The organism is Paenibacillus sp. Negev47, assembly GCF_058313655.1.
Window position 1 is genome coordinate 3,920,440 of record NZ_CM177754.1, and the last position, 57,671, is coordinate 3,978,110.

The following is a 57,671-nucleotide window of genomic DNA, read 5'->3' on the forward strand; positions in this document are numbered from 1 at the left end:
CGGGGTAACGGTGATAGAAGTCAATCGCTTCATGTGAAGGATAGAACTCGGTAGCGAGCGGCGTAAAAGCCGGAACATTACCTTTCATAATACTTCTGCGGTTCTCTCCTGTCGGAAGCAAGTCAACGATACTCAGCCCTTTGCCATCTTCCAGATACGCGCCCTCCGCCTGATTGGCAGCAATCGCTCCACCCCACAGAAAATCATTAGGAAATTTAAAATTCGTCATCATCATTCTCCTTCCAATATATGTAATTCAACTATCCGCTCAAATCCTAAGAAATATTAAAAAGACAAAATATTTAAGTTGAACTACAGACAATTACACATAAACGGAGAGGACAGAAAAAATCTGGAGAAGCGGAGCTACAAGCTTTCAATGGAAAGCTACTTCGTAAGCATAAACTCGCATTTATCACCGGATTCCCCCTTTTAGAAAGGGATTCTAAAATCTGGGGATAACAGCGATTGGAAGATTGTTCTGGCCGCGCAGTCGTCCCGTGTAAAATCGTTTGTTCAGCTTAAATACAAAAAACCCGAACCAGCCTGGATACACGAAATTGTGTAAACAAGCCAGCTCAGGTTATGCCCATATCGGTAACATTCCCAGATCATGATTATGCGGATTGGATAAAACTTTAGCAAGAATCAGAACAGTTGTCAACTTCTTGAAACCGGTTTAGCTATGGATTGCCCACTACGATATTTGTTAGAACGCAGCGCATGCCGCCAAGAATCATCTGTTGATCCGGACCCGAACATTAACCGTTCCGCATTAATAAAGGCTCTATGGCGATATTCAGATAGGGTGTGAAATCCTTTGAAGTCCAATTTGCCCAGTCTGCTTCCGTCACTATCCCTGAAAGTTTACAGTACGCATTCGGTTCTGCGGCTAAGCAAGGAAATCCCCCGCTGAAAGTCTTCTCTTAATACATATTGAAGATCAGGTTCATCCTGTATGACATGTTAAAAAGCAACCATATAATTTTCATTTCCAATGAAATAAACGCTCACTACAAAATCTATTAATATGACGAAATCACTGATTTTCACATGACTTCTATTCCAATTATGCAGGTATTGTCCAATATTAAATCATGATATAGTAAATTACGAAAACGCTTTCAGTACATAAATCGGTGGTGATTCCAGTACTAAACAAGTAAATTTCGGTTTGCGTTGAGCTCTATTTTCACCCTGCTTAACCGCTATTCAAGTTCAACCATTTTATATTTGAAGGAGACTATATTGATGAAAAAAAACCGTAAATCAGTCCTTTCTCTTACGCTTGTGACTGCCATGATTCTATCTCTGTTCTCCTCAGCTATGGCTTCCGCTGCAACTGACAACAGCGAACAGGCCGATGCACCAGCTGCTCCAAGCAAAATGCAAGCCTACGTGAACGCCATGGAGCCAGGCTGGAATCTGGGTAACTCTCTGGACGCCGTTGGTGAAGATGAGACTGCTTGGGGCAACCCGCGCATTACGAAGGAACTGATTCAATCGATCGCAGATGAGGGCTACAACAGTATTCGTATCCCTGTGACCTGGGAAGCCCACATCGGTGACGCACCCGACTACACAATTGATTCCGCTTACATGAACCGGGTTCAGGAAGTTGTGGACTGGGCACTCGATGCGGATCTCTATGTCATGATCAATCTTCACCATGATTCCTGGCGCTGGATCAGTTACATGGAGAAAGACCATGACAACGTGCTTGCTCGTTATAACTCTGCTTGGACTCAGATCGCGGACAAGTTCAAGGATGCATCCGATAAGCTCATGTTCGAAAGTGTTAACGAACCCCGCTTCTCCGAAGGCGGCACAACGGATGCGGCTATTGGGTACCGTATGCTGGACGAGTTGAATACTTCTTTTCACAAGATCGTAAGAACTTCGGGTGGAAACAACGAGACACGTCCACTTGTGCTTCCGACGATGCATACCTCTTCCGCTCAACCTGATTTGGATGAACTGAATAAGACCATTCAAAAATTGAATGACACCAATATTATTGCAACCGTTCACTACTACGGGTTCTGGCCATTCAGTGTGAACATTGCAGGTTACACCAAGTATAACGATGAAGTACAGAAGGACGTTACCGATACATTCGATCGGGTATACAATGCCTTCACAGCCAAGGGCATTCCGGTTATCGTCGGTGAGTATGGCTTACTTGGTTTTGACCAGCACACAGGTGTCATTGAACAAGGGGAAAAACTGAAATTCTTCGAATTTGTTGGACAATATCTGCGTCAAAAACAGATGACAACGATGTTATGGGACAACGGACAGCACTTCGGTCGCACAAGCTTTACTTGGTCTGATCAGGAACTATTTGATACCATGAAAGCCAGCTGGACAGGTCGCTCATCCACAGCCGAAACGGACCTCGTATATCTTAAACAAAATGAAGCCATTCAAGATAAGAAGGTAAAGCTCAATCTGAATGGAAACAAATTCAAATCTTTGAAAAATGGCACTACCCCTCTTGTAAGAGGTAAAGACTATACGATCAAAAAAGATGTACTTACGTTAAAATCCAATCTGTTAAACAAATTGACAGCCTCTGGTGATTTGGGCGTAAATGCTACACTCACAGCTGGATTCAACGAAGGTGCTGACTGGAACTTCAATATCATTAAATATGACACGCCTAAGTTGAACGATGCAACGGGTACAACCAGTGCATTTGCCATTCCGACTACGTTTAACGGTAACCAGCTGGCCACGATGGAAGCAACATATGCAAACGGAGAGAACGCCGGTCCACAGAATTGGACTTCGTTCAAAGAGTTCTCCTACACATTCAGCCCAGATTACGATCGTAATGTGATTGAGCTGAAACCTAACTTCTTCAATGAAACCAATGATGGCGAAGTCACGCTTAAGTTCCATTTCTGGAACGGTGATGTGATTACGTACAAAATCACGAAAAATGGAACCAGCGTTGTTGGTGTAGCTTCCAATTAAGAACTCATCTAACGTTCTGCTCAGAGCTTAAAGCTCTGGCAGAACGTTTTTGTTTCATACATTATCGAAGAATAACGTACAAGTGGCCCTTCATACCTTTACACTAACGAGGACTGAGGGGGAAATATCATGTTTAAACGTGTAGACCGTCTTGCCATCGAACTACCCATATCGAATAATCCGGATCCTAATGGAGCTAGTGCAGTTCAGGAGTTGCTCGGTGGAAAGTTCGGGGAAATGTCAACATTGAACAACTATATGTTTCAATCATTCAATTTCAGAGGCAGATCCAAGCTGCGTCCTTTTTATGACATTGTTGCAAGTATTACCGCTGAAGAATTCGGCCATGTTGAACTTGTCGCCAATACGATTAATCTCATGCTTGAAGGTACTACATCGCCAGGTGCTCCAGACTCCACGCCACTGCGTGTTGGTAAGGATGCACGGATGACTTCACATTTTATTGAATCTGCTCAGACAGCACTCCCTTATGACTCCATGGGAAGACCCTGGAATGGTTCATATGTCGTGAGCAGTGGCAATCTGATCTTCGATCTGCTACATAATTTCTTTCTTGAATGCGGCGCAAGGACCCACAAAATGAGAGTCTACGAAATGACGGACAACAAAACAGCTCGAGAAATGACAGGTTATCTGCTTGTACGTGGCGGTGTGCACGTTCTTGCGTATGCCAAGGCACTGGAAATTGCAACGGGTGTTGATGTAACAAAAATGTTTCCTATTCCGCGACTGGATAACAAAGCTTTTGAAACGACACGTAAGTGGGAAGCGATGGGAGAACATCGCAGACTGTACACATTTAGTGACAAAGATTATCAGGGCATTGCCCAGATCTGGAAAGGAGTACACCCAACCGATGGCGGTAAACTGGAGGCTTTTGCCGGCTTGCCGGGTTATGGAGGGCCAGTACCTGAGCTGCCTGATCTGCCGGAAGAATTTGCGCCAGGGATATCCGCGGAAGATCTAATGCAGATTGCAGAGCGACTGAAACGGCACGCTGGTCTGTAGGATCACGATTGACGTTTGTTTTTTCATAGGGCGTCGATTGGATAACCGTTTCTTTGATTTCTTATGGCGTACACAAAAAAAGGGAAACGGGAGAGATACATCTCTACCGTTTCCCGCTTTACATGCCACTATTGTGGCTCAGTAAATTTCACTACCAGTACCGCTTCCCCATTGGCTTGAACACGACCTGTTGACGTTGCTGTAACAGTCGCAATTGCTTCATTTCCACTTGGGATCAACACGGGTGTAATCAAAGGCAGACCAGCTGCCTGAATAACATCCATGTCAAATTCAATCAACAATTGTCCTGCAGTTACACGATCTCCGCTATTCACATGCGCGGTAAAGCCGTTACCTTTCAGTCCAACCGTATTAATTCCAATATGAACCAGCATCTGTACACCTGTTTCATGCTCCAGAATCACCGCATGTTTACTCTTATTCATCACATGCGCAATGACACCATCAAACGGTGCATACACCTTGCCTTCTGATGGCTCAATGGCGATCCCCTCACCCATGTGTTTTTCCGAGAACGCCGGATCAGGAACCTGCTCCAGAGCAACAATAGTTCCGTTCATCGGCGAGGCTATTTCGAGCAGCTCTACCTTAGGACGATTGCTTGTAATGACGTTACTCGTTGAATCGACTTGTGAATTAGTATTCAGAGTGTCAACTTCATTTGAAGACATTCCACTATTGGCGTGGCTCACCGATTCCTCTGCAACTGGTTGATCTTTGTACCCGAAGAACCAGGTAAGTGCAAATGCAATCGCCATGGCAACCACGTTGGATAAAATGTACAACGGCAGTTGACTGTTCAGATAGAGCAATGTTCCCGGAATAACCGTTACAGCCATGCCTGTACCTTGCAGATGGAACAAGGAAGCGATAAAACCACCTACTCCACCACCAACCAGTCCCATAATAAATGGTTTCATATAGCGCAAGTTAACACCAAAGATAGCTGGCTCGGTAATTCCCAGAAATGCGGATAAGGACGAAGGCAATGCCAGTGCTTTGAGTTTGGTATTTTTGGTCTTCAGACCGACTGCAAGACAAGCCGCTCCTTGTGCTGCCATGGCACAGGTAATGATAGCGTTGAACGGATTGAATCCCGTCTTTTCCAGTAGTTGAATCTCCAGGAAATTGAAGATATGATGCACACCGGTAACCACAATAATCTGATGGAAGAAACCAATGATGATACCTGCGATTCCGAAGGGAAGATCCAATACGGCAGTTGTTCCATGCAGAACCCACTCTTCAAGAGAATGGAACACTGGGCCAATCGCGAAGAGTCCGAGCGTAATCATGACTGTTAACGTAATAAAAGGCGTCAGAATTAAATCCAGTGCCTCAGGCACTCGTCTTCTCAGAACCTTCTCGAACTTGGCTCCAATCAAACCAACGAAGAATGCAGGCAGAACAGATCCCTGATAACCCACGACAGGTATAAAGCCGAACATATGCAGCGGCTCTGCTGATCCATCTGCCACCGCATAAGCATTGGGTAGTGCCGGATTGACCAGCATTAACCCTAATACGATACCCAAAACCGGACTTCCGCCGAATACGCGGAATGCCGACCACGCTACAAGTGCAGGCAGGAATGCAAATGCCGTATCCGTCAGGATCTGAGTGAATAACAGGAAGTTGGCCGAGATATCATCAGGTGTTGCACCGAACAACGCCAGAATTTCATTCTGGGTAAGTAATCCGCGCAATCCCATGAACAGGCCTGTAGCTACCAGTACGGGAATAATGGGTACGAATACATCACCAAACGTGCGGATAGCCCGTTGAAAAGCGTTGCCTTCTTTTTTCCCTTGACTCTTCACATCTTCCTTGGATGATCCTTCGATTCCCAGCTTCTCGACCTCTTCAAAGATTCGATTCACCGTTCCCGTACCGAAGATAATCTGATATTGACCTGAGTTGAAAAAGGCGCCTTTAACCTTCTCGATATTCTCGACTGTTTTCTGATCAATCTTCTCTTTATCTTTCACCATAATGCGAAGACGAGTTGCACAATGTGCAAAAGATGCGATATTCTCTTTGCCCCCGATGGCATGAATGACTTCTTGGGCAATGCGTTGATTCTCCGACACGTTATCTCATTCCTCTCACGTAATACTTAATAATCCCATTGGGTTGCTTCAAAATCAGCCTTGCCTCCGAGTGCAAAGAAACGAATGCTTATACTCTCCCGGCTTGGGAAAATCCGGCTGGTAAAGACCTCTTCCCCATCGTTCACAAAAATCTCAACCGAAGATGAATCCACGAACAGATGGAACTTAATCTTGTCTGTAGTAAGCGTGCATCGACGGATCATACCATTTTGTTCTGCCAGTTTGGCACCTGCCATGGTCCGATCCAAGACAACTTTTTGCTGAATTCGATCATACACAAGAACCGTTTTCTCAACTCCATTTGCCCGGAATTCGATGCCGACAGTCTCTGCCTCTACATGGCTTATCTCGCATATCAGCTCATAGGCAACCCCCTCGAAACCAGCGAAGAATCGACTCTCATTATCAATCGTTGCGCGAATATGAGTTCCTTCCTCTTGCTGACGCAATTGCACCATCTCTGCAACGGGTTGTTGGATTAACTTGCCGTCTATCAGTGACAATTGCCGAGGAATGGTCAGGCAATGAGCCCAACCGCTATCATCGGTCGGATACGCCAGATCGGGAAGTCCCATCCAACCAACCAGAATACGTCTTCCGTCCGGAGCCTGCATCGTCTGCGGAGCGTAGAAGTCGAATCCACGATCCAGCTCCTGAAATTCACCATGATTGAACTCTCTCGTCTGTAGATTCAGAGGTTCACCGATCAGATAACCGGACTGAAAAATATTCTGGTAATGATCTCCCGCAGCATCCAGACCTTGTGGGGAAAAGACAAGCACACCTTTCCCGTCCAGCTCCATATAATCCGGGCACTCCCACATATAGCCGAAGTTGGTTAACCCGGTGTGGATCTCACCAAGAAACTCCCAGTTCTTCAGATCTGTTGAACGATATAACACCGTACATCCCGTCTCGTCTGTTCGCTGGGCACCGATTACGCAATAATACATCTCCCCCTGCTGCCACACTTTCGGATCTCTGAAATGTTCCGTGTATCCCAGTGGCACCGAAGAGATAACGGGGTGATTCAATTTGCTTACTGAACCGCTTTCATCCAGTACTGCCAAGCATTGATATGGATGTCGGACCCAGTCCTCATCTCTTGTATTGCCTGTATACAGTAAATGTAGCTTGCCGTCTTTTTCAATCGCACTACCGGAATACGCTCCGTGCGAGTCATATCTGTCACCCGGTTCGATTCCAATTCCGACATATTCCCAGTTCACCAGATTCTTCGAGCGGGTATGGTACCAGTATTTCATGCCATGTTCTGTTCCAAGCGGGAACCACTGATAGAACAGATGATAATAGCCTTGATAATATGCAAAGCCGTTAGGATCATTAAGCAGACCCGTTATGGGCTGAATGTGGTAACTCTGTCTCCATGGACACTCGGATATCCGTGCTTCAAGCTTCGCAATCTCTCCAGGCTCAGCTTGTTCAATTCGTCTGTAGCGCTGCTCTCTAGTCATTTTCATAGCTGTTCTCCATTCAAAATGTAGGAACCGGTTCCATTAGACGCAAAAAAATAATTCCATATGGCATAAATGCCTGACCAATTTCGCATATCCGAATTGGACATTCGCATTGGAACCGGTTCGATGGAATTATCATAAAGGATGCTTTTATATTTTGTCAACGCTTTCTCTAGGAATAAGTTCTACATCAAGTACTGTCCGTTCCTCCACCGACTCGCCTTTGACCAGACGAATAATGTGATTTGCCGCTACTTGACCTGCCTGCAAATAATGATATTTCACAGTCGTCAGCGTGGGATGAATCATCTCCGTAATATCATATCCGCCAAATCCGGTAATGGATAAGTCTTGCGGTATTCGGATTTTATTGGAGAATGCAATCTTCATTACACCCAATGCGATATTGTCCGTAGCCCCCACGATGATCGTTGGTGTGATCTCTTTCAGTATGGCTTCAGCGGTAACGATGGCTTCCGACATCTTGAAGCTTGTCTCATAATACTTCACTTCACATTCTCCACATTCGGCAATTGCACGCTGGAACCCTTGTTTTCGATGAATGCCCACCGCCTGATCCCTCTCGCTTACTCCCATGTATACCATCTTGCGATGGCCCTGTTCCACGACATATCTGCCCATCTCATAACCCGCCTGATCATCATTGTGAACCAAACTGTGTAATTGCTCATGTTGTTGCCCCACCAACAACACAGGGATACGTATGTCCTCCACTGCTTTCAGATGTGCTTCAGTCACTTCAGCAGCCAAGAGAATAATCCCCGACACCTTTTGTCTTGCAAAATCATATATGGCATCAATCTCACGTTGCATGTCCTGGCTCGTATTCGCAATCAGCATCTGATATTGATTACTTCTCAGTTCTTCATCAATTCCGATCAGCGTCTGAGATGTTGCAAAAGAATCCAGTCGCGGAACTACCGTACCGATAATACTGGTCTTCTTCGCCTTGAGACTCTGTGCAAATGTGTTGGGAACATAATTGTATTGTTTGATAATGCGCTCAATCTTCTGGCGTGTATCTTCACTAACCGATCCGCCATTCAGGAAGCGAGAAACCGTGCTCTTCGCGACACCTGCCATCTGAGCGATATCAGAAATCGTTTTATTCATAAAGACTCCTCTTAATTTCATTACTGGTTTACCTCTTATTATACTTCGAATCGCACGAACAGCAAAAGCCCGATGCTAATGTAGTAATCATACAGGTGTATGATCCCACATTCATCAGGCTGTTAAGTTCCAAAACATATTTGTTCAGGCGATCAGGGCAAGGATAATCCTTATACCTGCTGACTTACACTTCGATAATAATCGGCAAGATCATGGGTCTTCGCTTCGTTTGCGCGTAAATGTAGTGACCAATCTCGTCTTTCAGCTTTTTCTTGATCACATTCCACTGATTCACTCCAGCCCCGATTAACTCATCCATTCGGCTAAGAACTAACTCATGGATCTCATGCATGAATTCTTCCGAATCCTTCACGAACACGAACCCTCTGGAGATGATTTCGGGTGAGGCAACCATTTGTTTCTCCGTTTTGCTCAATGTGGTTACGATCACCAGCATACCATCGGATGACAGTTGCCTGCGATCACGAAGTACAATATTGCCTACATCACCCATGATCAGACCGTCCACGAGACTGTTTCCTGAAGCAATTTTGGGACCAAGAGAGGCCACGCCATCTTTGTACTGAACCATATCTCCGTTATTCACAATAAAGACATGATCACGCTCTATACCTACGGACTCGGCAAGCAGTCTGTGCTGATACAACATACGGAACTCACCGTGAATCGGAATCAGATAATCCGGCTTCATGAGGGTCAACATCAATTTGAGCTCTTCCTGACTGCCGTGTCCAGAGACATGCATTCCTGCGGCACCACTAGAACCATATATCACGCGCGCTCCGAGAACATACAGGTTATCAATCACATGAGCCAAATTGCGCTCATTGCCCGGAATAGCACCAGCTGCAAGGATAACTGTATCTCCGGCCTCTACCCTTACATGGGGATGTTTCCCTGTTGCCAAGCGGGACAAGGCAGCCATAGCTTCACCTTGGCTACCTGTACATAATACAACGACCTGCTCTGGTGGAAACTGATTGGAATCCATTGCATCAATTAATAATCCATCAGGAACTTGCAAATAGCCCAGGTCACTCGCAACAGACACCACATTCACCATACTTCTGCCCAGTAAGGCCAGTTTACGCCCTGTTTCGAATGTTGCATTAACAATCTGTTGAACTCTGCTGACATTCGATGCAAAGGTGGAGATAAACACTTTTTGTTTTGCACGGATAAAGGCATCCAGAATGTGGTCCCCTACGATACGCTCGGAAGGTGTAAATCCAGGCCTTTCCGCATTGGTACTTTCGGAGAGCAGTATATGGACACCTTGCTTGCCAATCTCGGCCATGCGGTGCAGATCAGGGAAAGGTCCATTAACGGGAGACATGTCAAATTTGAAATCCCCGGTATGTACGACATTGCCTGCGGGGGTCTGGAAGAAAACACCAAGACAATCTGGAATACTATGACTGGTCGCGAAAAAGGAAACATCGATCTCACCCAGCGTAATGCTGGACTTGGCATCAATTGTGTGCAGATCAGCCTTGCGTAGCAGCCGATGCTCTTTCAGTTTAAGTTCAATCAATCCGCGTGTAAGTCTGGAAGCATATACAGGAATATTCATTTGCTTTAGCAAATAGGGAATGCCACCAATATGATCTTCGTGTCCGTGGGTAACCACAAGAGCCCTTACTTTATCCAGGTTCTCCAGCAGATAGGTTACATCCGGGATAATCAGATCAATCCCCGGCAAGGTCTCATCCGGAAACTTCGAACCACAGTCAATGACGATGATATCCTGGTTGTATTGGATGAAATACATGTTCTTCCCTATTTCATTCACACCGCCAAGTGCAGCGATATATAGTTTGTTGTGGGCTAGATTCAATTCTATTAGTCCTCCTCTGCGTAGCATACTTGTGCAATACGGATCCATATTCCTAGTATGGAAACAATCGCCTCACTTATGCATTTCAAAGTGATTATGTCAAAAAAACCACCACGGAATATTCATCCGTAGTGGTTTAGAAAGTGTAACGTTACACCAATGATTTATCACGTTGCAGCAATACCTCTTGTTCATAGGTTTTGATATCCGTGATCCATTGTTCCCGAACAGGAACACCTTGCTGGGCACAATAATAGTCCCAGATTGCGCCAAACGGATAGGATTTGAACTCTTCCGTCAAGGCAAGGCGCAGCGTGTAATCCCCTTCCAGTTCGGCTTGTTTCAAGGCATCCACCGGTTCCAGCATTGCACGCAGAAGAGCTTTGATCGTATTACGTGTCCCTACAACCCATGCAGCAACACGATTGATGCTTGCATCAAAGAAATCCAGTCCAATATGTGTTGTCGTCAGCAGATCATGTCGAACCAGTTCACGGGCAATTTCGAGCAACTCATCATCCATAATGACAACGTGATCACTGTCCCAACGCATCGGGCGGCTTACGTGAAGCAGGATACCGCTGGTAAACAAAGCAAGGGATGACAGTTTGTTGGAAATGACCTCTGTTGGATGGAAATGGCCCGCATCAAGACAGATTAACGTATCGTTTTGCAAACCATACCCCATATAAAATTCATGTGAACCCACCACATAAGCTTCCGAACCGAGACCAAACAGCTTGCTCTCTACCGCATCCAAATTGTGCTCTGGATTAAGCGGTTCGCCGAATACTTCATCCAGTGATTCCTTGAGACGTTTGCGTGGAGTCATGCGATCAACCGGATTATCTTTGAATCCGTCCGGTACCCATACGTTGGTTACACAAGTCTGACCGAGCTGTTCGCCGAAGTAAGCACCAATCCGACGGGACGCCTTGCAGTGATTAATCCAGAACTTGCGAATCTCAGGGTCTGGATGACTGAGCGTGAAGCCATCACTTGATTTTTCATGGGAAAAGCATGTTGGGTTAAAGTCCAGACCGAGTCCTTGTTCTTTGGCCCACTTCACCCAGTTCTCATAATGCTTCGGTTCAATCTGATCCAGTTCAACCTGCTCATCTGTATCTGTGTAGATTGCGTGCAGATTGACCTTATGTTTGCCAGGAATCAGAGCAAAAGCTTGCTCCAGATCGTTACGAAGCTCCGAAGGTGTTGTCGCAGCTCCCGGATACTGACCAGTAACGGAAATCCCGCCTGTTAGCTCCCCATCCTTATTCAGAAATCCTTTGACATCATCGCCTTGCCAGCAATGTACGGATACTTTGATCTCCTCGAGTTTGTTCAGTACTTGGTCCGTATCGATTCCGTGCTTTGCATACAATGACTTAGCTGCTTCATAAGCTTGCTTGACTTGGTTATCCATCCGCAAGAATCCTCCTTTTAACGTGTAAATGCTGCTGGTACACCGCCATCAATGGTCATCATGCAACCGGTTGTTTTTTCGGATTTCGAAGAAGCAAAGAATGCGATTCCTTCCGCAATATCTCTTGGATAGATATTCACGAGCAATGTCGTCCGTTTGCGGTAATACTCTTCCAATTGATCGGGCTCGATCCCGTAAGCCGCTGCTCGTTCATTTCTCCAGGAACCGTTCCAGATCGCTGAACCCTGTAGAATGGCATCTGGAAGAATCGTGTTGACACGAATGCCATACTCTCCACCTTCTGCTGCAATACAACGTGCCAGATGTGCTTCCAGCGCTTTCGCTGAGCTGTAAGCCGAGGCACTTTTACCTGCATACACCGAGTTCTTGGACCCGATAAATACCATGCTTCCACCAATACCCTGCTGTTTCATCAGCTTGAATGCTTCGCGAGCAACAAGGAAATATCCCGTACCCAGTACATTCATGTTCAGGTTCCATTCTTTCAGGGACGTCTCGTCAAATGGGCTGGATGTGGCTAATCCAGCATTATTTACGATGATATCCACTCCGCCATATTGCACTGAAACATCAGCATACGCAGATTGAACGGCTTCCTCATCGGTCACGTCCATTTTCAGCGCATAAGCACGATTCGCACCGTACTGATCATTGATTTCCTGTGCTACCTTCTGTGCGCCCTCCAGGTTGAGATCAGCGAGCACCACATGTGCGCCTTCAGACACCAGTCTACGTGCTGTTTCACTTCCGATCCCGCCTGCTCCACCTGTGATAAACGCCACTTTGCGCGAGAATTCCGTTTCGGCCGGAGCCAGAGACAATTTGTAGAGTTCCAGCGGCCAGTACTCCACATTGTAAGATTCGTTTGCACTGAGCGATACGAATTGGCCCAAGCTTGTAGCCCCACGCATGACGGCGATCGCTCTGTGATACAACGCACCGCTTACTTGAGAGAGCGCCCAGCTCTTGCCTGTGTTGATCATGCCCACACCTGGAATGAGGATCACTCGTGGTGCCGCTTCGAACATGACATCACCTTCGTTTTTGTTGCTCTCAAAATACTGCTGATATTGCTCTTTGTAGGCGGCAACGCCTTCCACCAGCTTGGCTTGCAAGCCTTCAATATCATCCGCATCCGGCGTCCAGTCAATGAACAGAGGTACGACTTTGGTATGTACCAGATGATCCGGGCAAGCCGCACCTACCTGAGACAATTGCGGAGAATCCGCTCCGCCCACAAAAGTAAGTACATCCTCCTGATCATCAAAGGACAATATCATTTTTTTGCTATCCGATACCGCTCCACGAATCGTTGGCATTACACGTGATACGATCTGACGACGAACCTCTGGGGCAAGTGCCGGGTGTTTCACACCACCGAACAAGCTGCCTTCGTTCACCCGAGCTTCGATGAATGCTTCCGCTTCATTGATGATCTTGATTGTCTGAGCGTAACATTCCTCGGATGTTTCTCCCCAAGTCACAAGTCCGTGTTTTTCCATCAATACGAGTTCGGCATTTGGATTCGAGAATACGCTTTCAGCAATCATTTTGGATAACGTGAATCCTGGACGTACATAAGGTACCCATACAAAACGATCACCGTAGATCTCTCTCGCCAATTCCTTGCCGTTATGTGCACAGCACAAACTGATAATGGCATCCGGGTGAGTATGATCCACATGCTTATATGGAAGGAACGCATGCAGCAGAGTCTCGATGGAGGCACGCGGGTGCTTGGCATCAATCATGCAATGACCCAAATATTCAACCATCTCTTCATCCGACATGGATTCACGTTCAATTAACGGCCTTATATCTTCAAGTCCAAGTCCCGTAAAATGCTTCGCTTCCATGGAACCGAGGTCAGACCCGCTTCCCTTCACATACATTACTTCTACATCACGACCCCGAAAATCCTTTACTGTCGTTTTGGTAGACGTATTACCACCGTAGATGTTACATACACTGCGATCGGATCCAATCAGATTGGATCGGTAGACCAATTGCTCCAGTCCTGTTGTTTTCTCAGATGCCTGCGATGCATTCCATAAACTCTGTACCATTCGTTTCCCTCCGATAATGTTTGTTTTATTCCTAATCCGAGTTTATCATCTTTGTTTTGTTTTGAAAACAAAAGATTTTATATATAAACGGAAAAATTCAAAAGTTTTCATGGATTAAGCACTTTTATTAAAAAACACCCTGACGTAACCGTCAGAGTGTTCCTGTTTCATAGGCGGATTAGAAAATCCCCGCTTTTTGGGAAGTGTTTTTGATACCATAGGTGTCATTAACGACGGTGTTGCCAAAGCTGGTCAAGCTTCCGTTCGGACCTGTAGCCATGTCCAGATAGTTCAGATTGGAACTGTTTCCGTACCACGACCAGGCAAGCCAGCCTACCCCTTTTTCCTGACCATATCTCATGATGGCATATTCGTCCACGTCACCATTGGTATGGTATCCCCCGAATTCACCAATGATCAGAGCCAAACCTTTGTTCAGCACATTCTCCATGTTGGCTTTGACCGTTGCTGCATCTTTACCTGCATACTCATACATGTGAATGGAGAAGACCGTATTTTTCTGCGAATCGGCTGCAAATACACTTTGTCCATAATCCACGATGGATTGTGGGAACTGTCCCCATCCTGCTGCATCCACAATCAGCGTATTTTTAATTCCCGCATTTCTAAGTTTCGGAATGGCCTTCTTATATCCATCAGCCCAGGCACTTCCGTTCCACGTTCCATACCATTCATTGGCAATGTTGACGATAACTCGATCTTCTTTGCCAATCAAGGCTTCCTTAATACTAATCCAGTAGTTCACTGCCGCGTCCAATGAATTATAGTCATCTTTCCCTGTGGCATCATGTACTTCAAGTACAGCTATCATTTTATTTTGGTTAACCACGTTAATAATGTTTTTAACAGAGTTCAGATCATCTTTGGTGTACTGGGTACCATTCGAAAGAACAATACGTACCGTGTTGGCACCTGTTTTGGCGATTGCAGGAATAGCGGTATTCAAATCATTTTTGAACCAGGAATGTCCGTGATTAACTCCTCTCATGACAAAAGGCTTACCTGTGGAATCGTATAATTTGTTACCGCTTACATAAAAACCTGTAGCCGCAGACGCTTTGGGGGCTGCACTCCCTAATACCATGAACATGAGAGCAGCAATAACCGTGAAGATTGTACACTTTTTCAGATTGACCATTCGTTTGGAACCTCCTGTATTTTTTTATTATTTCAATTAACCCTGCTCCAGGCAATAAGTTAACTAAAATCGTTGGTTATCGAAGTAAACGAACCCTAATTAGACCTAAACTAAAAACCTTAATTAGTTCACTTGTTTCGGATTAATAAACCTTATCGATAAGGTTATGAATTATAATAGAATGAAAACGCTTACTAGTCAAGCTGTTTTTACCATGATTAGGAAGTGTTTTTTCCTCACAAAAAAGAAGGCTCTCTCCCCTCATTGCAGTTCGGAGAAAGAACCTTCTGTATAATAAAAAAACTAGTTAACTCTTCATGCTAATCTTTGTCTTCTTGTTCACGCCAACACCAACCTGACCCGGTAATGTGGTACTACCCGAATCTCGCTAAACGTTCCGATCTCCACACCATTAAATCGTTCAACATAAGCCTGATTCACATAGCTCTCTGTCGTTCCTCTCCGGATTGGTGTAATGGACAGACGCAGAGCGTGAACGGCCAGCAAGTGGCGGGATTGTTTCAGACCAATCTCCCAACTATGACCATACTGGATATGATCCGTTAACAGCTGATGATGGATGTGGGCTGCAGCAACATCTCCATTGTAATCAATCTCAATCCATACATCGTCTACCTGTTCCGGCCATTCTGTGTCCAATCTCAGTGTTGCTGCATACTCTTTCGGATAATCAACCTCCACAGGAGGCTTGTAGGGCGTAACTTGGAATGTGTACGTATCGAATACTCCTTGCTTAGATTGAGATGAGACGGCATATTCAGAAGCGGTAATCTGTTCTGGTGCCGGATAGAAGGATACCTCCATCTCCGGTTGCTCCACCGATGTGCATATGAGCATCTCATTCTGTAGATACAGATGACTGTTGCTGATTATAAGTCTCTCTTGTCCACCCACACGGAAACGGTAGGCATGCAAGGCCTCTTCACGAGTCAACGTAATGATTCGTATTCCCACACCATCCGATGTTGTGATTCGCAGATGATGGTCTTTGCCGGCAATCGGGTGTACCACAACTTCATTTCCCTGCTCCGATACTGTTCCTTCGTGCATATCAACATTCGTAACAGTTGATGTATCAATAACATACTCAGGCGTCATGCCTTCGTGGGCATAAAAGACAGCCGTAAGTTCATTGTCCACCATAAATCGGGTCAGTGGTTGAACGGTAGCACTGATGATATTTAGGCCATCCAGATTCATATGGAAAGGTAGAATGGCCGCCGAGCCGGATTTCAGCTGCATCGTCCCTTCTCTTGGATAAGAAGCAACCCCTTTGCTTGTATGCAGTTCCAATTGAATACCACGATCAGGCAGCGTTACATGATCCTGATAATTATTCATAAACAGAAATCCTGAGCCTGATTGTTGCCGAACAGACCAGCGCAGATCCAACGTGTTCTCCGGAGTTATCGATTGCTGACCTTCCGGTACAACACACCCCATTGGCGCAAGCAACTCACCGTATGCTTCCAGGAACATGGACAAGGTCCGAATACGGTCATACGATTCACCAATACGTCCAAATTCTCCGAGTGGGGCTTGGTAATCATACGTCATTTTCGGCAATGCCTGCTCATTCATATATGAATTTTTGCCTATTGGATTGGTCCCCCCGTGATACATATAATAGCCAACCAGATTGCTGCCGTTCGCCAGCTTCACAATGGTCATCGCCTCGACACTGTCCGCATCGACAACCGGACGAGCGTGATAACTGACCTGCATGCCGCCAGCAAGCTCACAATACGCAGCAGGGTACTCCAGACTGTCATAATCCACTTCTTCCACAGGATTCATATGCAGATCCCGGAACAGATACTCCCGGCTTGGAGGCTGATTGGGGATCCATGGTGTGTAAGCATACCCCGCTAGCATGGGTAACGTTCCTTCTTCAGGCACCGCAGCATTGCCCCAGGCCGTGGCAGTATAGAACATCGGCTTCATACCGACTTCTTCGGCAATATGGCGAAGCACCTTCAGATGTTCTCGTCCATCCCGGCCGGAGGAAATGTATTTTTCGCGTGTATAACCCCAGGCATCCATGGGTGCGCCAGCGTGCATGTACTCATTTTCTAACTGTACCCCAATAACAGGTCCACCCTCCTGGTGGAAACTGCCGTTGAGCTGACGGGCAATCTCCCGATATAATCGCTTGGCGTAATACAGATACCCTTCATCGTTCGACCTGACTTCGAATGGATAGCTGAATAGCCAATCCGGCATCCCGCCATTACGCACTTCCCCATGACAGAATGGACCAATTCGTACGATCAGCGGCAGTTCATGTTTACCACACAGATCCACAAAGTGCCGCAAATTCAGGTTTCCTGACCAATTAAATTCCCCTTCTTGTTCCTCGTGAAAATTCCAGAAGACATAAGAAGCGACGATATTCACCCCGCCTGCCTTCATCTTCAGCAATTCTTCCTCCCACTGCAAGTAAGCGAATCTGGAGAAATGAAATTCACCAACCACAGGAATATAAGGTTTAGCATTACGGGTCATATAATAGTTAGTAAAGTCATAAGACTCCCCTCGCGGACTTTTGCCGCCACTGCCAGTCATGCGGCCCGCACGAATCTCTTTATCTTCCGCATCCAGTATGAAACGAATCTGGCTTCCTGCTATACTATTATTCATGGAATATAACTCCTTCGTTATATGAGGATATGGGTGGGTCGATTACCGATGGAGGATTGCCCCTTGATGATTCGGGTTCTTCTCCAGTACCCGCTCCAACTCAAGTTTGGCTTCACTCGTCCGACCCAGTCCCAGAAGACCCAATGCCCGCATATATCGGCAATGTTCTTCATTTCGCTGATCTAGATCGTCATCGAATACTAGAAAATCGGGCAGAGATACCGCAAAGTAATCCATTCGGATGTGATCTTGCATATGTCTTTCGGCATAATCAATCAGTTTGTTAAACCGTCGGTTTGCTTCCTTCGTATTGCCAAGCTTCTGCCAAGCCAGACCCTGATAATAGATCCATTCCGGCGGCTGATCATTATAGAACATCGCGCTTGCAGGTTCGTTCAGGCCGATCAATGCTCTCTGGAAACTTTCCTCGGCGTCCTGTATATTGTTCATCTGCTGATACGCACAGCCAAGGTAATAGTACAATGGATTGTCACCGGCTCTCTCCAGCTTGCCCTCACCCAGATTCTCCGGATACTCCAGAGCTTTCTGCAACAGTTCCAACGCTTGTTCAGGTTGTTGTTTCTCCAGGTTCTGCTTCGCCAGCTCCGTCAACGCCGTAACGTATTGTCCTGTGACCTTACCTTCTCCACCTTCCCAAGGATGAAACATCCTTGTCTGAAGGGCATTCCATGCTTCCCGATGACTACCCTGCATATTCAATAAAGTTACCCACTCAATATACAGATCGTCACGGTGATGAACCAGCTCCATGTGATCTTCCAGCTGTTTGATTCGATGCTCGCAGGAATACCCTATCTTCTTGCGCAGTTGATCCAACTCGTAGAAGATCCGTGCATCCTGCGAATCCAACCGGAAAGCTTCCTCCAATGATGCGAGTGCTAGGTCGGGCCGATTCAGCTTGTTATAATAAGCCAGCCCCAGATTCCGATGTACCGTTGAAAATGTAGCATCTGCCTCACGCGAAGTTTCCCAATGGGAGATTGCTTCTTCGTAACGTTTATGATCATATAACCAATTGCCCAGGTAATAATGAGCACGCGCATCGTTCTGATCAGCCGCCAATACATCCTGAAGCACCAATAACTCAAAAAGAGTATTAGGAAAACAATAATCGGTTGGAGCAGCCTCCCCCTGCTTCTGACATTCCCCGGCCTGCTCCGCATCACCCAACTGACGATACAAGTAGGCTTGAGCATAATCAATCATCGGGTACAGTTGTGAGACTTCGGATTCAACATAGGAGAGAACCAATAGTGCTTCTTCCCACAATCCGCTCTCGGCATAATCCGCGGCTAGATTCAGATAATTATGAACGTCTCCTCGCATGAGACGATGGAAATGATCGCGAGCTTGATCGGCTTGTTCTTTATCTAACGGTGAAGTAGCTCTGTTATAGATCAGAACTAATTCATGTGCGGCTCCAAATTCAACCGGGTCCAATTCCAGTGTCTCACGTGCATATTGGATGGCAGGTAAGTCCTGGCCCATTCGGCGTAGCAGAGCCACTTTCAGATGACGAGCCTTATAATTCCTGGCGTTACGGATCAGCGAACGTTCAATGTGATCCAGCGCTCCCTTGTCCCTATGTAGTGCTGTATCTATCTGAGCAAGTATATAATAGCCAGTATCCTGATACTGGGCAGACCATACGGCTTTATAGAGAGCTGCATAGGATTCTTCCTGTTTCCCCTGTAGTTTCAGACATAGACCGAGCTGATAATAAGCTTCACTATCATATGGATTCGTATTTTTCCACGTAAGTGACTCTACGGCCTGTGTGAAATGTCTCTCTGCATCTTGAAACAGCCCTCTTCGCAGCAGCAATGTGCCATACGCAATGTTCAGACGAATATCCGTTGCATCACGCTTCAACCCTTCCAGATAATAAGATTCCGGTTCATACGTGGCATGCCGATATTGCTCCAGATGCAGACCCGCCAGATATAATTGTTCATTGGTCTGAATCTCGGACGGGAGGGGGAGTGGTATGGCCGGATCCGGTACTTCCTGAATCTCAGACCGTTCAGGCTGATAGGCCACAAGCAGTCTTCCTTCCGCAGTTCGAACAGTTAATTTCACCTGATGCCACTCATCGTGCCCACTCCACAAGAATGAAGTTTGATATACTTGCGTAGGTGAGACGTTACATCTGTCCTGGAGATATACTGCGGTCGGTCCTTTTACTTCAACAATCACTTGATCATAAACCGATGTAGCGTACACCATCACGGTTACTGTTCCTGTCGTTTCGTCCATTTCCAGGTTAACCGCTGCATCGATCGTTGCATTTTTGACCATGCCAATTCCTTTGTACGGCATAAAATATTGCGAAAATGATTTGGCTTCATAGGGCTGTAACCATGTAAAATCAGGCTGATTATCGGTATAGATACCTGTCATTAATTCAATATAAGGACCATCCTCGTCCGTCAACTGGCGATCCCAGGCTTGCCCGAATGCCCCATTCCCCCAGGTCCATTGTTTCTTGCCGGGTGAGATATGGTGATTAGCTACATGCAACAAACCAGCCTGAACTCCATGGTCATAGCCGCCTACGAAATTATAATTCGACTTATACGCCATGTAGGATGTTGGAACCGGTATATTTTTGTAACGTGAAATGTCCACACCTTCGGAATAATCCATCTTATAGTACGTGCCTGTTGCGATGGGAAACCGGGATACATCCCGTTTGCCATGATCCAGCACAGCCGTTACATCTGGTGGAAACACGGATTGCGTATGATCGTTGGCAGCCACAGCCGGATTGGCCCACCAGAGAAAAGTTTGAGGTGCGGTGGTTCGATTATATACCTCGGCATGGATTTCAAGATAGGCTTTGCCCGGATGCAATGTAAAGCCCGCAGTCATTTTGGTACCGTACATACGATCAATCTCACCTACCCATACGGTAGCGCTTCCATCTTCATTACTGGCAAATGTATAGTCCACCGGACCAAACGTATTCGGCCGATGATGCTGTGGCCAGTTGAATTCAATTCCCCCTGAGATCCATGGCCCTGCTAGACCCACAAGCGCAGGTTTAATCACCCGGTTATAATATACAAAATCGTAATCGTTAGTCCGGTCCAGCGCACGGTAGATCCGACCACCCAGTTCTGGCATCATCTCAATACGTATATATTCATTTTCCAGAATAACTAATCGATAAGATTGCATTTTTGCTTCATCTTCAATGCTGTCGATCACGGGATGCGGATACACCTTACCCGAACTCCCCTGATAGATTCGCTTTTCAAGAAACATCGGATTTTTGTCCGGTTTACCTGTACCATAGGTTGGAATATCTCTGGTTTCTTCCCATATGCGAACGTTCGATTTCGCTGTCACGTGATTCAATTCCCTCACTCCTTGGCCTCGTGTATATTATGATCATACGCTCGAGTATGGAGGAAGAACATTGACATTAAGCGGTTCTTGATGGACGATCTTCGGATTCCCCTACAACCAAAGAGAGTACCTATCCACCCAATAAAGCAGTGAAAGGTACTCTCTGATCGATTCTGTTTAACTCATCTGCGGCGTGCAAAATCCACAAATCTGAACTTATCCGGTCGATGCCTCGACTCCGTATACTGAAATTGACTGGCATCCTCCAGGTATACCTGGCTCCTCACCACAACTACATTGTGGAACCCTTCGAGATCAAGTAATTCCCTGTCCTCCGCAGTGGGTTCTTCCACCAAAATTTCCTTCTTGGCAAATGAAATGGATAGACCCAACTCCTGTTCAATGTACTCATAGATGGAATCATTACAGATTTCTTTGCTGAGACCCGGAACAAGTCGCTGGCTGATGTAATCTTTGTCCAGAATGACGTGTTCTCCATCCACTTTGCGCACACGTCTGATCTCCCAGACCTGTTCATTCAGACCAAAGTTGATTTTTTTGTGCAGCGCCTGATCCACTTGTTGCTCCTCGAAAACCTTCACATACGTTTGAGCCCGATGCCCCATTTTTTTGGCTAATTCCTTGAAGCTAACCAGACCTGAGATGGGAAAATCGATCTTCCGAATATCGAGTACAATCGAGCCCTTGCCTTGAATCTTCTGAATATAACCTTCTTCGTACAACATTTTCAGCGCTTTGCGAATGGTCTCTCGGGATGTTTGATAACTTTCCGATAGATCCAGTTCCGATTGAAGGAGCGTACCTGCCTCAATCTCTCCAGTCCGAATACGATCTGCAATGTCTTCATATATCCGGATAAATTTATTATTCATTATTCATCACCATTGTTCATTACCCTTTTTTATCATATTGGCAACCTATTATAGCATTAAAAGCCAATCAAGCGGTAATGACTTGCATCAGCTTATTCAAACGGAAGATTAGCGCTGCGGCTTCGGATCTGCTTAAGTGCTCCATAGGGCGGAAGCTAGATCAGGAAGGTTTCACTTCTCATCCCTTATCTTCAATAACGCCTCGTCCAATGCGCCAACGACCTTGTCACACCATACATCAAATTCAGGATCTTCGGTCTGTAATTCAGGATGCTCCAGAATATGCTCAATCGTACGTCGAATGCCCTGATCGGCTCTTGTCGTTGCTACAAATTCCGGAACAAGCCGTTTCAGTTTACTGTTATCGAACACAACGGTATTGGCTTTGTCCCCTAGCAAACCGCCGCGCAGATCCTGGTCACTGCATGCTGCCAAGAACTCAGAGGGTACATGTACCGCATGAAGCTTAACACCCAACACGCTGGCAATAATCTCATGAATCTGATTCCACGTGACGGATTCATCTGAGGTGATATGTACCGATTCACCAATCGCATGGATATTTCCCATAAGCCCGATAAACCCTTTGGCAAAATCAGTATTGTGCGTAATGGTCCACAGTGATGTGCCATCTCCATGAATGATAACGGGTTTTCCTTCACGTATGCGCTTGAGAACCTGCCAGCTGCCTTGAGCACCATGAACACCGAGAGGTACTGATTGGTCCCCATACGTATGGCTCGGACGCACAATAGTCACGGGGAATCCATGCTCACGATATTGTTTCATCAGATAGTCTTCACACGCAATCTTGTTGCGAGAATACTCCCAGTATGGATTCGATAATGGCGTCCCTTCCGTGATCCGATAATCTGCCAAAGGTGTCTGATACGCTGATGCTGAACTGATAAAAATAAACTGCTTTGTTTTATCTTTGAACAAAAGGTAATCTCGCTCCAATTGAGACGGCACAAAGGCGATAAAGTCTGCCACAACATCGAATTCCAGATCAGCAATCAGTTCCGCTACGCGGGCCTCGTCATTAATATCGGCTTGAAGTACCTTGACTTCGGCCGGTAACTCATCATTACGATTACCCCGATTAATCAAATAGAGTTCACAGCCTTGCTGTGCAAGCATCTCCGTAATGGCCGTACTGATGGTGCCTGTCCCTCCAATAAATAGCGCTTTCATTTCGCCACCTCCTGATCGATTTTACCCACTTTCCCATGATATCACGCACCAAAAAAAGGAGCAAAGCTCGGTAACCCGAAACCATGCTCCTTCTGCTTATACGACCTTAATCGTTGCGTATATCATATACATGCCACAGTGAATTTCGTATTCTCCCTTGGGCAGGTCTTTGTCGACAGTATAATAATTGGCTCCCTTTTGCATGTATAGATCCATGCCAAGCTTTTGTGATCCCACCGATTTGACATGTGTCACCGACCGGGTCAGAATAAAGTTGATTTTAGTCGGCACGCCAGCTTTCACCTCAATAACGTCGGGTCCAAAACCATCGTTGCTTACGTCCACATCAATGACTTCATATCCTTTCAGATCCTCCGCTGTCTCCGCTTGTGCAGTTACCGCACTTCCCGATCCCGGGGACAGGTCTTTACCCATAAAATAAAACAAAAAAGATCCAAGCAATACGACAACCGTCAGGCCCAGTGTTAACCAAGGCCATGTTTTTCCAAACCAGCTTTTCATCTAAACACTCCTCATTCGATGTCTCATCAATATTCAATCAACAGACGGATGTATTCTTTAAGCATACCTGATTCGCATGACAATGAAAATGACCCCTCTGGGCTATTGCGGTTGAGCCAAATTACTTCAATAAAAAAAGCCTGATTTCTCAGGCTTATCTACGGGTATTCCCGCTCATTCTCCGTAATATCCCTTTTGGTAAGAATCAGGAATAGATCGGTTTACTTCGACTTCGTCTCATTCGTAATTTATACAACTCTGGCAGGGCTACACCAATGAGCACAATGATAACCCCGAACCATTGCAATCCGCTGACATGCTCATGGAGCACGATAGAGGATAATAATACTGCAATTGGAAGCTCCACTGCACCCAGAATTCCGGCCATGTCGCCACCAATATGCGGAACGCCAATGGCGAACAGTACTGGTGGAATGAAAGCCCCGAAGAATCCGAGCAGTAGTCCGAACACCAATAACTGACTCCAGATCAATCCGTTAAAGAGGAAAGTCGGCGGGAACAAAATGCACAGCAGGATCAATCCGCCTGTAACCATCCACGCACTGCGGAAGGCCGGGTGTGCAGAAGGAACTGCTTTGCCGCTGAACAATACGAACAGGGAATAACTTACGGCTGCCATTAGTCCAAGAGCAATACCCAGACCGTTAAACTCACCCAGTCCCTGTTCCAGGAAACCGGCTGCCAGCAAGGTTCCGCCGAATAGAATGATCAACGTCAGGAACGTCACTTTATCCGGACGTTGACGTTTGCTTATCGCTTGAATCAATACGCTAATCCATGTGAACTGGAACAACAGGATAATGGCAAGTGATGCCGGGATATAACGTAAAGACTGATAATAGACGAGACCTGTAATTACCGTTGGTGTTCCGGCTGCCATCAATAGCAGACGTTGTTTCCACGTCAACCGTTTGAATACCTGTGCCACGGCTCCTGATGCTTTTACAGCTGTTTGGGACTTGCGTTTTGTTCTAAATCGTGTGTATAGCGCCAGCATCCAGGATAGGAGAAAACCCGTAATCAGTTGTGCTCCCACAACCTCTCCAAGTTTATATCCTTCACCGTAAGCCAGAACCACAATCGTGGATAATATGCCATAGCTCATCGCTCCCGCGAGAACGGACAGATAATATTTCATTTGTGAATAAACCTCCTGATGATTGAAAAATACGTCCGCATGTTTGGCTCATGCCAAGGTCACAGACACCATCGAAAATGCAAAAAATCCTAACAACGAGCAAGGAATACATCGATTCCTTGGCATCGTAGTTAGGAAGTATAGGCTTCCCGTAGAGACCCTCGCCCTGTGTACACTTTCGGCCTGCGAGGTTATACGAAATGATATATGCAATTTGATGTAATTCGTGTGTGACGACTTTTCATATATTACATGGGAGGTGAGGTGGTGTCAACCCTATTCGATGTAAAAGTTAAAATACCTGATTGGAGTTCGAGGAATCCCACTCCAATGTTTGCTGTAGACCTGCCTTCAATCCATCCAAATCCAGCCCATCCACGGCAAAAGCCTCACGGATCAGAGGCGGCGCGACGAATTCATCATACTTGCCTAAATAAGGTGCTTCATCTTCAGCCAGTAACGCAGAGGCGTCCTGAGCTGACCGACACTCACTCATGATTTCGGCTAACAAAGTTCGTTCATCGACCTTCCCGGACACTACAAAATAATAGGGTTCCATGGGTACGACAGAACGCAAAGCAAGCTTCCCGGACAGATTATGCTTCATCAAGCGCTCCAATGTACGGAAAGATTTACTTCCCACCCAGGGAAGAACATACATGGAATCTCCCCCTGCGGGAATAACGACTTGCTTCAGCAGACCACTTTCTCGAGCGAGGCGGCGTGCTCGTTCCAGTCGATTGACGGCTTGCGGTGACAGGTACGGATAGATGGTCGATTCGGACAAGACTTCACGCATTTTCTGTACTACCGTCGTATGAATATCTCCTCCCGCCCCAAGCCATAACGTATCCACTTTTCCTTTGGCAGACTTCACATACACAGCCTTGTGCTTGTGGTCCACCTCTTCGACTTTCCACAGTTTGCCTGCGAGCGAGAAGCAATACCCCGGTGGGGGTACGGTTGTAATGGAACCAATCTCTTCGGAGCCGTTCAGCACTTTATGTTCCTCATCGTCCTTGAACACTGCGTAGAAGCGATAATTATTCACAATTTTCTCACCGGTAAGTCCAATAATTAAAGTTCGCTCTTCTGTCCATTGCAGGTGATCTGTATCGATGAGGTAATTCAGGAATACCTGATATTGATCGGGGCTCATCAACGAGAACGGTGCGAGCGAGAGGATTGCTTCCGCAAGGTCTCTCGGCTCCGCCTCCCCCATACTTTTCAGCATGCTCATCGTCTGATGGTAGAGTACACCTATGGGCATTTTGCGGGCTTCAAGCGGCTCGACCCATTTCGTTTTTACATATAGTTCAATAACAGAAATCGCACGCATCAACGTCCATGGCATCCGTGCTGGTAATTGCGCTTCTTCATCTTCTTCCTCCGGACATACAAAGAGCATTTCCGAAGCCATGTCTTCCCGTCTTCCCGAACGGCCCAGCCGTTGCACAAAACTAGACGCACTATAAGGTGCACCAAGCTGAACCACACGTTCCAGCTCGCCCAGATCGATGCCCAGTTCGAGCGTGACTGTTGCTGCAGCAACAGCAGGCCCTGATCCGGTGCGAAGGGCAGCTTCCGTCTCCTCCCTCAACATAGCCGAGATACTTCCATGATGCACATGGAACACATCACGTTCCTCTCTGCGAGCCGCAACGCGTCTCATCTCAAGAATGGTGACTTCGGCATCCGTGCGACTGTTGGTGAAGATCAGCGCTTTTTTGCGATGTGTGCTCTCATAGATGAAGTCATAGTAGGCTTTGCGGGCGTTATGAAGCTGTTCCGCCTGTTCTTCATCCTGTGCATCAGGGAAAGAGAAATGTTCCACTCGCAGTCGCAGCTTGCGCCCCCCCGGGGAAGAGACCACATCTACCCCCTGCTGCGTTCCGGCAGCAAGCCAGGCTGTAGCCGCATTATAGTCACTAAGTGTAGCGGACAAGCCAACTCTTCGCGGTGCACAGCCAGCCATTCGCTCTATTCTGGCAAGCTCGCTGAGTACCTGAATGCCCCGATCCGCTCCCATGAAGGCATGTACCTCATCGATGATGACATACCGCAGATCATGAAACAGTGCCGGAATCGCATTCGGGCGATTCATAAGCAGACCTTCCAGCGATTCTGGGGTAATCTGAAGCACACCGGACGGGTTCTTCATCAGTTTTGTTTTCTCCGCCTGAGGCACATCTCCATGCCAATGCCATACCGGAATATTTCCCTCGGATAACAAATCTTTGAGACGTTCGAATTGGTCATTTATCAGCGCCTTCAGCGGTCCAATGTACAGGATGCCAACCGATTTGGAAGGCCGTTCATGCAGCTCGGTCAATGCAGGAAAAAAAGCAGCCTCTGTCTTACCGGAGGCTGTGCCTGCCGCAATCAACATATGGTGCGGGGTATGAAAGCAGATATTGCAGGCTTCAATCTGTGCAGGCCGAAGCGAATCCCATCTTTTTTTATAAATAAACTCCTGAACAAACGGCGCCAGCCGATAGAATGGATTATCACTCATAATTCAAACTCCGCCAGAAAATCGTCCAGATCATCCGGATTCGCGGATGCATCCCCTTTTCCCGTTTCCTGAGGTTTGGCAGCCCGGTCACCAAGTAATTGAGTATAAGTCACTTCGGGATTCTGGTGGAGCGTATGCAGTACATCCATAAAGTCCCTTACCACTTCACGCGTCGTCAGCAATTCATCCGCACCCAGTCGATTCACTGCCGTTTGCATAAAATCAACCAATTGTTCATCTGTCAGACTTGCGCTGTATCCAAAATGCAAGGCATGAATCTGCCGCAGCTTCTGGAGCAGAATCAGAATCTCTTCATGCGATAACATCGCCAGTTTCAGGATCGGGCCTGTATAATTCGCATACGCTTTGGCTGCATAGCGACCATCAATAAGCCTGGAGCGAAGCGCTTCATAGCTGTATAGTCCGCGCCGTTCATCCTCTACAAATTGTGGTGTACCGCCAACAAATATGCCCAAGTGCTCCGCCTTGCCCTGCATCGTATCATTAAACATGGTCAGCAATTTCTCATAGTTGCTTTGTCTGGAGACGCTGTTTGTAATTTTGTACAGATTCACCGCTTCATCAATGAATAATAGCAATCCCTTGTAACCAATTCGCGCTGTAAATTCAGACCATAATTTAAAGTAGTCATACCAGTTGTCATCGTCAATGATGACCCCGACAGAGAGTTCTTTTTTCGCTTCTGTTTTGGTTGCAAATTCTCCTCGAAGCCAGCGAAGCGCCGCCTGTTTGCGATCATCATCAGCCAACTTGTACCCGTTCCAGTAAGACGCCAGTACTTTGGCAAAATCAAAGCCGTGAACCAGATTCTGCATCTCACCCGTCACCGCATAGATCTGCTTCTCTACTTCCAGCGGCAGAGCGGGGTCATCCGGGCGCAGGTTCTGACTCTGCATCGTGGATTGTTGCAGCCCTGCGATCCATTTTTGCAAAATCGGCTCCAAGGCTCCTCCATCAGGTCGCGTGCGTGTAGACAGACGAGTCATCAGCTCACGATATGTAGCAAGTCCCTGACCTTTGGTGCCCACCAATCGTCGCTCCGGTGACAGATCCGCATCCGCCACAACGAAATCGCGATCCATCGCATAGTTACGAATCATTTGCAAAAGAAAGCTTTTACCACTGCCGTAACGACCGGTGATGAGCTTGAACGCTGCGCCGCCCTCGGCGATATTGTCCATATCTCGCAAGATCGCGTCCACTTCAGCCTTACGACCAACAGCAATCTGCTCCAGTCCAATGCGCGGGACAACACCCGCTGTCAATGAATTTACAAGTGCGGTGGTCAGCCGCTTCGGTATTTTAAGTTCTGTCACTGCGTATCACCTCTTCACATGTTCGAAAACATCTATATAGTCAGGAACAATCCGGCCCCCATCAATCAGAAGATCACCGATCGTGTCCATAGCCACATCATTAATTTCATCCAGCAGAAGCGTAGGCATCGTCCCATATTGCTCAGCTAAACGCATCAGATCCGTATCCGGGTTTGCGCCAAGAAGGGCATGGATCGCTTGCACCTGCTGAGCAGACAGCTCTTTGGCAAAATGCAGCCACTCTTCATCCAGATCAGCCTCAACAGACTCGTCCCACTGCAACCTAATGGATTCTGCTGACGCTCCTGCTGCAATCTCTTCTGCAGATGGGTCCGGCTCCAATGAACCTTCAGTTGGAGTTATCTCGTCCGATGCTCCCAGTGCATCTAATCGATTACTCCCAACATTTGCATCGTTAACCTCTTCATCCTTCACTTCAGAAGAGTGATCATCCTCAATCGTAAGTGCCATTCGCACGTACTCACTTTCCTGCTGTAACGACGCCAGTTTCTCTGTATCAATACGGATCACCGGTTGTTCCACAGACTCCGCCTGCTCGGTCGCATATGCTTTGTCCAGGTAACGCTCAATCAGATTCGCAAGTTCAGGCTCTAGGGTCTGTCCACGCAATCGGCCTCTGAATCCGAGCAGTTCACGAAGTTTATTTTCAGTACATCGATAGATCCGGGTCACCATCTGCACAAATTCAGCCTGTTCACCTATGGGCATATATCTGTACGATACCGATCTTCCATAGATCGAATCATCATAGACTGCTTTGCGAAACAGGATGCGCTCCACCTTACGTTCATCTTTGGGTTCAAACTCAGGCAACAGTCCAACTTGTCGCGTACGTTCCAGGTACGAATGAACCAATGCCATGACTCTTGGAATGTACTGCTCCATCACTTCTTTGCCGCCATCTCTATAGAACTTACTAAGTGTAATATCGTAATCATAGTATCTTAGCAGCATATTCAGCGAAATATCCGATAACTTTCCTTGTAAAATACGCTGTAGCTCCATATCCAGCATCTCCGCTGGCAGATATCCGCCCGAAAGGTCCATGACTTCGGATAATGACGTCTCCATCTGATGGATCAGTACATAATCAACCATCCATTCTTGCATATATATATTTAGTTGAGGAAGTCGTTCACGGTAGTTCACCCATAACTGTTTTAATTGATCATACCCATCCAGAGGATTCTGCCAGCCAATGCCGTTAATTAGCTCGTAGATATGAATGAATAGATAGGACAGATCGGTATCCGGGTATCTCCCCTCGCGTACTTCCTTCCTCCAATACATATACCACTTACGCTGGGCTTCATTCATCACGCCATACGTTGGCCAGTAACTCATGAAGGGTACCCACGGGGATATATCTCCCTCCATCTCTGCCCATTGCCTTGCTTCCTCTACAAAACGTTTCTCTGAGGACAATATGCCTCCACGATGCTGCATCCCATCATATGCACTCTGCACAATGGTTGAACGATCAGGAATCGAAACAGCTGCTGTCTCCGGTTCTTCACTCAGATCTATCTCCATAAATTCCAATTGTCTTGAATCGTCTTTCATAGAACGTTATCTCACCCTCCTCCAAGACGGAATACGAACAAGTGTATCCATAGGGATCATTATATCACTTGTCCTGTGTCTGCGGTGACGAAATTAAGACATTCTTGGACACAAAAAAAGAAGGCATTTCTGCCCTCTTTTCTTCATGGTCAAAATGAACGTTGTATAGGCAAAAATCACACAACGATTGCCCGATTCTTCCCTTCACTTTTCGCTTTGCGCCAGCGTGATTAGTTCAACTTATATAGATTCTTTCTAAAATATGAAAAAAAGTCCGCCCTACGTATTAATCCACTGATCAAGCAGTCGGAAAGTCTCTGATGCACTGTGCACCATGTTATCATGATCTTCCGGAGTTGTGATGGACTGCTGCAGCAAACCCATGAATTCGCTCCATTTTGTTCTTGTCTCAGTACCATAGGCGTTGAAATATTCCAATCCACGATCAGCTTCAATCGGCAGGAACTGCGACAATCGTTTGGTCATGATCTGTCCACCGTTCGTAGATCCTTCAATCACATACAGATATCCAAACAAACGGGCAGGTGTTGAAATATCCGGCAATTCTTCACAGAGCGGAAGTTGGCGGATCTCCTCTTCACTCGCACCAAGATTGTGCAGATCTTTCTCCAGTAATCCAGCCTTGCCTCTAATCTCAATATCCAGTCCCGTACTTCCCCAGAAAGGCTGCTGTACAGCCTGATCCTCCAGCGGTTTCAGAAATCCATAGAATTTCTCTAAATATGTTCTATATTCTTCTATCGTCACCGTTTGATTCATAATGGCTTTCGCATAAGGGTTCTGTTCGACTTGTCTGTGATAATGAGCGGTCTCGCTCTTCAGACGTTCCATAATATTCGTTGCTGTCATCGTAGTTATCCCCTTTCACAATCTGTTCTGATATTGCAAATTCATGCTTATCCTCAATTCAATCTCGTTGTATCTCTAAAACAGAAACTACTTGCGCTCCAATCAGATCCACTTAACGCAGACAAAGACTCTATGTAAGTATACTTATTCTGGTTAGAGAACACTATATGAATCCAACATCAGTACGTACTCCATACTTTCCTTCGTTGTTATCTTAACTGACCTGAGGTTTCTATGCCACAACAACGTACTCCCCAACATGGTACACTAGCTTTATATCCTGTCATTGGAGGAATACGCCATATGGACTTTACTGTTCAAGACATTGTACTTCATCTTACAGATAACATTGAACTGCCGGAAAACACGGTGGATCAGCTCATTACAGGCTCCCTTGCTCAAAGGGTCACAGGTATTATCATTGCTTTTATGCCGACGCAACATGTCATTGAACAAGCCATTAAGCATGGTGCCAACCTGATCATTGCGCACGAGTCTCCCTTTTATAACCATCATAGTCATACGGATTGGCTCGCAAGCGATCCTGTTTATGTACACAAAAGGAAAATGATCGACGAAGCGAGTATTTCCATCTATCGATGTCATGATATCATCCATCGATTTCAACCCGATGGCATTACGGAAGGATTGATTAAGGCATTGCGATGGTCCCCTTATGTAGAGCAACGACTACCGAAAGCAGACATCCTTTCTTTGCCGGAAGGCCAAACTGTCCAGGCTGTTGCACAACATGTAAAAAGCTCCCTGGGGATCGATTATGTACGTGTTGCTGGCAATACCGAAACGATCTGTCAACGCGTAGCGGTACTGGTTGGGTTTCGCGGCAATGGAAATGTGACAATTCCCCTAATTCAGCACAACCAATTGGATCTCATCATCGCTGGAGAAGGATTCGAATGGGAGACACCGGAGTATATTCGTGATGCTGTGCAACAAGGACAGTCCAAAGCACTGATCATGATGGGGCATGCCGAAAGCGAGGCTTCAGGGATGAAGCTTTTGTCAGACAGGTTGGCAGCACACTTTCCCGAATTGACTGTTCGCTTTGCTGGTGATAAACCTGTTTACACTGTGATCTAATGTTTTTTTGTACGGAAGGACTTAGCTGACTGGTTCTAATCTCATTGCCAACCGTCCCCCCGGGCTTTACATTCTTTCAACGCCCGGGATCGAGTCGGCAGATTCTCGTTTCGTTTCTTGGATAGCTAACGAACCGGGTACACTCTATCTAACAAATATGTGCTCGGTATCAAATCTAACGAGTTATAGTCACCCTATTCCTCAATTCCCCCTGTTTTACCGCCCCTTTTCTTCATGCCCCATCTGGATTTTCAGGGTTCTTTATTGTACTCTAAATGCTGTGACTTCAGAGCTCAGGACATTTGTCCTTGGCGTTCGGGGTGAATTTATCATTAAATAGAAGTCGAAGTGATTTGATAAGGAGAGTACATATGAGAGGAATTATTTTTGCATTACTGGGCGGTGCGTGTATCACGTTGCAAGGGGTTGCCAATACTCGGATTAGCACCGACATGGGTACATGGCAGGCTGCTACGATTACACAACTGACGGGATTCATACTAGCGGCGCTAATCCTGATGTTCGTTCGTGATACCAATCTTCAAGGACTCAAACAAGTAAAACCCATGTACATGGCTGGAGGCGCTTTTGGGGCTGTCATTATTTTCAGCGAAGTAACGGCCATTCAGCAAATCGGGGTTACATTCACGATCTCTGCTCTGTTGATCGCTCAGCTGTTCCTGACCTTCCTGGTTGATAGTAACGGATGGTTTGGCGTTGTGAAACAGAAGATGAAACTGCCACAATTTCTGGGCATTGCCTTAATGGTGACTGGCGTCATTATTATGAAACTATAGTTTATGAGAATAATTGGAACATATCGTCGGGGGTGAACAACAGCGTGCAAGAGATTCATGATGAGCAGCAATTAACTCAATACCTGAAGCAATATCAACTCGAAACGGTATTTCACGAGCCCTTGCGTCGCCATATGACGATATGCCACTTCGAGAAGTGTGAACTGATCTGCCGTGAAGGTGAAGCTTCCGAATACCTATACGTCCTTGTGGAAGGTAAAATCAAGATTTTCACAACCTCCGCACAGGACAAAACGCTGGTACTTTGTTTCAAAACACCGCTTGAAGTCGTTGGCGACGTGGAGTACGTCCGAGAGAGCAACATTGTCAATACGGTTCAGGTCGTATCGCCTGTTGTGATGCTTCGCATTCATTATCAATGGCTCGCTGAGCTCGCCAGCGATTACGCACCTTTACTGAAATTTTTGCTCAAGATCATCTCACATAAGTTCTATATCGACTCGAACTTTTCCAATTTCAACCTGATGTATCCCGTTGAGGTTCGTCTAGCCAGCTACCTGCTCTCCATCTCGAGAGAAGAAGCTGGCAACGTGGTTCATGAAGAGCTGGACGCGTTCAATCTGACCGACATCGCGAATCTGATCGGCACCAGCTATCGACATCTCAATCGGGTAATTCAGAAGCTCTGTGCAGACGAATTGATTGAACGACATCAGGGATTGATTATGATTAAGGACCGTGCAGGTCTACGTGAAATAGCAGGTCACAACATTTATGAATAAGGAGTTCGACAACCATGTTAATCACAGGTATTTCGCTTGCACTGCTGGCAGGTGCACTTGTCAGTCTGCAGACGATTTTTAATAGCAAAGTCAATGAACGCACCGGTTCATGGTCCACCACAACAATGGTGCTTTTCACCGGATTCATTGCTTCATTCCTCATCTCTCTGCTAGTGGAGGGTAAAAATACATTCAGCTTCCAGCATATGCAGCCCTGGTACTGGCTCAGTGGAGCTATTGGTGTTGGTGTAGTCTTCTGTCTCGTGCAAGGGATGAAGCTGCTCGGCCCCACTTATGCGATCTCCATTGTGCTCACTTCTCAGCTGAGCTTCGCCCTGCTCTTTGATTCCATGGGCTGGCTCGGTCTGGAGCAAATTCCGTTTTCGTGGAATCAACTGCTCGGTGTACTTGTCATTGTGGGCGGAATTGTATTATTCAAGTTCGGTGGGCGTAAATCGGAAAAATCAGATCAGTCCCCTGGAACGTTGCAGTCCGACTCGTAAACGAACAAAAAAGGTGTCCATCCAATCAGCGGGATTGGATGGACACTCTTTTTAATCATTATAATGCGGTAAGAGTCATTCTCTTATACGAACTCTACGTTATGGTACACCTGCTGAACATCTTCCAAGTCCTCAAGCGCATCGATCAGTTTCTCGAACTGAGCTTGTGCATCCTCTGGAAGTTCAATATGGTTTTGCGCAAGCATCGTCAGCTCGGCTACTGTGAACTCAGTAACCCCCGCAGCTTTGAATGCTTCCTGTACGGCGTGGAATTGATCCGGATCTGCGTATACAATTACAGCTTCGTCTTCGTCCACGATATCACGCACATCAACGTCTGCTTCAAGCAGAAGTTCGAGCACTTCCTCGGAATTCTTGCCTTCCACCCCGATAACTGCTGTTGGATCAAACATGTAAGCAACAGAACCACTGACACCCATGTTACCCGCATTTTTGTTAAACGCAGAGCGCACTTCCGGCGCCGTACGATTCACGTTGTTGGTGAGTGCATCAACGATGACCATCGCACCATTCGGTCCGAAGCCTTCATAACGCAACTCTTCATAGTTCTCATCCCCGCTGCCTTTTGCTTTTTCCATCGCACGGTCAATAATGGCTTTGGGTACATTATACGTTTTGGCACGTTCCAGCACGACTTTCAGTGCACGGTTCGCTTCCGGGTCCGGTTCGCCCTTCTTGGCAGCTACATAGATCTCAACACCGAATTTGGCGTAGACCCGGCTCGTGTTTGCATCTTTTGAAGCTTTCTTTTCCTTAATATTATTCCACTTACGACCCATATCGTTTCCGCTCACTTTCAACATGTAATCTGCTTTCTACTATGTCATTATATCTTGTTGAACGTACTTCAACAAGTTAATACACACGAAAAAATGGGAATACCTGCGGCGATTATCCATCTCCGTATGAAGTGTAGTCACCGTTTATCCTCTGATTTATCTCTCTGCAGCAACTATGGGTACCTCTATTCCAGCCTGTATAGAACACAAGAAGCACCCCATAAGGAATGCTTCTGTCCTAAAATAAGTCTTAACATTAATTCTTAACACCCGATCATTCAGGCATGAAATTGACGACCATCCAGCACTTCAGGAACATAACCCGCACGAATGACAAAGTCTCCGAAATGCTCTCCTTCAATGCGCTCTTTGGCATATTGATTAACCATTGGTGTCAACGTCTCCAGAATTTCGGTTTCGCCGATGTTTTCTTTGTACAGCTTATTCAAGCGATGTCCGGTGAAGCTGCCACCGAGATACAGATTGTATTTCCCCGGCGCTTTACCGATAAACGAAATCTCCGCCAGCATCGGTCTTGCGCATCCGTTCGGGCAGCCGGTCATACGAATGACAATCTCCTCGTCTCTCAGCCCAGCTTCGTCCAGTACAGGCTCCAGTTTATCGATCAGGGACGGCAAGTAACGTTCGGACTCAGCCATCGCGAGACCGCATGTCGGAAGCGCAACACAAGCCATCGAACTTCTGCGCAGCGCAGAGTAATGCGCACCATCGGTCAGATTGTATTGTTGAATCAGCGCTTCGATCTTTTTCTTCTTCTGGCTGCTGATATTACCGATGATCAGATTCTGGTTCGCCGTCAGACGGAAATCACCCGTGTGCACTTTGGCAATTTCACGCAGACCCGTCATGAGCGGATAGCCATCTACATCTTTTACCCGGCCATTCTGAATGAACAGCGTGTAGTGCCATCTGCCATTATTACCTTTTACCCAACCATATCGATCTCCGTTCGTCTCAAAATGATAAGGACGTGCTGCATCCAGTTTCCAACCCAAACGGGTAGTCAACTCTTCAATGAACCACTCCACACCACGGTCATCCAGCGTATATTTGAAACGAGCATGTTTACGAACGGCACGATCTCCATGATCGCGCTGAATCATGACTGTTTTCTCCGCAACATCAATCATTTGCTCCGGCGTACAGAACCCAATGACCTTGGACACCTGAGGATAGGTCTTTGAGTCACCATGAGACATGCCCATGCCACCGCCAACCGAAACGTTGAAGCCTTGCAGCTTACCGTTCTCCACAATAGCAATAAAGCCGAGATCCTGTGAAAAGACGTCCACATCATTGGATGGTGGTACAGCAATGCCGATTTTGAACTTACGTGGCAAATATACTTTGCCATAGATCGGTTCAACCTCTTCATCAGAATCCTGGGAATCAATCACTTTCTCTCCGTCCAGCCACAGCTCATGATAAGCCCGCGTGCGAGGATCCAGATGATTACTCACCTGACAAGCCCACTCATACACTTCGGCATGCACATCGGATTGATTCGGATTCGGGTTACACATCACGTTACGGTTCACATCACCGCATGCAGCGAGAGTGCTTAGCAACGAATCGTTCACTTCACGGATCGTGTTCTTAAGATCCCACTTGAGTACGCCATGCAACTGGAAAGACTGACGTGTGGTCAGACGAATCGTCTCATTCGCATATTTATGTGCCACACGGTCCATCATCAACCATTGCTCTGGAGTCACAATACCACCTGAAGCACGTACACGTAGCATGAATTGATATGCAGGCTCCAGCTTGGATTTGTGACGCTCATTACGCAGATCACGATCGTCCTGCATGTAACTGCCGTGATGCTTCATCAGTCGGTTATCGTCCTCTGGAATCGCACCCGTGATGCGATCAGCCAACGTTTCGGTCAGACTTCCGCGCAAGTAATCACTCTTGATCTTTATATCTTCCACATCACTATTCGTGCGCTGCGGGTTAAGTAAGTTATTATAAGCCATACTGCTTTCTCCTCTCGTCTCTGCGGGATGATGCAATCCGGCTGGGCCGGTAATTAATAGACGTCCCGCTGATAACGTTTATCCTGTTGCAACCGTGTCAGATATTCCGATGCCTGTTCAGGCGATAAGCCGCCTTCTTGTTCAAGAATCGTGGTAAGCGCAGCATGCACATCATGTGCCATTTTTTTCTCGTCACCACAGATATATACGCTTGCCCCTTCCTGGAGCCATTGGTACAACTCTTTGCTGTGCTCCAGCATGCGATGTTGTACATATACTTTCTGTTCCGTATCACGGGAGAAGGCTACATCCATCTTCGTGAGTACACCATCTTTGAGCCAACGCTGCCATTCGGTCTGGTACAGGAAGTCGGTGGAGAAATGCTGATCCCCGTAGAACAGCCATGTCTTGCCTTCTGCTCCTGTTTCTTCACGCTCACCAAGGAAAGATCTGAATGGCGCAACGCCTGTACCTGGGCCAACCATGATGATCGGCGTGTCCGGGTTCTCAGGCAGTTTGAAATTCGGGTTATGCTGTATATATACAGGCAAGGTGTCGCCAGCTTCGATTCGTTCAGCCAGATGTACCGAGCATACACCGTAACGCTCTCTGCCGCGCGCTTCATAACGTACCGTACGAACGGTCAGATGAACTTCATCCGGGAAAGACTTCGAACTACTCGCTATGGAGTACAGGCGTGCCGGAATTTTGCGAAGAGCAGCTACGAATTCTCCGGCAGGAATGCCTTTCAGATTATAATCCTGAACCAGATCCAGCAGATCACAGCTATTCATGACCTTGCGGAATTCGGAATCATCTGCGAGTAACGCTGTCAGGCCACTCCCAGGGTTCAGTTTCGCCAGTTGTTCCACAACCGGTTTCGTTACGGCTGTAATCTCAAAATAACGCAGCAATGCTTCGTGCACAGAAGCCTGATCCCCGTTTTTATTCACGGTAACACGCTCGTCGGCATTCCATCCCATGGCTGCAATGACTTCATCCACGAGGCGTGGGTGATTCTCAGGGAATACACCAAGGCTGTCACCTGGCTCATAATCCAGGTTGGAGCCTTCCAAAGACAACTCAATGTGGCGTGTTTCACGGTCTGATCCTCTGCCATTCAGATTGAGATTTTCCAGTACCTCTGCCTTGAATGGATTCGTGCGATCATATTCGGAGTCCCCGCCGCTCACCACAGCGGTAACAGCTTCAGTGGTTACTGTACCTGCAGCAGCCGATGTGCTGCTTAATGAGGCCAGTACTTCATTCATCCATTCCGCCGCTGCTTCATCAAAGTCAACATCACAGTCCACGCGTGGTACAAGGGCTGTACCACCCAGCTCCTGCAAACGCTTGTCGAAGTCTTTACCCGTCTGACAAAAGAATTCATAAGAAGTGTCCCCTAGAGCCAAAACTGAGTAACGAAGTCCTTCAAGCTTCGGAGCCCGTTTGCTGTTCAGGAATTCATGCAGCGGAATCGCATTATCGGGTGGTTCACCCTCGCCGTGGGTACTGACGATGATGAGGAGATTTTCAATTTTCTTAAGTCCGTTCGGTTTGAAATCTCCCATCGATGATAACGTGACCTGAAGGCCTTGCTCTTCAAGCTTCTTGGCCAGCTTCTTCGATAGGCCACTCGAATTGCCGGTTTGTGAACCAAAGAGTACCGTGACTTCCCGGGAAACTGGAGGAGCACTTACAGACGCAATACCTGTAGTTGGTGCAGCCTGTACCAGGTTTGCCGGAGCCGCCATTGTAGCGCTTGCCTGGATTGCTGCAATATATCCACTCAACCAAGTCCGTTGTCCATCGGTCAATGTAGGAATAAGACGATTAAGCAGTTCAACTTGTTCTTGATTAAAAGGGCTGTTTGTCACTTGAAGTTCCACTATTTGCCACCTCGCGCATTGCTTCGATTTTAATTCCGACTAAAATGATCACATTAATTTAATTTCTTCTCTCTAAAACCTAACACACCGGGTGTTTAGGGTCAATTTCAATGATTTTATGACATTTATCAGTTTCGCTGATAAAGGAACAATATGTGCGAATCCATCTCTGTTAAGGTAACGCAAGAAGGCTTACTCCGACCTGCGTTTCAGGTCAAAGTAAGCCTTCTTTTTCACACTCCACAATTCTTGTATATCGTCAGTTATTCCATACCAGTTTGCTCATCATCGCATATAGCAACGTAGCCGATTCCGCTCGGGTCGCTTCAGCTAGAGGCTTCACCTTACCGTTGTACCCGTGGGCAATGCCCAGATCCACAAGCAATGCCACACTATCACGAGCATAGGAACGAACCTCGGAAGCATCACGGAAACGAGTGAGACTATCTGTTGCAGCCGATTCGGAGTCAACCAGTCCAGCCGCTGCAAGAGCTCTCACGGTTAACGTCATCATTTCCTGACGCGTGATCGTGGACTCTGGCAAGAAGCGCCCTTCACCGGTACCGCTGGTGATGCCTAGTGAACGAGCAACTGTAACCGCTTCGTAGTATGAAGACGTCTCGCTCACATCAGAGAACGCATTACCTGATGCAGCATTCAAGCCCAGCGCAGTCATCAGCCACTGCACGTATTGGCCGCGGGTCATCTCTTCTTTTGGATGCAACTGGTTGAAATCACCGCTTGCCTTGGCATCAATCACACCTCGGACAGCCAGCGCCTCCATCGCTTTTTTGGCCCACTGCACTTCTGCAAGATCTGCGAATGTCTGCTCCACAGACACAACAGCATAATTTCCTGTAAGTGACGTTACGGAAAATACAATCTCCCCGCTATTTGAATCGTAGTGACTTTGCGGCAATGGAGTTGCCTCACCGTTCGCGCCAATGACTAACGCTACAATTCGATCCGGTTGCGTATCTTCTGATGATTGGTAAGGCAGACGCAGCATCAACTCGCTTCCCGATGGCCATGGATGACCATCCAGTTGGAGTTCCAGCTGAACCCCATGCTGCGTGCGAAGCTGATCCGCGACTGTTTTCGGCAGCTCCGTTCTAACCAATCGCACTGATGCGATCTCGTCACCCACCATATCCTTCGGTATCAGCTGTGCAGGAAGCTTCAACGTCCCCAGTTCCGTAACGATGTTAAGCACGTGTGATTCGTCTTGATCCAACAACGCAGAGACAGGCAGGGACAGTTCATATGCGGTTGCTCCTGAGACCGGCTTCAGCCGAAGTTCGACCAAGCGCTGACCCGCATCCGTTGCAGGGGCAACTTTAAAAGCCTCTTTAATCGTTGAAACATCCACTTTGGACTGCACTACACCCTTCTGGTCAGTCTGCCCCTGCAGCTCCAGAACGGAGCGGTCTTTCTGCGGTTCTGGTTGTGGCACAGGATTTTCTATACTTACACTGCCACTTCCTGATTGTCCGCCATTGTTGGCAGAACCAGAACCATCTCCTTGATTACCACCGGAATTGCCGCCTGGACTACCGCCCGAACCAGGGTCCGTGCCTCCAGGGGAAGGAACAGATGCGAGCACCTTCACCGTCAACGGGACAGTCAGGGCTTTACTGTCATCAGAAGTTCGAGTAATTTCCAACTCCAGTGTTACTGTTGTTTCCTTAGATGGCGGGACAATCGTTTCATCGGTTTGAATGACGGACGGTACCGAACTGGAAGCGATCTTCACCGTGAACCCTTGCGGCACTCCTGGTAACTTCAGTTTCTTCGCACCTGCGGAAGGCTGTTCCAGTGCAGTAATGCCTGTAGCTATATCGGCAGCGGTCTGCTGGACCGTGTGCACCTGATAAGCGGAAGATAAACCGCTCACGGATTGCCCAGACGCATCAAAAGCTTCCACTTTATAATAGTAATCCGTGCCAGGATTCAGTTCACTGTCTGTGTACTCCCGTCCATTGCCGCTATAGACCACCTTATACTCACCTTGCTCGTGATCTGAGCGGTAGAGCCTGTAGCTTGCTGCACCAAGACGAGCATCCCAGTGAAGCGTCACACTCGTTGAATCCACCGCATCAGCATTGAGACCAGCACTCTCATTGACAGGTGGTGCGGAATCTGGCTTAACGATCATAATCCAACTAATCATCGGGTCCTGCGATGCCGTGTTGCGTACGGTCAGCTCCAGCTTATTGTCCGACACGCTAATGCCTTTGTGCGTTCTCACACTGGCCGGTGTAAAAGTGACTGCACCCGTATTGGTGCCATTGATAAGGAAATTCGCTCTGCGCGATGCATTTGTCCACGGATCGTTGAATCCGGCGTACACATCGTATGTCCCGTTCGGCACATCAAATGTATAGGTTAAGTCCGTGCCTTTAGGAGAATTGCTGACATTGCCACCGTTCAGATAACGTACGGTCGAGAATATATCCCCGCCATTCGAACCGGATGCCAGTGCATCTGCGCTGACATAACCCCAATTGCGTCCCTCGGCCGGAGCGTACATCTGATCCGCCGTTCCGGGGTTGGCAAGCGTTCCTTTCATATAGGCACCCATGAGACTGTAATCAGCCGTTTCGTAACCTCCGCTGTTCACGAAATAAAGTGTATTCTCCGGAATAACGTTTACACGAACCGCCTGCTTTTTGTTGTTATATTCCGGTGTAGTGACCTGTAACGTGAGCGGTCCTGGCTTAGCAAAATCTTCTGCCGTCATGGCCCGATTATCAATTGTCCATAATGCTGGCGTTGACACCAGTTCACCACCGTCGCGCACATTCAATGTCGTTGGCAGGGATGGTACTTTGCCTAGCGCCACGGCTTCTGGCAACGGATCAGCGATATCCACCTTACCCATCGAATTCAGCAGATCAGGTGTCCAACTGTTATACCACTTGATGGCAATGTCGGAGCCTATCCCAAACTCAATTGGCAAGAATACGTATTTTGCAGCGTCATTTGAGAAATTGCCACCGTTCCACGTATCGCCCACGTAAATGAACTTGCCTTTTTCCGGATCGACCGGAATGACGGATGTGGTTTGCGTGCCAAATGCTTTGCCTGGATCGGGATCGCTCGGTAACGTACGCACAAACGGATTGGTCTGCGTTGACCACGGGCCAAAAATGTTATCAGCCACCGTCACTTTGTTTTCGTTAGGGGCCCAGCCGGAAGCTCCAGAGGTCAAAATATAATATTTCCCCTGATACTTGAACATCGCCGGCGCTTCGCGCTGTCCTCCCGGGAACACCCGCACGTAATCGACGCCGTGTTGTGCCTGATAGGTGGAATCCCGTACCGGATTTCCTTTGTCATCCGTTCGTCCTTCCTTATGCCACCCTGTTACGTCACTGTAGTCTTCTGTCAGTTTGGAGATATACAGCGTCAGGTTTTCCTCACTGGAGTAGATCAGATATCCGGTACCATCGTCGTCCTTGAATAACGTCATATCCCGCGCCATCCCTCGGTCGCTTGGGAAGAAATCTTTCTCCCCTTCGGGCGCTCTGTCCATCCGGTAACTCTTCTGATACACGAAAGGCCCTGTCGGAGAGTCACTGATCGCGTAACCGGCCCGCGCTTTACCGTAGTTCGCATTATCGTTATAGGGGTCCTTGTCGCCGTCCATGTGGGCCCACATCACGTATTTTTTCGTTTTGTCGTTGTAGATGACCTTCGGCCGTTCAATGATCCGCCCTCTGCGGATATCTGCCCAGATATCCACGCGATCCTCACGCCCCGCATACAATTCGGAGATCAACGGATCATTATCAAAATCATCCATCGATTGAAGCGTCGTTAAAGCCATGCCTCCGTCCGTCCAGTTCAACAGATCCTTGGATGAGTACACACGCACACCAACAGCTGGCCATCCGCCCTTATGATACTCGCCATACCAGTAATAAGTCTCTGTCTGTTCATCATAGAAAAAGCCTGCCCCATGCGCATCAATCGGCTTGCCCTCCAGATCCGGCCACAATTGTCCCGGTGTAATGCTTGTGCGGATTGTGGCAACACCCAACGGCGCAGATGCTGGGGAATCAACTCCATCCACCATAGCTTGGATCATGTAGAAATATCCCGTGCCCATTGTCAGACTACTATCGGTAAACGTGCTTTCATTGCCACTGTACACCTGCTGATACGTACCCGTTGCACTGGTTGCACGGGAAACGGTATACGTTACATCAGATCCAGGCAGGACATTCCACCCCAGAGAGATTGAAGTATCCGTCACAGCTGTGGCAGTAAACGCTGCAGGAGAGTCAATGGCGTACGTCGTGACTTCTACAACAGTGACTGCTGATTCTCCAGCTGCATTCAAGGCCGTTACGTGATAGCTATAGCTGTTGCCCGGCTCAAGTGCCTGATCCGTGAATGTGAGCCCTTTACCTTCGTAAACCTGCTCGTATTGGTCGCTGCCAACCTCGGCACGAACCACGCGATAACCAGTCGCCTTATCCACAGCGGGCCAAGACAGCTGAACGCTGGTCGCGTTAAGTGCTATAGCCTTCAATTCAGCCGGAGCCTGCGGTGCAGCTGCTGTCGTTCGGACTTCAATCGGCGCAGACCACAAGGACTCAGTTAGACCCCCGTATTCATAGGCAAGCTTGTAATAATATAACGTATCCGCGCTTAATCCTTCATCTGTGTAAGTCAGAGATCCGGTGTTGTTAACCAGAGCATAACCGCCCTCAGGAGTAGTGGAACGATAGAGGCGATAGCTTGATGCACCTGAGATTTCAGACCATTGCAGGGAAACCGAAGATCCCGTCTGCTCTGCAATGGTTAGCCCAATATCGTTCTCTGGAGGCTGCTCGGCGATGGTCACGTCATCTACATGTACCGATTGCCATTTATTTCGAATGCCAACGCTACCTGACCCGTATGTAGTATCGACCAGATCGAATACCAACCGATCGGAGCCGTTTTCGGCGATATACCCGCGAATCGTTGTACCCGATAGCACTATTTTGAGTGTGTACCACGAATCTTTGGCAAACGCATAGTCCACCGTTTTCAAAGGTGTATCTGTCCCGTTAACCCGTTTGGAGAATACGAGTTTATTGTTAGGAACTTGCATCTGAAAATAGTAAAAGTTGCTCTTATCCTGAAACCGCGGCAATATTCCCGGATACCCCTGACCTTCTCCCGTGTAAAAGCGCATGGACACGGTCATATCCGTCATGGGGTCTTCAGTGGAGATGATGCCTTCGTTGGTATCGCTCTGGAAAAGCGTGGAGTTGGACGCATCTGTCGGGTCCGCGATCACTTCCCAATTGCCTAAGCTTACGTTCCACATAGGGGATGATGTGTAATCGCCATCTGAAAAATCGTCCTGCAGCAACGTGGCCGGGATTCTGTTCAGATCGGCATATGCCTTACTCGGCAGCATCAATGGTCCGTAGGATAGCGCAAGTGTCGCAGATAACATGAAAATCATGGGTTTCCTGAGTTTATCCAATGTTCATTCTCTCCTTTGGCTTGGAAGATGAAAGCATCGTTCTTGAAGGCGCGGTGTTGTTGTCCGGCCTGTCCTCAGCAGCCAGCGGTCAGTAACGAGCTTTTGTCCACCTCCTCATTTCAATGAAACCGGTTTCATTGAAGGGCAAAAAAAGACCCGTCTTCCCTTCTAAGTGCAATGATACCCATGCGGAATACCGTGTCTTCCTTGCCCCTATACAGTAAAACAGGTTTCTACTATGCAAATGTAATCGTTTTCCTGAATTATATTATTGGCTTATTAACGCTGTCAACCACGAATTCAACTTGGACATTTTTCGTTAGAACCATACAAAAAAGGCGCGAGTTCTGCCTGTTTTGCAAGCAAAATTCGCGCCTTTTCTCACCGTTCGAGCTTGTTCGCAAGCTCCCTCGAATTACCTTAAAATACTTTCGTTGTCCACGACTCACAGTTCCAAGTCTCCGTAACCACATCACGGTAGAATTCGGGTTCGTGGGAAATCAGAAGAATACTGCCTTTGTAAGCCTTGAGCGCACGTTTCAACTCTTCCTTGGCATCTACGTCCAGATGGTTCGTCGGCTCATCGAGCACAAGCAGGTTGGTTTCATTATTGATCAGCTTACAGAGACGAACTTTGGCTTTCTCGCCACCACTTAGTACAGCTACCTTGCTCTCAATGTGTTTTGTAGTCAAACCACATTTTGCAAGTGCAGCACGCACCTCGAATTGGGTATACGAAGGGAACTCCTGCCAGATCTCCTCGATACAGGTATTGTAGTTCGCTTCCTTCATCTCCTGTTGGAAGTAACCGATCTCCAGATGTTCGCCGCGTTGAACGGTTCCTTCCAGAGCCTGAATTTCACCCAAAATACTGCGCATCAGAGTTGTTTTACCGATTCCGTTCGCACCAACGAGGGCAATCTTCTGTCCACGCTCCATACGCAGATCCAGTGGTCTGGACAACGGTTCGTTGTATCCAATCACAAGACCTTTGGTTTCGAAAATGAGCTTGCCGGATGTTCTTGCATCACGGAAGTTGAACTGCGGTTTCGGTTTCTCCTTGGCGATCTCGATGACATCCATCTTGTCGAGTTTCTTCTGTCTGGACATCGCCATATTGCGTGTAGCAACACTTGCTTTGTTACGCGCTACAAAATCCTTGAGGTCAGCAATCTCTTGTTGTTGGCGCTTGTACGCCGACTCCAGCTGCTGTTTTCTCATCTCATGCACTTCCTGGAAATGATCATAATCGCCCACATAGCGGGTTAGATTCTGGTTCTCCATGTGATAGATCAAGTTGATTACACTGTTCAGGAACGGAATATCGTGAGAAATGAGGATAAATGCATTCTCATATTCCTGCAAATAGCGTTTCAGCCATTCGATATGCAATTCATCCAGATAGTTCGTAGGCTCATCGAGCAGCAAAATATCGGGTTTTTCCAGCAGCAGCTTGGCAAGTAGTACTTTGGTACGCTGTCCACCACTCAGGTCATTGACGTCTTTATCCAGACCGATATCTGTCAGACCCAGACCACGTGCGGTTTCATCCACTTTGGCATCGATCATGTAGAAATCCTGGTTCGTCAGCGTGTCCTGAATCGTACCCACGTCTTCAAGCAGTTGTTCAAGTTCCTCCGGCGTTACATCGCCCATTTTGCCATACATATCATTCATTTCCTGTTCCATGTCGAACAAATACTGGAACGCGCCGCGAAGTACATCACGAATGGATTGTCCTTTGTTCAATACAGCATGCTGGTCCAGATAACCAACACGCATCCGTTTGGACCACTCTACCTTGCCTTCATCCGGTTGAAGCTTGCCTGTAATAATGTTCATGAAGGTAGATTTACCTTCACCATTGGCCCCGATCAGACCAATATGTTCGCCCTTCAACAGGCGGAATGAAACGTCGTTAAAGATAGCACGGTCACCAAAACCGTGACTTAATTTTTCTACATTTAATATGCTCATTCATGACACCTTTTCTATATAGACTTAATTCTTTGTATATTATAAGCGTTATATCCTGCACAACTCAACGCCATATTAAAAATTATTCCACCTTTTTGGCTGAAATTTGCCTTATATGAAAGTATGGGGTAAAATCTTGCCTTAACGAATGACTACTATATAGAACGGAGCTCTTAGAAGAGCATCAGGTGAAAATTATGATCGAAGTAAAACAATCCAAGTTGGGTGATGGTGGAGAATTTAATCGCGGGGTATTTGCGACCGTTGATATTGCCAAAGGAACGCTGATCCATCAGGCACCCGTTGTTCCTTACCCGAATGAAGACCATGAGCATGTCGAGAAAACGATTCTGGAAGATTATGTGTTTGAATATGGCGCCAATCATACCGCGATTCTGCTCGGCTACGGCAGTCTGATCAACCATTCCTATGAACCTAACGCAACGTATGATATCAACTTTGAAAACCATACTTTTGACTTCTATGCGTATACAGACATCAAGGCTGGCGATGAAATTGTGATTAATTACAACGGTGAAGAAGACAACATGGACCCGTTATGGTTCCTTGATGATTACGAGGAGCGTATGCGTGAGTTGAATGAGTCGACGGATGATGAGAGTGAGAAAGAGAATGAACCCCAGTCTCTGGATACGGACTCAAGCAAGTAAACCTTAATCTCAATAATAGCAATACTCATCATAGTCCGATGTTTAAACACGAAAATAAGCAAGTCCTCCGCTGATGGAAGACTTGCTTATTTGTATTGTTTTACTTTCCAAGGTAGATACACTTGTTAGGGTTTCATTGTTTATCGTGTTGATGTGTTCGTCTTTGCTGACTTTAATCTAGTAGTCTAGTTTGAAGTTATCCGGCTTTTGCGCCTGTGTATCTTAACTTGTCTTAATCAGTAATAGGTGGATCTGTATGCAAGTCTTCATCAGGTGCCGTGGAACTCCACTTGGTAAAGGCTACCTCGAAACCTGCCCGCATAGGTGAACACAGAAACGGACCTGCGTGCTTGTTGTTTGGATGGGCAAACCGTGCAACTCGTATTGTTCGCCAAGGATGCTCATCTGTCCGAGCACGAATGACGACTGCTTCGTTACTGTATGAGGCTCTAATCGTTACGATTCGACCACCCCATTCTGGTACAGGCGAGAGTGACCAATCCGAATACGTATTGGTCACGACGGCTCCAACATGAACTACGCCATCATTGACCTCAACTCCAGCCTTGATCCATTGATCTTCTCCATGCCATAACATTAATCCAGCCTGATCATATAATTCGGTGAATGAGCTTAGATCAAACGATACTTCAATCGCTTCACTTCCATCCCATGGAGCAAGCATAGCGTGTCCATTCCGATGACAGAATCCATAGAATGTGTTCTCCCAGAAGTCACTGCCTTCCTGAGCTTCCACGACGAAACGATCCCTGTCCATCCGTGCAGTAACGGGTTCCGTAGTCCACTTGCCTGTATGAAATCCGATAAACTCCGATGACATCGTTATTCTCATCCTTCCTTTAGTCCCAAAGGGGGCTCATCATCACTTCTATATTAGAGAACTCAGATCGGATGCAGCCGTAGGATACGCAAAATTCATGCTGTTTAACTGGTCTGTGGTCAGATTGAACTGAATCGCCATCGCAAAAAGGTTAATCAATTCTTCTGTTTTGCTTCCGAGCACATGCGCACCTAGAATGCGGCCCGTTGGTTTGTCGATCACCACTTTGGCCATAGCCATTTTTTCATGAGTTCGCTTGTAAGTATACCATTTCGACATATCATTTACCTGCACATCATAGCCTTCTTTCTTGGCTTGTTCTGTGCTCATCCCTACAGCTCCAAGTGCAGGGACAGTAAACACAATGGAAGGCATTACTTTATAATTAGGTTTGTGTTGATTACCCTGCAACAAATTGAACGATACGGCCCGCGATTCCTGACCTGCTAATGGAGTCAAAGGCAACCCTTTTGTGTCGGTCACATCGCCAGCAGCATACACTCTTGGATTACTTTCACTTTGTAAATACTCGTTCACCGCAATCCCCTTTTTGCTGTACCTGACGTTACCTTTCTCCAGTACAAGTCCATCCACATTGGGAATGCGCCCTGCTCCATGAACGACAAGTCCGCACTGCCACTGGTGGTCTGCACCATTGCGTGTGCCGTGAACGACGTAAGCATCCCCCACTTGTCGTATAGACTTCACCTCCGCGTTCAGATGAACGTGGATGCCGATCTCTTTCGATTTTTGTAACAGAGATTCCACCAGCTCTGCATCAAATGATTTTAGCGGTTCTTCACTCCGATGCAGGATATGGACTTCCGTCCCGGCTCTGGCCGCAATATGCGCAAACTCAAATGCAATATATCCACCCCCTACCAGAACTAATCGATCCGGCAGCTGTTCCAGATCCAGAAAATCATCACTATATATGAGATGCTCAGAACCCTCAATCTGAAGTGGCGCAGGCCTTGCACCGGTAGCAATCAGGATGTGTTTGCCATGAAGGATTTCTTCTCCGACTTGAATGTGTTCTTCATCGACAAATGAAGCTTTTCCATGGAACGTGTCCATTCCGGCCTGCTTGAATCGATCCTCACTTGCTCTAGGAATACTCTCGGTAAAAGTCCGCTTATATGCCATCAGATCAGACCAGTTTATTCTTGCCTGTCCTTGAATTCCTTTCCCTTGCATCCGCTCATTCCAGTCAATCAGCTCAGCCGCTCCAGTCAGTACTTTCTTGGGATCACAGCCTCTCAATGCACAGGTTCCTCCGAACTCACGTTCATCAATCACAGCGATTTTCCATCCAGCTTCAGCGCAACGGGTGATTACAGAGCTTGCTCCGCTTCCTGTTCCAATTGCAATCAGGTCATAGGTTTCTTGAGTCATCATGGTTCCTCCTCATCCTCTTGGTACATCTATTGCAGGGATGCCTGAAGTTACAGCAATCCAGCCTGTTTAAGGAACTCTGCTGCAACCTGTTCAGGATTCTCTCCCACTACGTTCACGTCATAGTTCATCTGACGCATCTCATCATCCGTAATTTTGCCAGCAAGCTGATTCAGCACCTCAACCAGTTGTGGATATTGATCTGCCGTCTCTTTACGAAGCATCGGCGCGCCTTGATAAGGTGGGAACAATTCCTGATCATCCTCCAGCACAACGAGTTCATACTGTCTCAACTCACTATCTGTGGAGTAAGCATCAACGAGATTGATATCCCCACGCTGAAGAGCACCATAGCGAAGCTTGGGTTCCATTGTCGCCACGTTCGGGAATTGTATGCCATATTTCTTCTGTATGCCAAGATATCCGTCTTCCCGATCAGAGAATTCCAGCGTAAATCCTGCTTTGATCTGCTGCTCAACCGGTTTGAGATCCGAAATGGTCTTGAGACTGTATTGATCTGCGATACTCTTTGGTACAGCCAAAGTATACGTATTGTTATAATCCATAGGGTTCAGCAGCACCATATTGAACTGGCTTAACATTCCGTCTCTGGCTTGTTCATAGACCTCTGTCCGATCCGTACTCACAGCCGTTTTCTTCATGAATTCGGAGATGGCTGTCCCTGTGAATTCAGGATAGATATCGATATCCCCCGACTTGAGGGCATTGAACAGGAATGGCGTTTTGCCCAATCCAGGCTTCAATTCAACCGTTAAATCCGTGTCTTTTTCGATTAGCAATTTGTACATATTAATGAGAATTTCGGGTTCAGCCCCCAGTTTCCCAGAAATCACGAGATCCTTCTGTCCTCCCCTCGCAAAAAAAGGAATGGTGATCACAAGTATCGCGACCAGAGCCAGCGAACCCAAGGTAACCAATGTTTTCTTGAATGACAAGCGCTGGAACTGGCGAAGCAGTACATCAAACAAAATGGCCAACAATGCGGCTGGAATAGCACCAAGGATGATCAATGCTGTATCGTTCCGATCAATGCCCAGCAAGATTAAGCCACCCAAGCCTCCTGCGCCGATCAAGGCAGCAAGTGTTGCCGTTCCTACGATGAGGACCATCGCGGTCCGAATTCCGGCCATAATGACAGGCATCGCGAGTGGCAGTTCCACTTTGATCAGACGTTGTCGACTGTTCATGCCCATCGCATTCGCCGCTTCGACCATGGAAGAATCGACTTCGGAGATGCCAGTGTACGTATTGCGAAGTACCGGAAGCAGCGCATACACCACCAGTGCAATGATTGCAGGAAGTGTGCCAATACCGAATAACGGAATAAGCAATCCGAGAAGTGCCAAAGACGGTATCGTCTGCAATACAGCCGTAACTCCAATAATCGGTTCAGCGACTCTTGGCTTACGTGTCAAGTAGATACCAAGCGGTATAGCGATTAGGACTGCAAAGAACAACGCGATAAATGAGATCTGAATATGTTCAAGAAGAGCAGACAATAACTGACCTTTACGCTCGCTGAACACCTCCGTGAATCTACTCATGTCCATCACCTCGCTCTTGTAACTGACCGGACCAATATCTCATCAGATCAGCCCGACTGATCTCGCCAATAATCTGGCGGTTACTTTCAACCAGCAGATGGTCATGGGAAGCCATGATATCAACCAACTCCGTTAACGAAATGGATACAGGAACGGCCGTTTTGGCTGATTTTGGCACATGACCAGGTGAGAGTGGTGACATGATTGATTCGAGATCGAATCCAGATTGTGAACTCATATCGGCATTAGTACCTCCGACAAACTCACGTACGAAGTCATTGGCTGGCTGCTGGATTAACTCTTCCGGAGTACCTACCTGCAATACTTCTCCATCCTTCATAATGCAGATGCGATCCCCCAGCTTCATCGCTTCCTGGATATCATGGGTGACAAATACAATCGTTTTCTTCATCTGACGCTGGATATCCAGAATATCGTCCTGCAATTTCTCGCGGCTCATCGGATCGAGTGCACTGAACGGTTCATCCATCAATACAATCTCGGGATCGGCAGCGAGCGCACGCAACACACCAATTCGCTGCTGCTGTCCACCGGATAGTTCGGCAGGCTTGCGATCACTATACGTATCTCCTTGCAATCCAACCATGTCCAGCAGATTATGGACGCGCTCCTTGATTTGATCTGACTTCCATTTCCGAAGTTCTGGGACAACCGCAATATTTTCGGCAATGGTCATATGCGGGAATAATGCAATCTGTTGAAGCACATATCCAATATTCCAGCGCAATTCATGAATGTTGTACTCATCGATTAGACGATCATTAATGCGCACCGTTCCATCTGTACGTTCAATCAGGCGATTGATCATTTTGAGCATGGTGGTTTTGCCACATCCACTTGGACCAATCATGACGAACAATTCTCCCTTGTTAATATTGAGGTTAACCTGACGCAAAGCTGTAGTTCCATCAGGGTATTGTTTAGATACATTTTCGAACTGAATCATCCAGACTCTTCTCTCCTTTATCAAACATTCATTCTCATCTATTTCCCCAAAAGCACCCCCATATAATCATTGTACTGAACAGGTGCAATGCGATTGTTATCCAATCGTACAAGAACGGATATCTCCAATGGTTGATAAATCAGCAAAAAAGACGGGCCTTCGGGCACCGCCTTCTTGTTACTCCACAGAATTTCTTCCAAGATTTCTATTGTTGTTGTTTATGATGCCTTCGATTTTATTGTATAAAACGATTAAATACTTGGCTGATACTAATAGGGCTACTCCCCGTCAATCTCAGCACGGTATCCGTCACTTGATCTTCCCGGCCTTCTTCACGGATGAAAATATCCAACCCAGCCAGAGCTGTTGCATAGTCTTCGGGCATCCCGGCTTGAATCATGCTGTTCCTCAATTCATCATCGGACAAAGATTCATGCTGAATAGACTGGTCCAGTATACGACTAATGATGTCGGCAACCTGCCCGTAAGACAATGTTTCCGGTCCCGTAATGATATGGGCTGTATTATGAGGGACCATATCTGTCAGGGCTCGGAAGGCAACAGCTGCAATATCATCTGCGCTGACAAAACCGATTTTACCCTCACCCGCAGCACTGTAGATTTTACCGAATTGCTTCATCGTCTCCCGATGTGGTCCCTCCGTAAAGTTCTCCATAAAGTAGGACGGTTGTAGTACAGCCCACTCCGGAGCATGCGCTTTTAGATACTGATGTACTTTGCCAAATATAGGACCATCTTCATCAACTGAAGCACTGCCAAGCAAGACAAATCGCTTAACGCCGCTCCACAATGCTTCCTTAATGAACGGAATCATGACGTCTTCTGGGGTCATGTCCATGACTGGCACGACAAGGTACACCTGGTTCACATTTTTCAGCGCCGGAGCATAAGTCTCAGAATCATACCAATCAAAATAGACATAGTTATCACCAGAACCAGAAAAAGATGCTTTAGTTCTTCCTGCCAAACGCACCGGATATTGTTGCTTTTGAAGAATGGCAGCAACACGACTTCCTGTCTTCCCATTAGCGCCTGTAATAAGTGTCAACGGTTTATCATTGATCATGTTTACTTCCTCCCAAGTCCGATTCGATTACGATCATCGGATTCCAATAGTCTTTATAATGTGTAATTTTGCCATTCTTGTGGCTCACTACAGAGATGTAAGTTTGGTTATATGGCTTGCCTGTAACGAATGAAAGCCCTGTACAAGTAAATTCGGCCACAAACTGTTGTTTCGTGGAATCAGCAATAATCACCGGTTCAGAAAACTGCTGGATTTCAACCATCCCCAGTAGATTATGTAGATGATTCGCAATTGCGGCTTTGCCTTCCAGTTTCTGAGGATATCCTGCTGGTGCATAAGGGAATTCAAAGATAGCTTCAGTTGTATATAGTTCCAACCACTGTTCCAATTCTCCCTCCAGTAGCAATTGAGTAAATCCATGCATAATCTGATGTGGCACACTATTGCCCGCTTCCAGCTGCTGGGATTGTGTCATCTCTTTATTCCTCCTTTCGTTTGTTTGATATTCTTTTTCCAGACCAATCAGTCTATAATATTCAAAAAATAAACGCCCTAAGCGTTCATTTTCAAAAAAACCAATAAGCATTCATGATCAATCATGTGAAACATTAGTCCATAGCCCTTAATGTCATCTGTACAAACTCTCGCAGTACTTCTGCACTTGCACCGCTCTTCGCCGTAAAGGTCAATGAGAGTCGAGAATAATTCAGAAAACGGGCAAGGCCGGGCAATTCTTCCTCTGCATGCTGCTGCAATTCGCCATTCCTCTGACCTCGTAGCAGTGCAGTATGAAAAACATCTTCCATTTGTTGGTTAGTCGTTTGAATAAAGGCTGCGATTTCATGATTTTGTGGTGCCTGTTCAACCGCACTATTAATGATGAAACATTCATTACGGCGTTCGTCGTCTGTCAACACGTTAACCGCTTCGTTGAACAATTGTGTCACGCCTTGCCTCACACTTGTGCATTCGTTTAATAGCCTGATCCCCGCCTCTGTCTTCTGCTGGATATAGAATTTAAGCGCAGAGACAAACAAATCATGTTTGGTTCCGTAGGTGTCATACAAGCTTTGCCGCGCAATGCCAAGTTCACTCAGCAGTAAGCTCAATGATGTGCCTTCATAACCGTAGGCTCCGAATACAGACGTTGCTTTTCTTAGAACAGTCTCCGTGTCAAACTCCTTGGCTCTTCCCAATTTCAGACCTCACCTCCCTGTTCATTAAGTAAAGAATACCTTTTTCGGACTGATCAGTCAAGAAATTAAATGCTTTGATTTTTGACAAAGTGGTATAATGGGAATAGAAGCTGAATGATTTCTTTTACCATATACAACCATGACAACAATAAAGGAGTGTCCCATATGTATATTCAAATTACAGATTTGGCTGCAAAACGTTTGACGGAAAGCCTGAATGACCAGCCTGGATATTTCAAAGTAATCTTTGACCTGGAAGGTTGCGGATGTAACGGAGTTATCGCTATTATCATAGTAGACGAACTTGCAGCTCTCGACGCGCAGATTGAGACCAATCTGGTCCCGTTCTATGTTGATCCGAAGCAGCAGCTAAACCTTGAACAACACATGAAGCTCGATACGGAAGAGAATTATCCTTCTTTCAAATTAAGCAGTGATTCTGGTGTACTCAGCGCCAATGTTCGCGTTCGCGATACCCGTGCTGTTGCTGCCGGAAGCTCCGGTGGATCTGACGCCTGCATGTTGTGACACAGTCTCCAGCATATACTTGAAGTAATCTAGCATTATCTCTCTTCACACCAAAAGCCGTTGCATCTAATGCAACGGCTTTTGGTGTGTTCTTTTCTTTATATGCCTCTATCAGCGTTGCAAAAAAGATTCTATAAAAGATGGACTAAACATTTACACGAAACGGAGAGGACAGAAAGAACCTGAAGAAGCGAAGCGTTCGCCTAAAAGCTTTCTGAAAGAAAGCTGCATCGGAAGCATATGCTATCCCCGGATTTTCCCCTCATAAGGGGAATTCATAAAATCAGGGGATAACAGCGATCGGAAGGTTGTTCTGTCATCGTAGTGTCCAGGGTAAATATCTTTGGTTTAACTTATATAGCAAACTTGTTTACAACTCGGAAACAATTGGAGAACCTATGGATATAATCCTCTAGTATACTCGGTATATAGATTCATATAATCCGAGGAGGAACACACATCATGAAATCTTTTACTTCTAAATCCATCATATCCACAATTCTCATAGGTTCTGTTGTAGCAGGTTCTGCTTTTACTACGCTTCCCATGACTTCAAGCCTGAATCCTGTCGCATCTGCGGCAAGCTCCAGCTTCACTCAATTTCTGCATGATAATGCACCTGGTCGTACAATCAAAACGATAAAAAATGTGGCAACCGTGACCAATGTGTCCAGTACAGTTGTGCTGGTCAATAAAAAGAGAAATCTGCCTTCGACTTATGCACCTCAAGATTTGGTTGTACCTAATATTCCTTTTAGTTTCTCAGGTTCCAGTCCGAAGAAACAGATGCGTAAAGTGGCTGCAACAGCTATTGAAAAATTATTCGCCGCTGCCAAAAAAGACGGCATTGATATCAAAGCCGTGTCTGGTTATCGATCTTATGCGACCCAGAAATCTATTTTTGATCGTAATGCCAGCATCAAAGGTGAAGCTGTTGCCAACAAAACTAGTGCTCGTCCAGGACAAAGTGAACATCAGACTGGTCTAGCAATGGATATCTCCAGCGCTTCGGCCGGCTATGATCTAGAGCAAAGCTTCGGCAACACCAAAGAAGGCAAATGGCTGAAAGCCAATGCCCACAAATACGGATTCATCATCCGTTACGGCAAAGATCAGGAGAAATTAACAGGTTACTCTTATGAGCCATGGCATGTACGTTATGTAGGTGTATATATTGCTGGTGAGATCACCAACCAGAAACTTACGTTGGAGCAGTATTTGGAACGTGCCAAATAAGAGGTTCCGTCCCCAAAGCTTAGCGAGTTATCCGATCAGATAAAAGAAGCATGGCTGAAGCAGAGATGGGCCGAAACTGGCCCTCCTCTGCTCCAATCTTTCTTTTCACTCCTCATCATGTACCTGCGATTCTTCTAAAGACCAGTGGCAATCTCTTCAGGCTTTCCGTTCCAGCCCAAGAGCCTACTCCAGCGAGCAGTGCATTATGGCACAAATACAGTGCGACATTGTACACGATGGAGCCCAGAATAATCTCCATAACAACAAAACGTTTTAACGTCGAAGATTGGATCACATATACCCGAAATTCATGCGGGTTATGTCCTCCCTTATATTTTGTGATGAAAGCTTTCATGAATCACCTCTAGTGTTTTATTTTAGCGTATGGCAACCAAACCTTGTCTTATTCAAAAATAATACTTACATAAAGTAACTAGGTGTGTTATAGTCAGTTTATAAATTATACATAAGCGAGGGAAACTACCATGAGTGAGTTGGAGAATCTGGTCAAAAACCGTAGATCGGCCGTTATTTTTGAAGAAGGAATTGAAATATCGGATTCTGAACTGCAAGAGATGTTTGCCCTGAACAAATTCGCACCTTCTGCCTTCAACTTGCAGCATACACACTATCTTGTGATTAAAGATGAGGAACAGACAGAGAAAGTCTATGAAGCTTCCCAGCAATACAAAGTAAAAACAGCTTCTGCAGTTATTATCGTATTGGGCGATGTCAACGCACACCATCACATCCGCACCATTAACGAAGGGTTGCTGAACCTGGGCGCTCTTACTCCTTTCCAATATGAGCAGGAATCCCAAAGTGTCACCGAATTTTACGAATCTCGGGGCAGATTCTTCCAACGTGAGGATGCCATTCGCAATGCCAGCCTGTCCGCCATGCAATTGATGCTGATTGCTCAGGATCGCGGTTGGGACACCTGTCCAATGATCGGCTTTGACGCCGAAGAACTACAACGAAGCTTGGATATCCCTAACCATTACGTACCGGTTATGATGATCACCATCGGCAAAAAGTCGGAAGCCAAACAGCGCCCACGCGGTTACCGTAAACCGATTAACGAATATGTTAGCTTCAACAAAATGCACGCTGAAATAACATATAAATGAAAAAGTAGTTAAATAACACAGCAAAAAAGCCACGATCTCGTGGCTTTAATACGTTTCATAGATCAACGTATCCAACATGTGAAATTCCTCGTCGAACTCCGCGTATATGTATAGTCGGCCAGCAGGTGTATCCCCGCATCATAATCCAATCGAAGGTATCGATTTTCCTGAAATTCTGCATCAGCCAAAACCAATTCATTAATATCCTCGTCCAGATGAGCCTCGGCAATGGTTCTGAGCGCCTGTTCACCAAGCATGTTCCACCGTTACAAGTTTGGAATTATGAGAAAGATCCAACACAACTTGCCTGACTATTCTATGAGTTTCGTCGCCGGGATTCAACAATGACCTAAGCAATTTTTTTTATACCATGTTAGCATCCAATATGTAAGAGAAATCGTACAGAGAGGAAG

General features: G+C 46.7%; 41 protein-coding genes and 1 riboswitch (1 of these 42 running past the window's edge). Of the genes, 10 read left to right on the forward strand and 31 right to left on the reverse strand.

The window, feature by feature from the left end; translation table 11 throughout:
• Positions 1-229, reverse strand: the 5' end (the start) of a protein-coding gene (locus AC4G47_RS17465) for a 6-phospho-beta-glucosidase (RefSeq protein WP_491102003.1). Its footprint begins 1,214 nt before the window's first position; the window shows 229 of its 1,443 coding nt (coding positions 1-229); the start codon lies at positions 227-229; its stop codon lies beyond the left edge, outside the window.
• 1,019 nt (positions 230-1,248) lie between these two features.
• Here AC4G47_RS17465 and AC4G47_RS17470 point away from each other — a divergent pair.
• Positions 1,249-2,979: a cellulase family glycosylhydrolase gene (locus tag AC4G47_RS17470; protein WP_491102004.1), complete on the forward strand. Its 1,731-nt coding sequence runs from the start codon at positions 1,249-1,251 to the stop codon at positions 2,977-2,979.
• A gap of 129 nt (positions 2,980-3,108) precedes the next feature.
• Positions 3,109-4,008 carry a manganese catalase family protein gene (locus tag AC4G47_RS17475; RefSeq protein ID WP_491102005.1) on the forward strand — a complete coding sequence of 300 codons (900 nt, stop codon included), beginning with the start codon at positions 3,109-3,111 and terminating at the stop codon, positions 4,006-4,008.
• Positions 4,009-4,136: 128 nt separating this feature from the next.
• Here AC4G47_RS17475 and AC4G47_RS17480 read toward each other — a convergent pair whose 3' ends face one another.
• The 17 genes from AC4G47_RS17480 to AC4G47_RS17560 form a co-directional block, all read right to left on the reverse strand.
• Complete coding sequence (locus AC4G47_RS17480; RefSeq protein ID WP_491102006.1) at positions 4,137-6,119, reverse strand: sucrose-specific PTS transporter subunit IIBC; 1,983 nt, start codon at positions 6,117-6,119, stop codon at positions 4,137-4,139.
• A 26-nt stretch (positions 6,120-6,145) separates the two neighbouring features.
• On the reverse strand, positions 6,146-7,621 hold the full coding sequence (locus AC4G47_RS17485; RefSeq protein ID WP_491102007.1) for a glycoside hydrolase family 32 protein: 1,476 nt from the start codon (positions 7,619-7,621) through the stop codon (positions 6,146-6,148).
• A gap of 147 nt (positions 7,622-7,768) precedes the next feature.
• Complete coding sequence (locus AC4G47_RS17490) at positions 7,769-8,752, reverse strand: LacI family DNA-binding transcriptional regulator (protein ID WP_491102008.1); 984 nt, start codon at positions 8,750-8,752, stop codon at positions 7,769-7,771.
• Positions 8,753-8,936: 184 nt separating this feature from the next.
• Positions 8,937-10,610: a ribonuclease J gene (locus AC4G47_RS17495; RefSeq protein ID WP_491102009.1), complete on the reverse strand. Its 1,674-nt coding sequence runs from the start codon at positions 10,608-10,610 to the stop codon at positions 8,937-8,939.
• A 151-nt stretch (positions 10,611-10,761) separates the two neighbouring features.
• Complete coding sequence (rhaA, locus tag AC4G47_RS17500; RefSeq protein ID WP_491102010.1) at positions 10,762-12,033, reverse strand: L-rhamnose isomerase; 1,272 nt, start codon at positions 12,031-12,033, stop codon at positions 10,762-10,764.
• 17 nt (positions 12,034-12,050) lie between these two features.
• Entirely contained in the window at positions 12,051-14,120 is a 2,070-nt protein-coding gene (locus AC4G47_RS17505; RefSeq protein ID WP_491102011.1) for a bifunctional aldolase/short-chain dehydrogenase, read from the reverse strand.
• Positions 14,121-14,298: 178 nt separating this feature from the next.
• Positions 14,299-15,231 (reverse strand): glycoside hydrolase family 5 protein, encoded by a 933-nt coding sequence (locus AC4G47_RS17510; RefSeq protein ID WP_458127227.1) that lies wholly within the window; start codon positions 15,229-15,231, stop codon positions 14,299-14,301.
• Positions 15,232-15,618: 387 nt separating this feature from the next.
• Positions 15,619-17,940: a beta-galactosidase gene (locus tag AC4G47_RS17515; RefSeq protein WP_491102012.1), complete on the reverse strand. Its 2,322-nt coding sequence runs from the start codon at positions 17,938-17,940 to the stop codon at positions 15,619-15,621.
• Positions 17,941-17,982: 42 nt separating this feature from the next.
• Positions 17,983-21,321, reverse strand: a complete 3,339-nt coding sequence (locus AC4G47_RS17520; RefSeq protein ID WP_491102013.1) for a DUF5107 domain-containing protein — start codon at positions 21,319-21,321, stop codon at positions 17,983-17,985.
• 173 nt (positions 21,322-21,494) lie between these two features.
• A complete protein-coding gene (gene treR, locus AC4G47_RS17525) occupies positions 21,495-22,205 on the reverse strand; it encodes a trehalose operon repressor (RefSeq protein ID WP_413409215.1) in 711 nt (236 codons plus the stop codon).
• A gap of 171 nt (positions 22,206-22,376) precedes the next feature.
• Positions 22,377-23,399, reverse strand: coding sequence for an SDR family oxidoreductase (locus AC4G47_RS17530; protein WP_491102014.1), 1,023 nt, complete (start codon positions 23,397-23,399; stop codon positions 22,377-22,379).
• A gap of 96 nt (positions 23,400-23,495) precedes the next feature.
• The gene (locus AC4G47_RS17535; protein WP_458126669.1) at positions 23,496-23,921 is read right to left on the reverse strand and encodes a cupredoxin domain-containing protein; all 426 of its coding nucleotides are present in this window, start codon (positions 23,919-23,921) and stop codon (positions 23,496-23,498) included.
• A 205-nt stretch (positions 23,922-24,126) separates the two neighbouring features.
• Positions 24,127-25,080, reverse strand: a complete 954-nt coding sequence (locus AC4G47_RS17540; protein WP_491102015.1) for an EamA family transporter — start codon at positions 25,078-25,080, stop codon at positions 24,127-24,129.
• Between the two features lie 108 nt (positions 25,081-25,188).
• Positions 25,189-25,299: riboswitch (purine riboswitch) on the reverse strand.
• Between the two features lie 73 nt (positions 25,300-25,372).
• Positions 25,373-27,595: a DEAD/DEAH box helicase gene (locus AC4G47_RS17545; protein ID WP_491102016.1), complete on the reverse strand. Its 2,223-nt coding sequence runs from the start codon at positions 27,593-27,595 to the stop codon at positions 25,373-25,375.
• A complete protein-coding gene (locus AC4G47_RS17550; protein ID WP_491102017.1) occupies positions 27,592-28,932 on the reverse strand; it encodes an ATP-binding protein in 1,341 nt (446 codons plus the stop codon). Before AC4G47_RS17550 ends, AC4G47_RS17545 begins: the two co-directional genes overlap by 4 nt.
• 6 nt (positions 28,933-28,938) lie before the next feature.
• Positions 28,939-30,516 (reverse strand): TerB N-terminal domain-containing protein, encoded by a 1,578-nt coding sequence (locus tag AC4G47_RS17555; RefSeq protein ID WP_491102018.1) that lies wholly within the window; start codon positions 30,514-30,516, stop codon positions 28,939-28,941.
• A gap of 279 nt (positions 30,517-30,795) precedes the next feature.
• A complete protein-coding gene (locus AC4G47_RS17560) occupies positions 30,796-31,386 on the reverse strand; it encodes a biliverdin-producing heme oxygenase (RefSeq protein WP_491102019.1) in 591 nt (196 codons plus the stop codon).
• Between the two features lie 303 nt (positions 31,387-31,689).
• Here AC4G47_RS17560 and AC4G47_RS17565 point away from each other — a divergent pair, with 303 nt between their 5' ends.
• The 4 genes from AC4G47_RS17565 to AC4G47_RS17580 all read left to right on the forward strand — a co-directional run bounded on the left by AC4G47_RS17565 (position 31,690) and on the right by AC4G47_RS17580 (position 34,530).
• The gene (locus AC4G47_RS17565) at positions 31,690-32,487 is read left to right on the forward strand and encodes a Nif3-like dinuclear metal center hexameric protein (RefSeq protein WP_491102020.1); all 798 of its coding nucleotides are present in this window, start codon (positions 31,690-31,692) and stop codon (positions 32,485-32,487) included.
• Positions 32,488-32,858: 371 nt separating this feature from the next.
• A complete protein-coding gene (locus AC4G47_RS17570) occupies positions 32,859-33,284 on the forward strand; it encodes a DMT family transporter (RefSeq protein WP_458126662.1) in 426 nt (141 codons plus the stop codon).
• Between the two features lie 44 nt (positions 33,285-33,328).
• Complete coding sequence (locus AC4G47_RS17575; protein WP_491102021.1) at positions 33,329-34,027, forward strand: Crp/Fnr family transcriptional regulator; 699 nt, start codon at positions 33,329-33,331, stop codon at positions 34,025-34,027.
• 14 nt (positions 34,028-34,041) lie between these two features.
• The gene (locus tag AC4G47_RS17580) at positions 34,042-34,530 is read left to right on the forward strand and encodes a DMT family transporter (RefSeq protein WP_336759857.1); all 489 of its coding nucleotides are present in this window, start codon (positions 34,042-34,044) and stop codon (positions 34,528-34,530) included.
• An 83-nt stretch (positions 34,531-34,613) separates the two neighbouring features.
• Here AC4G47_RS17580 and AC4G47_RS17585 read toward each other — a convergent pair whose 3' ends face one another.
• From AC4G47_RS17585 to AC4G47_RS17605, 5 genes are all read right to left on the reverse strand, one after another.
• The gene (locus AC4G47_RS17585; protein WP_491106735.1) at positions 34,614-35,330 is read right to left on the reverse strand and encodes a YebC/PmpR family DNA-binding transcriptional regulator; all 717 of its coding nucleotides are present in this window, start codon (positions 35,328-35,330) and stop codon (positions 34,614-34,616) included.
• Between the two features lie 278 nt (positions 35,331-35,608).
• Positions 35,609-37,330 (reverse strand): assimilatory sulfite reductase (NADPH) hemoprotein subunit, encoded by a 1,722-nt coding sequence (gene cysI / locus AC4G47_RS17590; RefSeq protein WP_458126659.1) that lies wholly within the window; start codon positions 37,328-37,330, stop codon positions 35,609-35,611.
• Between the two features lie 53 nt (positions 37,331-37,383).
• Entirely contained in the window at positions 37,384-39,219 is a 1,836-nt protein-coding gene (locus AC4G47_RS17595; RefSeq protein ID WP_491102022.1) for an assimilatory sulfite reductase (NADPH) flavoprotein subunit, read from the reverse strand.
• A 259-nt stretch (positions 39,220-39,478) separates the two neighbouring features.
• Complete coding sequence (locus AC4G47_RS17600; protein WP_491102023.1) at positions 39,479-44,704, reverse strand: fibronectin type III domain-containing protein; 5,226 nt, start codon at positions 44,702-44,704, stop codon at positions 39,479-39,481.
• A gap of 420 nt (positions 44,705-45,124) precedes the next feature.
• Positions 45,125-46,681, reverse strand: coding sequence for an ABC-F family ATP-binding cassette domain-containing protein (locus AC4G47_RS17605; protein ID WP_458126656.1), 1,557 nt, complete (start codon positions 46,679-46,681; stop codon positions 45,125-45,127).
• A gap of 197 nt (positions 46,682-46,878) precedes the next feature.
• On the opposite strand from AC4G47_RS17605, the gene AC4G47_RS17610 reads away from it, so the two are divergent.
• Positions 46,879-47,352 carry an SET domain-containing protein gene (locus AC4G47_RS17610; protein ID WP_458127226.1) on the forward strand — a complete coding sequence of 158 codons (474 nt, stop codon included), beginning with the start codon at positions 46,879-46,881 and terminating at the stop codon, positions 47,350-47,352.
• Between the two features lie 232 nt (positions 47,353-47,584).
• Here AC4G47_RS17610 and AC4G47_RS17615 read toward each other — a convergent pair whose 3' ends face one another.
• From AC4G47_RS17615 to AC4G47_RS17645, 7 genes are all read right to left on the reverse strand, one after another.
• Positions 47,585-48,193: a DUF1349 domain-containing protein gene (locus AC4G47_RS17615; RefSeq protein WP_491102024.1), complete on the reverse strand. Its 609-nt coding sequence runs from the start codon at positions 48,191-48,193 to the stop codon at positions 47,585-47,587.
• Positions 48,194-48,241: 48 nt separating this feature from the next.
• Positions 48,242-49,588, reverse strand: a complete 1,347-nt coding sequence (locus tag AC4G47_RS17620) for a dihydrolipoyl dehydrogenase family protein (RefSeq protein WP_491106736.1) — start codon at positions 49,586-49,588, stop codon at positions 48,242-48,244.
• A gap of 50 nt (positions 49,589-49,638) precedes the next feature.
• The gene (opuFB, locus tag AC4G47_RS17625) at positions 49,639-51,153 is read right to left on the reverse strand and encodes an osmoprotectant update ABC transporter permease/substrate-binding subunit OpuFB (RefSeq protein ID WP_491102025.1); all 1,515 of its coding nucleotides are present in this window, start codon (positions 51,151-51,153) and stop codon (positions 49,639-49,641) included.
• The gene (locus tag AC4G47_RS17630; protein ID WP_491102026.1) at positions 51,146-52,120 is read right to left on the reverse strand and encodes an ABC transporter ATP-binding protein; all 975 of its coding nucleotides are present in this window, start codon (positions 52,118-52,120) and stop codon (positions 51,146-51,148) included. The genes opuFB and AC4G47_RS17630 overlap by 8 nt, the downstream gene beginning before the upstream one ends.
• A 235-nt stretch (positions 52,121-52,355) precedes the next feature.
• A complete protein-coding gene (locus AC4G47_RS17635) occupies positions 52,356-53,207 on the reverse strand; it encodes an NmrA family NAD(P)-binding protein (RefSeq protein ID WP_491102027.1) in 852 nt (283 codons plus the stop codon).
• Positions 53,197-53,643 (reverse strand): nuclear transport factor 2 family protein, encoded by a 447-nt coding sequence (locus AC4G47_RS17640; RefSeq protein ID WP_491102028.1) that lies wholly within the window; start codon positions 53,641-53,643, stop codon positions 53,197-53,199. The genes AC4G47_RS17635 and AC4G47_RS17640 overlap by 11 nt, the downstream gene beginning before the upstream one ends.
• Before the next feature lie 133 nt (positions 53,644-53,776).
• Complete coding sequence (locus AC4G47_RS17645) at positions 53,777-54,364, reverse strand: TetR/AcrR family transcriptional regulator (protein ID WP_458126651.1); 588 nt, start codon at positions 54,362-54,364, stop codon at positions 53,777-53,779.
• A 165-nt stretch (positions 54,365-54,529) separates the two neighbouring features.
• On the opposite strand from AC4G47_RS17645, the gene AC4G47_RS17650 reads away from it, so the two are divergent.
• Together AC4G47_RS17650 and AC4G47_RS17655 are read left to right on the forward strand one after the other, a co-directional pair.
• Positions 54,530-54,892 (forward strand): iron-sulfur cluster biosynthesis family protein, encoded by a 363-nt coding sequence (locus AC4G47_RS17650; RefSeq protein WP_491102029.1) that lies wholly within the window; start codon positions 54,530-54,532, stop codon positions 54,890-54,892.
• Positions 54,893-55,354: 462 nt separating this feature from the next.
• Positions 55,355-56,128 (forward strand): M15 family metallopeptidase, encoded by a 774-nt coding sequence (locus AC4G47_RS17655; RefSeq protein WP_491102030.1) that lies wholly within the window; start codon positions 55,355-55,357, stop codon positions 56,126-56,128.
• Positions 56,129-56,243: 115 nt separating this feature from the next.
• Here AC4G47_RS17655 and AC4G47_RS17660 read toward each other — a convergent pair whose 3' ends face one another.
• Complete coding sequence (locus AC4G47_RS17660) at positions 56,244-56,483, reverse strand: hypothetical protein (protein WP_336759842.1); 240 nt, start codon at positions 56,481-56,483, stop codon at positions 56,244-56,246.
• 130 nt (positions 56,484-56,613) lie between these two features.
• Here AC4G47_RS17660 and AC4G47_RS17665 point away from each other — a divergent pair, with 130 nt between their 5' ends.
• Positions 56,614-57,258, forward strand: a complete 645-nt coding sequence (locus tag AC4G47_RS17665; protein ID WP_491102031.1) for a nitroreductase family protein — start codon at positions 56,614-56,616, stop codon at positions 57,256-57,258.
• The last annotated feature ends 413 nt before the right edge of the window (positions 57,259-57,671 follow it).

Bases quoted from the DNA above. Each gene is read 5' to 3' on its own strand.
- AC4G47_RS17475 (WP_491102005.1), top strand. From the start codon at position 3,109: ATGTTTAAACGTGTAGACCGTCTTGCCATCGAACTACCCATATCGAAT.
- AC4G47_RS17485 (WP_491102007.1), bottom strand. From the start codon at position 7,621: ATGAAAATGACTAGAGAGCAGCGCTACAGACGAATTGAACAAGCTGAG.
- AC4G47_RS17490 (WP_491102008.1), bottom strand. From the start codon at position 8,752: ATGAATAAAACGATTTCTGATATCGCTCAGATGGCAGGTGTCGCGAAG.
- rhaA (WP_491102010.1), bottom strand. From the start codon at position 12,033: ATGGATAACCAAGTCAAGCAAGCTTATGAAGCAGCTAAGTCATTGTAT.
- AC4G47_RS17505 (WP_491102011.1), bottom strand. From the start codon at position 14,120: ATGGTACAGAGTTTATGGAATGCATCGCAGGCATCTGAGAAAACAACA.
- AC4G47_RS17510 (WP_458127227.1), bottom strand. From the start codon at position 15,231: ATGTTCATGGTATTAGGGAGTGCAGCCCCCAAAGCGTCTGCGGCTACA.
- AC4G47_RS17515 (WP_491102012.1), bottom strand. From the start codon at position 17,940: ATGAATAATAGTATAGCAGGAAGCCAGATTCGTTTCATACTGGATGCG.
- treR (WP_413409215.1), bottom strand. From the start codon at position 22,205: ATGAATAATAAATTTATCCGGATATATGAAGACATTGCAGATCGTATT.
- AC4G47_RS17530 (WP_491102014.1), bottom strand. From the start codon at position 23,399: ATGAAAGCGCTATTTATTGGAGGGACAGGCACCATCAGTACGGCCATT.
- AC4G47_RS17535 (WP_458126669.1), bottom strand. From the start codon at position 23,921: ATGAAAAGCTGGTTTGGAAAAACATGGCCTTGGTTAACACTGGGCCTG.
- AC4G47_RS17540 (WP_491102015.1), bottom strand. From the start codon at position 25,080: ATGAAATATTATCTGTCCGTTCTCGCGGGAGCGATGAGCTATGGCATA.
- AC4G47_RS17545 (WP_491102016.1), bottom strand. From the start codon at position 27,595: ATGAGTGATAATCCATTCTATCGGCTGGCGCCGTTTGTTCAGGAGTTT.
- AC4G47_RS17555 (WP_491102018.1), bottom strand. From the start codon at position 30,516: ATGAAAGACGATTCAAGACAATTGGAATTTATGGAGATAGATCTGAGT.
- AC4G47_RS17560 (WP_491102019.1), bottom strand. From the start codon at position 31,386: ATGACAGCAACGAATATTATGGAACGTCTGAAGAGCGAGACCGCTCAT.
- AC4G47_RS17565 (WP_491102020.1), top strand. From the start codon at position 31,690: ATGGACTTTACTGTTCAAGACATTGTACTTCATCTTACAGATAACATT.
- AC4G47_RS17570 (WP_458126662.1), top strand. From the start codon at position 32,859: ATGAGAGGAATTATTTTTGCATTACTGGGCGGTGCGTGTATCACGTTG.
- AC4G47_RS17580 (WP_336759857.1), top strand. From the start codon at position 34,042: ATGTTAATCACAGGTATTTCGCTTGCACTGCTGGCAGGTGCACTTGTC.
- AC4G47_RS17585 (WP_491106735.1), bottom strand. From the start codon at position 35,330: ATGGGTCGTAAGTGGAATAATATTAAGGAAAAGAAAGCTTCAAAAGAT.
- cysI (WP_458126659.1), bottom strand. From the start codon at position 37,330: ATGGCTTATAATAACTTACTTAACCCGCAGCGCACGAATAGTGATGTG.
- AC4G47_RS17605 (WP_458126656.1), bottom strand. From the start codon at position 46,681: ATGAGCATATTAAATGTAGAAAAATTAAGTCACGGTTTTGGTGACCGT.
- AC4G47_RS17610 (WP_458127226.1), top strand. From the start codon at position 46,879: ATGATCGAAGTAAAACAATCCAAGTTGGGTGATGGTGGAGAATTTAAT.
- AC4G47_RS17615 (WP_491102024.1), bottom strand. From the start codon at position 48,193: ATGTCATCGGAGTTTATCGGATTTCATACAGGCAAGTGGACTACGGAA.
- AC4G47_RS17620 (WP_491106736.1), bottom strand. From the start codon at position 49,588: ATGACTCAAGAAACCTATGACCTGATTGCAATTGGAACAGGAAGCGGA.
- opuFB (WP_491102025.1), bottom strand. From the start codon at position 51,153: ATGAGTAGATTCACGGAGGTGTTCAGCGAGCGTAAAGGTCAGTTATTG.
- AC4G47_RS17630 (WP_491102026.1), bottom strand. From the start codon at position 52,120: ATGATTCAGTTCGAAAATGTATCTAAACAATACCCTGATGGAACTACA.
- AC4G47_RS17635 (WP_491102027.1), bottom strand. From the start codon at position 53,207: ATGATCAATGATAAACCGTTGACACTTATTACAGGCGCTAATGGGAAG.
- AC4G47_RS17640 (WP_491102028.1), bottom strand. From the start codon at position 53,643: ATGACACAATCCCAGCAGCTGGAAGCGGGCAATAGTGTGCCACATCAG.
- AC4G47_RS17650 (WP_491102029.1), top strand. From the start codon at position 54,530: ATGTATATTCAAATTACAGATTTGGCTGCAAAACGTTTGACGGAAAGC.
- AC4G47_RS17655 (WP_491102030.1), top strand. From the start codon at position 55,355: ATGAAATCTTTTACTTCTAAATCCATCATATCCACAATTCTCATAGGT.
- AC4G47_RS17660 (WP_336759842.1), bottom strand. From the start codon at position 56,483: ATGAAAGCTTTCATCACAAAATATAAGGGAGGACATAACCCGCATGAA.
- AC4G47_RS17665 (WP_491102031.1), top strand. From the start codon at position 56,614: ATGAGTGAGTTGGAGAATCTGGTCAAAAACCGTAGATCGGCCGTTATT.